Source organism: Leptolyngbya sp. AN10 (assembly GCF_050565645.1).
In the GTDB taxonomy this organism is placed as follows: domain Bacteria; phylum Cyanobacteriota; class Cyanobacteriia; order Leptolyngbyales; family Leptolyngbyaceae; genus Leptolyngbya.
The window spans coordinates 57,512-113,008 of sequence record NZ_JBNXVP010000011.1 but is presented as its reverse complement, the minus strand read 5'-3'; the positions used below and the strand labels follow the sequence as shown (position 1 = coordinate 113,008).

The window sequence follows — 55,497 nt, the reverse complement described above, 5'->3', positions numbered from 1 at the left end:
GAACTATTTCGGATTGCAGATGGATTACGGAAAGAGGCTCAAGCTGCGGTCAGAGAGATTCCGCGATGATTAAGTAAGCTCTAACTTAGCAACAGCACGTTAGACTACAGACAGCGATTATTGCTTTGAGATTTCCCTATGCCTGCAACCTTAAATCTCATTCTCGAAACGTTAGAAGACCAAAAAATCTTGGCTAGATCAGCAGAATTTCCTGATTGTATTGCGATCGCTGATACTAGAGAAGCTGCGATCGAGGCGATTCAACAGCAATTAATCGATCGCTTGAAGACGATCGAATTTGTTTCCATTCCGTTGCCGAAGTTATCTCGGTCTTCTCAAGACTTGAGCGATTCGTTTGGAATTTTCAAGGATGATCCCTACTTTGACGAGATTGTGAGACGGATGCGCGACGAACGAGAACTAGACGCTGATAACCCCGCTTATACCTGATTCATGACGCTTCGTATTCTCGATACAGACCATATTTCTCTAACTTTGCGCGGTCATGCTCAGGTGATTAATCGGCTTCAATCTTTTAATTCTCAGGAGTGGGCAGCTACCATCATCTCGATTCAGGAGATCTTTAATGGTTGGATCGTGAGTCTGAATGATCCAAAATATCAAGACCGCCAAGTTGAACTTTATACTCGCCTTTGGCACTCCAATCAATTCTTCCAAAAAGCTCAAGTTCTGAATTTTGATCAATCTGCACAAGACCAATATGATCAGATGCGATTGCGTTATCCCGAACTCAAGAAGCGTCGGCTTGAAAAGGATATGAAAATTGCTGCGATCGCACAGGTGAATCAAGCGATTATTGTTACCCGCAATCAACGAGATTTTGCATTAGTGCCAGGACTACAATTAGAGAATTGGTCACTTTAAACGGTTTCCAGAACTCCAGTTAGGCGTTAAATTAAACTCTAGCCCCGATCGACTGTACTTTCGATCGCGTTCTGAATTGCTTCTGGAACATTGCTCAGAAAGTCGTATCCGGTTTTCTGTTCTAGTTCATCGACGCTGAGGCGATAGTCTCTCCAGGTTTTGTCTTTGATGCCTTGAATGTTCGGAACATCGATCGCAATTACTCGCGTTTTCTCAGTCACGTCCGAGGCTCTTGAATTGGGCTTATCCATCACGACAACTACTTTCCAAGTCGATGATGGAATCGAAATTCTTTGAGTTCCGATCGCGCCTTTTTCTCCTGCTCCACCTGCAATGATATAAAGCTCTTTACCTGTGTTCACTAAGCGGCGAGATTCGCTCTCCAAGCCTTCCCACACATCGCGATTGTTATCGGCAGTCTGTGGAACAATATTCGTCATCAAGAAGGTTGCTGAATTTGTTTTGGGGTCTTTCGTGCGATCGGCAGAAGGAGTCATGTGTCCTCGATCGTAGCCGCTGCCATTGTAGTCGCTGGATTTTACTTGATACCATCCTTTCGGCAGGCCTGTATCTGACCGGAAATCATTGGCGCGGGGAACGGTTCCGAGCCAGCTTTTATTCAACTGCCAGCTTACCCAGTTCGGGATGTGTTTGCTGTTGTTGTATGAGAGGGCGTAAGGACGCGAGCTATCTGAAATGAGGAAATCATCCGCGTTAGTAACATTCGTGGTGGCTTCGGTGGGAATGCCCATTGTTAGGTGAACATTCGACAGGGTTGGCGGTAGGAAGGGTTGAGTGCCGATCGACGTTTGAGGGCGATTGTTCAGGAAAAGAATGAAGCCAATGATCACAGCAAGCAAAAGGGCTGCGATCGTGAAAAGTTGCCAACGGGATTTCAGCATATCGTCTATTTATCTTTCTGAGCCTATTATGCAGCGGATCTTAGCTTCTGTCGCACGTTAAGATAGATTCCTTAATGGGATAGCGAAACTATGTTACCGACCGACTTGCTGATTCATCGCTCGAATGGTGAGGAGATTGTTCCGAAGCGATTGTTGTTGGATGAAAAAACATTAGCGATCGCACAAGAGATCATTCTGATCTTCCAAGAGGCGCAACATGGAACCAGAGGTGAACTGAATCGCCAGTTGCAAGCACTTGAAGGGGAAGAAACAGACTATCGAATCAAGCGAGGATTAGCACATTTGCTCAATGGTGCGTTTAGTACGTTTGAAACGGTGAGTCCGCTTGATCCACCGATGTTGAGAGAGCGAGTGTTTGCACTGTCCGCGCAAAAGATTCCGAGCACGATCGAGACTCAGACGACGTTCGAGACGGTTGCGACGCAGCTAAGCCAAGAACTGAACAGCGAAGTCTTTCCAGAGCAAGTTAAAACGGGACTGTATGCTGATTTGCCAGAGAATCAGATTTTGATTGGCTTTGAAGCACCGACACCAGAGGGATTAATTCATCGCTACAACTTGTCGCAAGTGCAAGGCGTGTTTTATCGAGCGAGTCACATGGTGATTAATGCTCACCGGAATGATCCGGGACAGTACAAGCTATTGTTCCGGTATATGAAACTGTTCCAGTTAATGACTTACATCGAAGGCGATGCGGATCATGGATTTACATTGACCATTGATGGTCCGACTAGCTTGTTTAAGCCTTCAACGCGATATGGATTAGCGATCGCGAAGTTACTTCCTGCTTTACTGCACGTCACACGCTGGAGTTTAGCAGCAGAACTACAAATCAATGATAGTTATTCGGACAAAAAGCGACAGGGACGATTCGCGATCGATTCAGAGTGCGGTTTAGTCAGTCACTATCCACCGGGAAAGACTTACGATAGTTTGCTAGAGGAGGGATTTGTCGATCGATGGAACAAAGCTAAAACTGAATGGCGATTAGAACGCGAAGTTGATTTGATTCCGATTCCAGGAAGCGTGATGATTCCTGACTTTCGTGTAGTTCATCCTGATGGTAGAACGTTCTTAGTTGAGATTGTTGGCTATTGGCGACCGGAGTATTTGCGGAAGAAGTTTTCGCAGGTGCGGCAGTCTGGGCGAGATGATTTGATTTTGGCAGTGTCGGAGCGATTGAATCTAGAGAAAGCGGGAGTGAAAGTTTCGGATACGCCTGCGCGGATTGTTTGGTTTAAAGATCAATTGTTGCCGAAAGCGATTTTAGAAGTGCTGGAAAGATAACAAGATGCACCTTAAAGCAGACTAAGCACGATCGCGGAATTTCTAGAATGAGATTTGCTCGATCAGGAGATTTTAAGATGTCCGTAAAAGGTGTACTGCTGGATATTGATGGCACGTTGGTGGATAGTAACGATGCTCATGCGAATGCTTATGTTCAAGCATTTTCAGAACATGGATATGAAGTGGAATTTGAGAAAGTTCGATCGCTGATTGGAATGGGTGGCGATCAGTTGATTCCTCGGATTGTGCCGTCGCTGTCTGGTGAAGAAGGGGAAGGAAAAGAAATTGCCGATCGACGAAAAGAACTCATCATCGAGAAGTTTGGCTCAGAGTTAGAACCGACTCAGGGTTCACGCGATTTGATTGAGAAGTTGAAACAGTCTGGCTATGAGCTAGTGATTTCTAGTTCTGCTACGACTGAAGAACTCTCTGTGTTGCTAAAAGCGGCTCAGGTCGATGATTTGTTAGATATGGATTTAGCAACGACCTCTAGTGATGCAGAGAAATCTAAGCCTGACCCGGATTTGATTGAGGTAACACTGGAGAAAGGACATCTGAAAGCAGATGAAGCGATTATGCTTGGTGATACGCCTTATGATATTCAGGCGGCGAATGCAGCGGGCGTTGATGTAATTGCGTTTCGCACTGGTGGGTTTTCGGATGAGGAATTGGCAAATGCGATCGAGATTTATGATAGTCCGGCGGATTTGTTAGCGCATTTTGATCAATCTGCGTTTGCTTCACGCAACTAGAACAAGGGCGGGCAAGATGCCCGCTCCATACTATCTTTAGAGGGTGTTTGAGAAGTAATCGTTCATCGCATTCATCCGCCCGGAAATGAATCTCCGGGCTAATCGTGGAAGCCCACTAAACTGGGCTAAGAACTCCGGGTTGTGCTCCCAGTCCGCTTTAGCGGAGTTTCCTCCATTAGCCCGGAGATTTATTTCCGGGCGAACTCGCAACGCAGCAAAGCCGCTTTTTATGCTTCTCAAACACCCTCTTAGCTCGGATAAATCATTTGCTCCGGGCGGACAATCTGATCGAATTCTTCTCCAGTTAGAAATCCCAATTCAATACAAGCCTGCCGTAGTGTTGAGTTCTCTTGGTAGGCTTTGTAGGCGACTTTTGCTGCTCGATCGTATCCAATTTTCGGATTTAATGCAGTTACTAACATCAATGAGTTTTCTAGGAATTGTGTAATGCGATCGCGGTTCGGCTGAATTCCTACCACCATGTGATCGGTAAAGGAACGACAAGCATCTGACAGAATGCGAATCGAATGAATCAGATTGTGAATTAGTACAGGCTTGAAGACATTCAATTCAAAGTTGCCTTGACTCGCAGCCAGTGCGATCGCGCTATCATTTCCCATCACTTGGACACATACCATTGTCATCGCTTCGCATTGAGTTGGATTGACCTTTCCTGGCATGATTGATGATCCAGGTTCATTCGCAGGTAACACTAATTCCCCTAGTCCACATCGAGGACCCGAACCCATCCAACGCAAGTCATTGGCAATCTTCATCAATGCACAGGCGAGTGTTTTAATGGCTCCGCTCGTGAATACGATCGCATCATGAGCCGCTAATGCTGCAAACTTATTCGGCGCACTAATAAAGGGCAGCTCAGTTAACTTTGCAATTTCAACTGCCGATCGCTCTGCAAATTCTGGATGTGTGTTAATTCCAGTGCCAACCGCAGTTCCTCCAATTGCTAATTCATACAATCCAGGCAAGGTTGCTTCGATTCTTGCGATCGCTTGATCCAACTGTGCGACATAGCCCGAAAATTCCTGACCTAATGTTAGTGGTACTGCATCCATTAGATGAGTTCGACCAATTTTGATAATTGCTTCAAACTCATTCGACTTTGCTTGCAGTGCATCTCGTAGCTTTCTCACCATCGGTAACAATTGCTGATGGAGCGATTCTGCTGCTGCAATGTGCATCGCGGTGGGAAAGGTATCATTCGAGGATTGCGACATATTCACATGATCATTCGGATGAATTGGATCTTTACTCCCTAAAACACCATCTGCAATGTCGATCGCACGATTCGAGATCACTTCATTTGCATTCATATTCGTCTGTGTTCCGCTGCCTGTCTGCCATACCGACAATGGAAAGTGATCGTTTAGCTTGCCTTCGATTACCTCGTCTGCGGCTTGAATGATCAATGATGCTTTCTCATCAGGTAGCTTTCCTAACTGTTGATTGACGATCGCGGCTGCTTTTTTCAGAATGCCGAATGCTCGAATTAGCTCAGTCGGCATCTTGTCTTGTCCGATCGCGAAATACAGTAACGATCGCTGAGTTTGTGCGCCCCAGTAGCGATCAGACTGAACTGAGATCGCGCCCATACTATCGGTTTCTGTTCTCGTGGTCATGTGAAGGTTTCCTTGTGCGATCGAACATTTTCTAGACTACGGGATCTGGGTCAGGTCGATCGCATGAATCGTGATTGAGCCGAATTGATCAGAGCTTTAACCAATCTCAAGCTCTGTAGAAGCAGTCTGCGAAGAATGGCGATAAAAAAACTCCAGCCTCGTGAAAAAGCTGGAGTCACAAAGCAATTCACACCCTTAGTTCTGCAAATTCAGTTCGTCTTGGGAATTCAGTTTCAAGCGAGTCACAACCCCCTTGCGAGCCGCTTCACTCGGCGATGTACCGCCTGCCAAGCGATACTCATCACTTTCCTTCCCGTACCGGAAAGCCACCCCTAACATGGCTCTCTGGTTCAACTGCTTGAGTTCCTTCTCCAAATTTTCAATATCAATCTGGGTAGAATCAATCACCGCTAAGGCATCGTTATAAGCACTCACCTTATCGCGCAAGAGATCAATCTTGCCTTGAATAGTCGCCACATCACAGCCTTCCCCTAAATCGAGACTCGGATCGATCGCTCTTAATCCCGATAGCTGAAGCTCTGATTTGTCGGCAACATGAGCCGTTTTTCTTCGACGAGACATGGAGATACACCCCGCTGCTACTGTTTATCGGATCTACCTTGGCTCACCCGAAGCCCGATCGCGTTCCGCATTGCCCACACAGTTTCAATCCTGCCCCGCCATAAGTCTGGTAATTTCGCGCAACCGATTTTCACGGGAGTAAGCGATCGAGCAATGTCCTACGATATTGGTGTAATGGAAACAATCTGCGATCGCATTCCACGCCATCGATCGAGCAAGTTGCGTTATGAATCATTCTTGATCAATACCGTACCTTGCAAAGTACGCGCTGTGCCTCGCAAGGTTCAAGCCGTGACCGATAGAGTACGAACCGTGACTTACAAGATTCGGGCTGTACTCTTAGAAGATTCATGTCGTGACTTGTAGAGTACGAACCGTGACTTGTAGAGTACGAACTGTGACTCGTAAAGTACGAACCGTAACTTCTATGATTCAGCTTGTGAAGTTTACGGTTAACTTGAGTTCGGGTTAAGGCGCTTGGCGGTTAGAAACCGCAGCGATACAAACGAAGTCCACCTGCGTGGACTGATCGCTAAAGTTGGCTGAGTTCGGGTTAAGCAGGTGCTTGAAAAGATATCGTTTGCCGCATTCACCCGCCCGGAAATAAATCTCCGGGCTGATCAGGGCAACCCCGCTAAAGCGGGCTAAGAACGTTGTGTTACGCGCTCAGCCCGCTTTAGCGGGGTTTCCTCCATTAGCCCGGAGATTCATTTCCGGGCGAACTCGCAACGAAGCAAGAGGGATTTGGCTAGGGCATGTCTACCAATTTCTTATTCCGAACTCAGGTTAAAGTTGGCTGTTAGTGCGCGGCGGCGCACTTTGTTTGTTTAGCCGCGAATTCTATTCGCCACGGCACATTGCTCGAATTCTTATCACATTGCTCGAATTCTTATCACTTTGACTGTTAACCTCAAATCCCTAAATTGAAGAAGCGATTAGCAGGACGTGATAATCCTAAATGTTCGCGTAGCGTCTTGCCCTCATACTCTCTGCGAAAAATGCCCCGCTGTTGGAGTTCTGGAATCACTCGATCGACAAAAGCATTCAGACCTTCAGGCAAGAATGGGAACATGATATTAAACCCATCAGCGCCATTCTCAAACAGCCATTGCTCCATCTCATCCGCAATCGTTTGAGGAGTTCCGACAAAGATCAATCCGCCATAGCTTGCCACCCGTTGAGCTAACTGGCGAATCGTCAAGTTTTCACGTCGAGCCAGTGCAATAATCCGATCGCGTCCCGTGTGACTTCCATTCGTTTCGGGAATCTCAGGTAAAAGTCCATCTGGATCAAAGCCAGAAACATCATAGCCAAGCGCAAGATTCAGGCTATTAATCGCGCTGTCGTAGTGAATTAAGCGATCGAGGTGTGCCTGTTTTGCCTTTGCTTCCTCGATCGTTTCACCGACAATCACCAGCGCACCCGGTAGGATTTTGATACTGTCTGGATGCCGACCGATCGATCGTGCCCGCGTCTTAATGTCAGCAAAAAGCGCTTTTCCCGCTTCAAGCGTGTTGACCCCTGCAAACACTACTTCAGCAGTCTCAGCAGCAAGTTGTCGCCCCGCTTCGGAAGCTCCAGCCTGCACGATGACCGGATAGCCCTGAATCGGTCTTGCAATATTCAACGGACCTCGCACTGAAAAATATTTCTCCTTGTGGTTCAGAACGTGCATTTTTGCTGGATCGAAATACACCCCAGATTGCACATCGTGAATAAACGCATTATCCGCGAATGAGTCCCATAGCCCGATCGCGACCTCATAAAACTCGCGGGCACGTTGATAACGATCGTCGTGTGCCATTTCCTGTTCTAATCCAAAGTTCAAGGCAGCATCGGGGTTATAGGTCGTGACAATATTCCAACCCGCCCGTCCTGCGCTGATGTGGTCGAGTGAAGCAAACCGACGCGCTAAATGATAAGGCTGCTCGTAAGTCGTAGAGGCAGAGCCAATCAGCCCGATGTGCTCTGTACAGGCAGCGAGGGCAGAGAGCAGCGTGAATGGCTCGAATGAGGTGACAGTATGACTACGCTTGAGAGCATCGATCGGCAGATTGAGCACTGCTAAATGATCCGCCATGAAGAAAGCATCAAATTTCCCCTGCTCTAGTTTTTGGATGAACTGTTTGAGTGCGGGAAAGTTGAAGTTGGCATCTGCGATCGCGCCTGGATAACGCCAAGCGGCTGTATGAATGCTAACGGGACGCATAAAGGCAGCCAGCTTCAATTGCTTTTGACTCATGCTCTGACCTGATTGTGTACCACAAACGAGTTAGATAACTTCTCTCTTATGATGCTGCAAGGACAGCCGAATCTTATATCTAGCTTGAGATAGGGATTCTGGAGAAGAAGTACGATCGCAAAAACAATCCACCACTGAGATCGTCGCCAAGATGGGCTTTATCAATTCACGACTAATCCATCCTTCACATGAATTACCCGCCGAGTTTGCGCTGCAACATCCGGTTCGTGGGTCACAATCACGATCGTAATTCCCTGCTGATTCAACTCGGTTAATAAGCTCATTACTTCAGTTGAGGTCTGTGTATCTAATGCTCCTGTCGGTTCATCTGCAAGGACTAACGCGGGACGATTCACTAAAGCACGAGCGATCGCAACTCGTTGCTGCTGCCCGCCAGAGAGTTGATTCGGGCGATTCGATAAGCGTTCTGCGAGTCCAACTCGTGTGAGTGCTTCTGCGGCTCGTTGCTTTCTTTGCGATCGCGGAATGCCTGCATACACCATCGGCAACATCACATTTTCTAAAGCAGTCGATCGATTCAAGAGATTAAACTGCTGAAACACAAAGCCAATCCGTTGATTGCGAATGTAAGCCAGTTCATCATTATCCAAGGTTGTTAGATTTCGACCTTCAAGCACATAGTGACCATCAGAAGGTCGATCGAGACAACCAATAATGTTCATCAAGGTCGATTTACCTGATCCAGACATTCCCATGATGGCAACATATTCGCCTTCTTCAATAGCAAGATCAATTCCTTTCAGCACCGGAACATCGATATCACCTAATTGGTAAGTCTTAGTAATGTTCTCCATCCAAATCATTGTTGCCATTGTTCAATCACTCCGCAAAGCTGCAATCGGATCAAGTCGAGCGGCATTTCGAGCAGGAATCACACCTGCAATCAATCCCACAACTAAAGCTAAAGTGAGTCCTGACGCGATCGACAATCCTGAAATAATAAACGGAAAGCTAAATAAACTAGAAGCTGCAAATGCAAGTCCTAATCCCACAGCAACGCCAACAGCACCTCCAAGCATCGAAACTAAGATAGCTTCGGTGAGAAATTGACTGAGAACTGCGCTATTAGTTGCACCGATCGCTTTTCTAATACCAATCTCGCGAGTTCGCTCAACGACTGAAACCAGCATGATATTCGCAATTCCGATTCCGCCTACGATTAGAGAAATTCCAGCGATCGCGCTCACCAAAATCGTAAACAAGCCCACAACGCTACTAAACGTATTGATGATGTCTACTTGATTTGTAATGCGGAAATCATCTGGTTTCGGTGGGTAGATATTATGACGAATCCTGAGCAAATTCGTGACCTGAAACTGTGCTGCTTCAAGCTCGATTTGATCTTTCGCTTTCACCCAAAACCCGCTAATTGCTCGACCATTCAGCGAGTTATTCCCTACTATCCGCGAAGACATATTGGTGAGCGGGATATAAACGCGATCGTCTTGATCTTGTCCACCCACTGAACCTTTCGACTCAGCGACACCAATCACCGTATATCGATTGTTCTGAATGCGGATATTGACCCCGATCGCAGGTTCCCCAGGCGAGAATAAACTATCGCGTACTGCACTACCAAGAACAACTACAGAGTTCGCATTCTGCATATCATCCTGAGTAAAGAATCGTCCTTCTTGTGGCTTGATCTCTTTCACATCAGAATAGTTCAGATCCACTCCTAAAATTGAAGTCGAATCGTTCTGATCGTTATAAACAACCTGTCCACCACGTTGTAGAAAAGCAGTCACGCCTTCTGCTGCTGGAACCTGTCGCCCCACTGCTTGAGCATCTTCGAGCGTTAATGTACTCGCCGAGCCAGATCCTTGACTAATTCCGCCCGATCGAGCAACCCCGGACAGTACCAACATCACATTCGTTCCTAATGCCTGAATCTGTTGCTCCGTTGCTTTCTGAACGCCTTGCCCCACAGAGGTTACTGTGATTACTGAAGCAATTCCAATAATCACACCGAGCATGGTTAAACTGGTACGGAGTCGATTGCTCCAGAGTGCTTCCACTGCCATCGTAAAAATCTCTAGCAGTGAAATCGGACTCGATCGAATCACTTTTCCCATGATGCTAACCTCCGCTCCGTCTGCCACCACCTTGAGATCCGCCTCCTGGCGCACCCGGAAACACAGAGGGTGTTCTCGATTGGGGTCGCTCTCCTTGGGGGAAGCTAATTAATACTCGATCGCCTTGTTCCAGTCCCGACTCTACGACTGTTTTATCGTCGATCGTTGCCCCTGTAGTAATCTTCTGAAATTGTGGTCTTCCTTCTCTGGCAAGCAGCACTCCTGTTCCTTCTACCTGCCGCACGATCGCGACGGTTGGAATCACCAGCGCATTATCAATCTTGCCAACATCAAATTTGACATTCACATTCATTCCAGCCTGTAAGTTATTTTGTCGATCGTCGATCGAGGTTTTCACTTCAAAGTTAGTGACATTCTGATCAACCGTCGATTGTTTTGCAAGTTGTACAACCGTTCCCGTGAAAGATTTACCGGGAAAAGCATCTGCCTCGATCGTCACTCGTTGACCCACCTTAAGCCGCGAAATGCTCGTTTCTGGAACTTTCGCCACCACTTGATTTGTAGAAGCTAAAGCTAAAATCGAGGAAGAAGTCGCAGAAGAAACCGCGCTACTCGATGTCGTTGGAGTCACAAATGACCCTGGATCAGCAAACTTTCGAGTAATCACGCCACTAAACGGAGCACGAATCACGGTGTCGTTAATCTGAGTTTGAACCGTTTTTAATTGTCCTTGAGCACTCATCACCTGAGCACGAGCCGCTTCAATCTCTTCGGGGCGACTTCCTGCTTGTTGTAAGCTCACAGCTTGTTTTAATTGTTCTACCTGAGCACGAGCCGCTTCAATGTCTTCCGGACGAGTTCCAGTTTGCTGAAGGTTTACAGCCTGTTTCGCTTGTTCCACTTGAGCACGTGCAGTCGCTAAAGTCGTTCGAGAAGTATCAAATTCGCGTTGAGACAGTGCACCAGAAGTAAATAACCGCTGATTCTGGTTATAGTTCAATTCTGCTTGTTGTAAGTTCGCTTCCGCTGCTGCAACTTGCGATCGAGCTTGAGCAATTTCTTGCGGACGATTCCCCGCAATCAGTTTATCTAAATTCGCTTGAGCCGCTGCAAGTTGAGCTTCCACTTGAGCAATTTCTTGGGGACGATTGCCCGATTCTAATCTCTTTAGATTCGCTTCAGCAGTTGCGACTTGTGCTTGAGCTTGGATTAACTGCCCTTGGAAATTAGAATCATCCATATACGCAAGAATTTGACCTGCCTGAACGCGATCGCCTTCTTTCACTAACAATTGCCTCAAGACTCCAGAACTTTTCGGACTCACATTCACCGATTGAGCAGGCTGAACCGTTCCATTCGCAGAAATTGTAAGAGCAGCATCAACTCGATCGACAGTGACGGTTTGGACTCGTCGCCTAGCTTCCTGTCGTTGAGAAAGTGCGTACTGTTGGTATGCCAAGTAACCTCCTCCGGTCAACAGACCGAGAATCACTAGCCAGATCGCCCATCTTGGCAATTTTGTTTGTTTCAATCGCGCTTTTATTGACGGATGCACAGTAACTCGTCTCCTTTCTTACAGCGAGCCGCACGAGCGGTTTAGGCTCTTCTCAGTGTAGTCAAATCAAAGATTGTTAGACTGCGAATACTCCAAAAGCGTTCAACGATCGCATCGTGTTCTTTGTGAAACTGAGTCGGTACAATGGAGAAAGTTGCTGCGCCAGAGAAACCACCTCGTATGTACTGGACAAATCCCCCCAAGCCCGCGAAAGAAGCACTTCCTACCATGTATGATCTTCCCAGCGAAGATCCAGAGGAGCCTGGTTTGCCCGACGAGTTTCACGCCTTTCAACCGCAACTGTTACGGAGTACGTTCGATTCGCCTGCATGGTCAGCAGGTCATTTTTTCATCGGAACAGACATCAATCTTTACTATGAACCGCGCCATCCCTTGTGGCACAAGCGCCCAGATTGGTTTGTGGTTTTAGGGGTGCAAAAATCGACCTCGATCGAGGAGTTACGACTGAGCTATGTGATTTGGCAGGAAAGCATTGCGCCGTTTTTGGTGGTTGAGTTGCTGTCTCCTGGAACCGAAGATGAGGATCTAGGGCAAACGCTACGCGATGTGGATAAGCCGCCCACCAAGTGGGAAGTGTACGAGCGCATTCTGCGAGTTCCGTACTATGTCATCTTCGATCGATATATCAACGAGTTTCGCGCCTTCAAACTAGAGGGACTGCGTTACCGAGAGTTGTCTTTACCCGATTCAAAGCTATGGTTTGAGGAGATTCAAATCGGGTTAGGCGTGTGGCAAGGGTGCTACGAACTCGCTGAAGGGAAGTGGTTACGCTGGTATGATGTGAACGAAAATTGGCTTCCCACTGATCAAGAACGGGCTGAACAGGAACGGGAACGCGCTCAACGAGAACAGGAACGGGCTGAACAGGAACGGGAACGCGCTCAACGAGAACAGGAACGGGCTGAACAGGAACGGGAACGCGCTCAACGAGAACAGGAACGGGCTGAACAGGCAGAGCGCGAATTAGAAGAGGAGCGATCGAGAGCGCAACAATTGGCGGAACGATTGCGATCGCTCGGCATTAACCCGGAAGAGGTGTAGAAACTTTGGATTCTGCGGGACTGAGCCAGATCAGACGGTCGATCGCACACAGCATTCTTTCGTCTCCAGGGACTTGAATGAAAAAATTGCTGTCTTGTCCGAATTCAATCTTTTGGACGGGAAGCCACGACGAACCGGAGCGAATCAATAATGCTGCATTCGAGTGTCGGCTGTAGTGACTGCGCCATGCTTTCCAAAGTTGGCGAACTTCGGTGTAGTTTGCTTCGTAGCCTGAAGGAATGGGACAGTGTTCGTATTGAACTAAACCTCGATCGTTGATGCTAATTGGAATGTATTGACGCGAGACTAAAACTCGATTGACAAGCTCTTGATAAGTCGAAGATTGCCGTACTAAAACGGCTCGAATTTGTCCCACCAGTTTCGCAGTTGCAATCAGTTCACCTTTTTTGGCTAATAATTGAGCGGTGTTGAATGCAGGTTCAATTCGGAGGTTTTGATTTGCCAAGAATGAAAGTTCACCTTCAACAAATTTTTGAATCAACGCCAGATCATCGAGCTTGTTCATCGGAGGTTCGGAGGAGTAGACTGCTCGGTAGTTTGTAGTGACTACCTTGTTGCATTTATTACAAATAATATTCAGTAACTACTTTTATTCTTCCGGAGAAGTTTGATAAAGGAATTGTGAATTTTAGAGCGATTTAAGAACACGATCGATGACCGCATAAATCGATTCCAACTCACTCTCCGTAATGCAGTAAGGCGGCATAATATAGAGCGTGTCACCCAAAGGACGTAAGAGAAATCCAGCCTCAAGAAACTTCGATTTGAGCAGGGGAGAAATCGCATTAAAGTAACCGGATTCGTCATTCGTTTTGACTTCCATTGCTGCGATCGTGCCGCAAACTCGGAATTGCTTGAGTCGAGAATGATCGAGCAGATAGCGATCGAGAAATTTCCAATGCAGGGCTTCTAATCGTTGATAAGTTTCAGGATTTTCTGTTAGTAACTCAAGCGAAACGACTCCAGTTGCACAAGCTAATGGATTGCCTGTATAGGAATGTCCATGATAAAACGCCTGAGTGGGATCATCTTGATAAAACGCTTGATAAATGGCTTCAGTTGCGATCGTTACTGATAGCGGTAAACATCCACCAGATAGCCCTTTTGATAAACAAATAATGTCTGGAGTTGCAGCGGATTTAAGACAAGCAAATAGTTCTCCAGTGCGCCCAAATCCAGTCATCACTTCATCGTAAATCAGCAACACATTGAATTGATTCGCTAATGTTCTCAGTGCTTGCAGAAATTGAGGACGGCACATTCTCATTCCGGCTGAACCTTGGATCAATGGCTCAATGAAAATACCAATGATGTTCTGTTGTTTAAGCAATTGTTCGATCGCGTTCAACACCTCAGCTTCTTTGCGCTCAACCTCTGTGTCTCCCTCATAAGTTCCAGGAAATGGGACAAGAGCCGCCTCAAACATCAGCGATCGAAATTTCTGCCACCAAACTGAACCTGCACCGATCGACATTGCCCCGATTGTATCGCCATGATATCCCCCTTCAAAGGCAATAAATGTCGATCGCTGTTCTCCCAGATTGCGCCAGTATTGATACGCCATCTTTAACGCGACTTCAACCGCAGTCGAACCATTATCAGAGAAGAACACCCGTGTTAGTTCAGACGGGAGTTGAGTGAGTAACTTTTGTGCTAATTGTTCCGCCGGATCATGCGTAAATCCAGCAAAGATAACGTGTTCTAACTGTTGTGCTTGTTGATACAGTGCTTCTGCAAGTGCGGGATGACTATGACCATGAATGGTGACCCACCAGCTTGAGATGCAATCGAGAATTCGTCGATCGTCTTCAAGTTCCAGCCAAACTCCTTCACCACGCTTCACTTTCAGCGGCTCCGGAGTGGTTTTCATCTGCGTAAAAGGTCGCCAAATGGGAGAGTTCATTGTTCGCGATATGAATTGCAGCGTTGATTATAATATCGATCGTGATTTGAATTGTCGATCGTGAAAAAACGCCTGCTCATTCTCGGTGGTACAACCGAAGCCACTCAGTTAGCGACACAAGCTAGAGAAATCCCAAACTTAGAAATTATCTCTTCGTTAGCTGGACGCACTCAACAACCAATCAGTCCTGCTGGAACAGTTCGGAGCGGCGGATTTGGCGGTGTAGAAGGATTGATTCACTATCTTCAAGACCAACAGATTGACTTATTGATTGATGCAACTCATCCGTTTGCGGCTCAAATTTCCTGGAATGCTGCAACTGCTGTCGATCGCGTTTCGATTCCACGTTTGTCGATCGTTCGTCCTGCTTGGAAGTCTGAATCTCATTGGATCGAAGTGGAAAGTAATGAAGCAGCGGCGGCAATTTTGCCAGATTTAGCACAGCGAATTTTTTTAACGATCGGACGGCAAGAACTATCGACCTTTGCTCATCTCACAGAACTATGGTTTCTGATGCGAATGATTGATCCGCCTGCTGATAGAACCTTGATTCCACCGGGGAAACTGTTGTTAGCGCGTGCCCCGTTTTCGGTTGAACAGGAGCGATCGTGGATGCAGGACTATGCGATTCAAGCAATTGTCAGTAAAAACAGCGGCGGAGATGCAACCGTTTCTAAACTGGTTGCAGCACGAGAATTAAACTTACCTGTCGTTATGGTACAGCGTCCATTCATGCCAGACGGAGAGACTGTCTCTGATGTTCAATCCGCATTAGATTGGATTACTCAACAGCTTTGATCACGCACCATTGTGTAATAGGAGCCATTGCTTTCCAGCTTAAAAACTTTCCTAAAGGTTCTGCACGTTGAACTGCAATTCTAGTGAGTTCTCCTCCCAGCTTGCTCTGCCACTGAAATAATTGAGCTTCTGTTTCAACAGTGACAGCATTGGCAACCAATCGACCACCAGGACGCAGCGATCGCCAACACGTTTCTACGACATCCGGTATAGTCAATCCACCCCCAATAAAGATCGTATCTGGCTGAGGCAAATCTTGAAGTGCGATCGGTGCTTTTCCAGCTACTATTTCTAAGCTCGGAACTCCTAACGTATTCGCATTCTGAGCAATTAATTTAAGTCGTTCTGTGTTCGATTCAACCGCGATCGCTCGACATCTCCGATCTGATCGCATCCATTCGATCGCAATTGATCCACATCCCGCGCCAACATCCCAAAGTAACTGTCCAGGCTGCGGAGCAAGGGTCGAAAGCGTAACGGCTCGAACTTCTCGTTTCGTCAATTGTCCGTCATGTGCATAGATAGAGTCGGGAATTCCTGAACTACGAGAAGGTAGAGAGGTAGAAGAACAAGTAATTGCGATCGTATTCAGATCTGCAATCTCTGTATCGTTCCAACTGCTTGCTATTCCTGAAATGATTCGCTCTTTTGTTCCGCCCAAATGTTCTAGAACAGTCATTGAACTATCTGCTAAACCGCGATCGCATAACATTCGAGCCACAATTGCAGGCGTTTGTCGATCGGCACTCAATACTAAAATTTTTGCATTCGGACAAAGCACTAAATTAAGCATTGCTGGATCGCGTCCACACAGGCTTAATGTTTCAACTTCAGACAGCGACCAACCCAATCGAGAACAAGCCAAACTAAACGCGGAAGGTGCAGGAACGAGCGTCATTTCGTCGATCGTAATCCGTCGAATTAATGTCACTCCAATTCCGTAACACATCGGATCGCCGCTGGCTAATACACAGACAGCTTGCCCTCGATAGCTCAACAATTTCTGTATCGAATCTTCGATCGGGGAACTCCAACGAATTCTAGGGCGCGAATCATTTGGCAACATTGCAAGATGTCGATCGCCACCAACGAGAATTTCGGCTTGATCAATTAGCGATCGACCAATCGGAGCCACGCCTTCAAGCCCATCCTCGCCAATTCCTACGATCGATAACCACTTATCCATGCAATCTTTGATATGATGTGAAAAGAATATCGGATGACTAGCTCAATGGTAGAGCATCGGACTCTTAATCCGCTGGTTCTGGGTTCGAGCCCCAGGTCATCCATCGCCACTTAGCTCAATAAATGCCAACTCTGCTGAGACAAGATGGATTCGAGATTCGCATGTACTTTGATGATCATGATCCACCTCACGTTCACGTTTTCAAAGCAGAAGGACAAGCGAAAATTGCACTAGGAAATTCAGAAGTCGTGCCAAGCTTGATTTTAGCTAATTCGGTGGGAAGCCCCACACCATAACTCTGTTTGGTGTGGGATGAAAGCCAGGGCGTTGATGAACGGATGTCCAGCTTATCTTTTGCGTGAGTTTTTGCGAGTGGCATCCGTGAAGAAACGCCAAACTCCTACAAACGCAGCGAGAAAAGCTGATAGAGTACGAATGGTCGTTGACCCGCCCGACTGCTCGAACAGACAGGCTACAGTAGCAGTTATATGCTTGCCACAGAAAGACCAGAGATCGGGGAAGGAACAAGTCTAGCTGGTAGCCCATTGGCGTAAATCCATGATTTGTTGTGCGAGTAAACCTTAAACTCCTTGGGGCGCAGGGAGTCTGCCCGGATCGTACTTCGGTGCGATAGGAGTCAGGACAAGATGGCTTGTCAAACCTCCGGACGCTGCGTAAGACCGACACCATTCTCGGATGGTAGAGGCAGCGGCGGATGAAACGGGAAGCCCAGACTGTACGCGAAGCGTCAGTGTGGGTACGTCACTTCAGGGAATGAGTGCAAAGGATGCCAAAAAAGCGATCGAACTCGTCACGGAAAATCAGATCGAACTTTTAGAGAAGTGGGAGGAATTTCATGGCTAATTCACCATCTAATGATCAAGAATTTTTCCAAGCCTTTGAGCAGGCTCAAGCAGCCGCAACCCATGCCAATATTACAGAACCGAGAGCGATCGCAGCTTACTATGACGCAGAAGCAAGGTTAGTTGTGGTGAAATTGCGGAGCGGCGCAAGTTTTAGCTTTCCTCCAGAGATTGCTCAAGGGTTACATGGTGCAAGTGCTGAAGATCTTACCCAAGTTGAGATTACACCGATGGGAGATGGACTGCACTGGGAAACTTTGGATGCAGATTTCAGCGTATCGGGCTTATTGGCTGGTGTGTTTGGCACAAAACGTTGGATGGCAACACTACAGCAACAGTGGGCACAGCAAGCATCTTGAATCGGCATAAGTAAAGGGTAGGCAGCTTTAGACCACCTACCCCACTTGTAGATCAGACGGTGTGAACCAATCAGGTTCCAGAAGTCCAGGAGTTGATATACGCAGTTTGATCAGAAGTCAGGCTATCGATCGAGAAACCCATCGCTTGCAGTTTCAAACGCGCAATTTCTTGATCCAACTCGGTTGGAACCGGATAAACACCAGGCTCTAACTGTCCTTTGTTCTTGACCAGATATTCTGCTGCCAACGCTTGGTTTGCAAAGCTCATATCCATCACCGCGCTCGGATGTCCTTCTGCGGCTGCCAAGTTCACCAAACGACCTTCGCCCAAGACAACCACGGATTTACCGGATTTGAGGCTGTATTCTTCGGTGAAGTTGCGAACGGTCTTCACATCAGAAGAACGCTCTTTCAGCGCTTCGAGGTCGATTTCGATATCAAAGTGACCAGAGTTACACACGATCGCGCCATCTTTCATCGCGTCGAAGTGTTCACCGCGAATCACATGCTTGTTACCTGTGACAGTGATGAAGATATCACCTTTCGATGCTGCTTCAGACATCGGCATCACTTGGAAACCATCCATCACAGCCTCGATCGCTGCAACTGGGCTGATTTCGGTAACGATCACATTTGCACCTAAACCACGGGCGCGATTCGCAGTACCTTTACCGCACCAGCCGTATCCTGCAACGACGATCGTTTTACCTGCCAACAGAATGTTCGTTGCGCGGATAATACCGTCGAGAGTCGATTGTCCGGTTCCGTAACGGTTATCGAAGAAGTGCTTCGTTTCAGCGTCGTTGACGTTCACTGCCGGGAAGGTCAGCGCACCATCTTTGAGCATCGCTTGTAAGCGGACGACTCCGGTGGTGGTTTCCTCGGTGGTTCCGATCAAGTCTTCGAGTTGGTGTTTGCGTTGTTGCACTAAGGTAGCAACGACATCACAACCATCATCGATGATGATATTCGGACGGTGATCCAACGCGATTTGTACGTGCTTGTGATAGGTATCGTTGTCTTCGCCTTTGATTGCGAAAACAGGGATTTCGTAGTCTGCAACTAAGCTTGCAGCTACATCGTCTTGGGTAGACAGCGGGTTAGAAGCGATCAGGATTGCATCGGCTCCACCAGCTTTGAGGGCGATCGCGAGATTTGCAGTCTCGGTCGTGACGTGGCAGCACGCGACGAGTCGAATGCCTTCAAACGGTTTTTCTTGAGCGAAACGATCGCGGATTTGCTTCAACACTGGCATTTCCCGCCCAGCCCACTCAATCCGCTGTTTACCAGCAGGTGCGAGGGCAAGGTCTTTGACTTCATATTTCAAACGGACGGGCGTTGCAGTCATGTAATTGTTCCTTACATAGAGACATCAATGGAGTTTATGAAAACCCCTTAACACGGTAACTTGCATTGCTCGATTCGATCCAGCGATCGAATGATTTTTCTCGCAGGTCGAATCGCACAAGTTCCCCCTCAATTTCATACGAGTACCGAGTGAAGTCAAGGCTGGGTGTAAAGCTTGTTACTGGCTTTACGAGAGTTTTCTGGACTCTCTACAGAAGCTTAACGTTTCTTTATAGAGAATGGTCAATCTCAGGCAAATCAGATAATATAGTACAAGTATACCAATTAATTGAAGACCGTCCCCAAATGGTTCGTTTTTAGTACGGCGATCGCGCTTTTATCTATCCCAAGTTGTAGTTGGTCTTCACTACAATAGAGAAGTAATGAATCCTCCCCTTTCCATGATGAATTTCGTTCCAGTTGGTCGGTTTTTCTCGATGGGCGATGGACGGGTTGGGCAGTATCTTTCGACTAGAGTTTTAAGTGTGAGGACTCCATTTCGGCGATATTCTCGATCGAATGATGTCTGTTATCTCGGCTTTGACAAGTTGAGCCAAGCTCAGAAATTCGCTCAATCGCTTGCAAGTTCAGGGTTACGGTTTACGGTTCAGAAGAGTCAGGTCTTGACTCAGTTTCCGTATGAGATCAAGTTGTACGGCGACACTGAGACGGCGAAGCGACTGGCGTATTGGGATCGTAAAGATCACGATCGTTCCGCAAAATCACCCGCGCAAAGATCTGTAATTGCGGCGTAGAGATCCACTTGAAATCGTAGCCGTTCTGCACTACAATTAGTACATGTGATTCAGGTTCTTGTTCCATGACGAAGCATTACATTCTTCAGCTTGATCCGAGTGCCAAGTATGAGTGGGATCGGTGTTCGCTTCGTGATCCGATTACTGCCGATCGACCAGAGTTTGCTGGCTTGATCGCGCAGGCAGTTGGAGAGCAGCCCGGTTCGTATCTCGTGTCCGTCAAGATTGAAGTGCAAGTTCTAGAGCAAGCTGCGCCACAGTCTCAAAGAGACTTGCAACTTGAGTCTCAAAGAGAGCTTCCCCCGATTTCCGAGTTGTCGTCCGAGCTTGCGACCCGCGTTCCGGTCTTGCAGGGTCGCGTCGCTTAAGGCTTGAAAGGTTTGTTGTTGTTCGTAGTCGGTTGTTCAGTTTTTGACCCGATGGCTACTGACCACTTATTATTTTCAGGAATGTCAGTCATGAAACTTCGTTTAGATCAATATCCCACCGCGATCGCTCAAGCGTCTCAGCACGTGAATGAATTGGAGCAGAAGATCGCTGAGGTTCGCTATCATATCGCTCGATTGGAAGGCAATGCCGATATGGTAGTCGCGTTTGAAACCGCATTGAAGAATGATAACCAGCGCAAGGCACGTCGCTTTGAGGTGCTGCAAGTGAATACCGAATATCAAAGAGCGATCGATGCTCTGAATCGTGCTACGACCGAAAAGGCGAATGCGTTTGCTCATCTAGAGCGATTGCGGAATGAGTTCAGCGTCGCCAAGTTGGAAACACGGTTATCGATCGCGCAGCATTTGAGCGGGTTAGAGTCGCGTGAATTGGTTGGCTTGTAATTCTCTCGCGTTCAGTCCCGGTTGATGTGTAGCAGTAGAGCGCCTACGGGTTCTACTGCTTTCCTATGAAAAAAAAGACCTCCACCACTCGCGGCAAGGTCGTTCAGTTGATTCAAGTTCTCAGGTCATAGATTAATCGAAAGGTGGATCGAATGCAAGAAAGAGTGGTGGTTGTGATTCGAGAGTTGATGAAACTACAAGGAGTCAGTATCCGTCAGATCTCGGCAAAAATCGCTGAGGAGCATGGTGGAAGCGCATTAGGGTACACGCAGCAGATTAATCGAATTCTCAATGATCCGAAATATGAACCGAGTTTCGCAACCGTTGAGAAGGTTTTGTCCGCGTTGAAATTTTCGATGTGGCAATTGCCCTCGAACTTGAAAACGATCGAAGCTCGACTCGATCACCTGAGCGATGAAATTTCCGAAATCAAAGAGACGATCGCGCAGATTAGTTTAGCGATCGAGACGCTTCACAGTAATCAAATTAGCGATCGTCATAATGATATCGAGCCTGCAAGAATTCAATACGATCGATTGCAACAAGATAAACAACTCGATCCTTCTCTGTAAGCCTGCGTGACCAAACATTTCCGTTTTGATATTTCAATCGCTCAGGCTTCCCGGTTCCTTCAAACGGGGTTCTTCCGACTTCTTCAACCAGTGCAAGAAGCCGAAGTGCGATTTTGCGATTTGTTTCGACCCAAAACGTTAAATCCTCTAGAAATCGCACATCAAAAACGAGCGATCGTTGAGCCGCGTTTGATTGTTCAGAGTTGTCAGGTTGCTCATCAGGCTGAAAGTTTTTCTTCTTCGACAAGTCCAAACTCCTGACGTAATTCATCTACGGTGCGAGGTTGATTGTTGCCCAATTTTGCTCGTTCTAGAGCATCCAGTAGACGAGTTGCATTGCTATGAGAACTAAACAGATAAACGGTTTCGATCAAGCTTTCTAGCTCAGAAGTTGAAATAATCGAAACGCTTTCAGCCCCTTCGCGAGTAATTTCGATGGGTTCTTGAGTCGCGATCGCTTCTTCGCACAGTTGTGCAAAATTCTCACTAGCTTCGCGATAGGAAATCTGTTTTGCCATTATTTCAACTCCGTTGCGATGCTTCATTGTAGTGTAGGAAACCGTCGCCTTCTAGTCGATCGCTTTCAATTTCCACGCTTCTCCCTCCTGCTCTGCTAACTTCCAAATCTGCTTTTTGTCCACGGTCTGACGTTGAAGATACAGATCGAAAGTATTGTCCGAAAGCTTGTCTTGTCGCTTAGGTAGCTTCAGCGTGAAATCATACTCGCCTTTGACACGGTAGCCTTCGAGACCTTCGATTTTGAGCGGGGATTGATCGGTGACTTTGACGCGATCGACATTTATTTTCGGAGCCGCAGAAAGTTTAAGCTGCTGACTGATTTCTTGCTGAGTTTGATTGACTGAAATCGCGATCGCTTTTTTCAATACATTTCCTGGAACTGAATATCGCCCACCACACGCCACTAAACCTACGGTTAGAACAATCGATAAGATAATCTGTATGAGTCGTTTCACGGTCGTAGCTCCTATGTATAAGCAAGCATTTGGTGTCGATGAGTCTCTCTATCGATATATTCTCTCAAACTCGCAGCCAGAATCAGACATTCTCGCTCAACTTCGTGAAGAAACGGCACAGATGCCACAAGCTCGAATGCAAATCTCGCCGGATCAAGGTCAGTTTATGGCGATGTTAGTGCGATTGATGCAGGCAAAGAAAGCCCTAGAAGTGGGAGTTTTTACCGGATATAGTTCGCTTTCGGTGGCGATGGCATTACCGCCTGATGGAACGCTGATTGCGTGTGATGTGAGTGAAGAATATACGTCGATCGCACGTCGATATTGGGAATTAGCAGGCGTTACGGACAAGATCGATTTACGAATTGCACCTGCGATCGACACACTTGACGAACTGCTAAAAGATCAAGCTGGAACTTTCGATTTTGCATTTATTGATGCAGACAAAGGCAACTATGCAAATTACTACGATCGAGCCATTCAATTGGTGCGATCCGGTGGATTAATTGCAATTGATAATGTTCTCTGGGGAGGTCGAGTTGCTGATGAAACCGATCAAGATAAGATCACCAATACGATTCGTGCATTTAATACCAAAGTGGCGCAAGACGATCGCATTATTGTCAATCTTTTACCGATCGCAGATGGACTAACTTTAGCTTTAAAGCGATGAGGCAGAGTGTTCTCCTCGTTTTAACAGCGAAACCCCATACCAACACAGCGCACTCATAAACAGCATTTCGCCGCCATCTTCAAGAATATTAAACACATTCGGGAATTTAGGACTGATAGTATCGATGATCACATGAATCGCATCCAACACAATTCCACAGAATATCAATCCAGCAAGTAAGACTAAAACTCGCTGACAAACATGGCGAAACGTCTTGCTGCCAAGCCAATATGAAACACCAATGAGGACAGCAAAGAAACTTCCAGCGATCGCATTGACGAGCAGTTCGCCATAATCTTGCGATCGCAGATTGAGCATTGATGGAAACCCGAAGTATATGGCAATTTCATCTCCCCATCGCTCGTGAAGAAAAAACAAGTCATCAATAAATAGATAGCAAAATAGCAATGAGAGCGACCAATATGACCGATCAGAACGAATTTTTGTCAGCGCAGCAAAACTGAAGATTAACCAAAGTTCTTTAATGTACTGAAATGTTTCTCCGAAGCTCCGATCTGCGTCGATCGCCCAGTAGAGACTGGTAGTAGCAGGATAAATCCTAGCAGCAATATGAAGTCCAACTATCACAAAATCTGTAAGCAATAACAATACGAGAACTTCAAATGAACTTTGTTTGCTTAACTTAATCACGTTGTTTAGACTCCTCACAACTCAGTCGTTGTGTATTGCTTTCGCTCGATCGCCACACAGTTACACGCATAGCTGTTCAAGCGATTTACACTTTAACCTGCTCTTAGGCTGCACTTAACCTATAAGGGAGAGAGAAAGTTTTGGAACTATCTGTGGGTTGATTGCCTTCCTGTGCAGATTGAAAACGCCCACGAATCGGCATTGATGCAGGAGATTGATAAACTAACCTTGGGATTGAAACAGTAGTTCAAACCGAAATCGATTGTTCGCTTCGCTGTAGCAATGCAATCCCGTACCAGCACATCAAACTCATAAATAACATTTCACCCCCATCTTCAAGCAGGGCAAGCGGATCAAGTCCTCCAGTCGTGCCCGTTCCCGCAACGATGTGAATTGCATCTATGACAATTCCACAAAACGCTAATCCCGCGATTAAGACTAGGATGCGATGACAGACATGGCGGAAAGTTCTGTCTCCGAACCAGTATGAAACACCGATAATTCCTGAAAAGCCAATTGCCGCGATTAGGCTCACCACAATTTCACCGAGGTCTTCTGGTCGTAGCCCAATCAGAGAGGGCAAGCTGTATCGGTTCGCAATGATAACGCCCACTCGCTCGTGAACAAACAATAAATCATCAATAAAGAAGTAGAGAAACAGCAGCGCTAACGACAAATAAGCCCAACTCGATCGAAATCTCGCCAAGGCGACAAAGCTAAATACGAGCCAAAGCTCTTTAATGTACTGAAATGTTTCTCCAAAGCCGCGATCTTCTGCCACTGACCAATAAGGGGTCGATGCGGCGGGAGTGCTATAAGCAACAATGTGAATCCCAAATATTACTAAATCGGTAAGTAGTAATAATACAAGAAATTCTAATGAACCCCTCTTCTTCAAATTCATTACACTCATTGGATGTCCCCCAGTTGAGTGGCTACCTCTCAGTTTGACTAAGCTGTCGCCGAATTGTATCGAATATCACCTCTACAAATTGCTGTAATTTAACCTGGTTTTATTCTTGTCTTAACTTAATTCGATAGAAATAATTTTGGATCTGTCTTTAGATAGAGAGAAAATTATTCAGTTAAGCTAGGCGGCATAAAAAAATCCTCTTACTTTGTCTAGTTAGGCAAAGTGAGAGGACGATCGAGAAATAATTTAAGTTCTATTGAGGTTGGGGAATCGTGATATCAACAGCAGCTACAGGTTGCCCTAAAGTTGATAGTGCAGGTTGAATCTCTTTCTCATTTCCTACCACTAACGTAACCAGTTGTTCAGGCTGAAGATACTTTTGGGCGACTCGTTGAACATCTGCGATCGAGGTTGCTTCTACCGCTTTGCGATATTGGAAAATGAAGTCTCTGGGATATCCGTAATATTCATACCGCAACAATCGCGACAAGGTTTGACTCGGATCTTGGAAGTTGAAGATAAACGAATTCAAAACAGTGTCTTTTGCGAATGCTAGTTCATCAGATGAGATTGGCTCTTTACGAATCCGATCAACTTCCTTAAACACCGATCGAATAAATGGAACAGTTGCTTCCGATCGCGTTTCTCCACTAGCAATAAAGACACCTGGATGATCAAACTGAGCGCTCCAACTGGCTCCAACGGAATACGCTAATCCTTGACGCGATCGAATTTCGTTAAACAATCGCCGTCCAAATCCACTCAACACATCTTCCATCACGGTTAATGCTGGATAGTCAGGGCTGTTTAACTGTCCGCCTAAATGTCCGAGCCGAATATAGCTTTGATTCAGTTGCGGTTGATTGACAAAGAAAATTCCGCCTTGTTTCGCTTGGGAAACGGCTGGAAGTTGCTTTGGTGTGCCTTGACCCGAAGGATTCCATGAGCCGAACTTGGCTTCAATCATCGATCGCATTTGTTTTGGTTCAAAATCGCCAACGATTCCAAGCAGCATTTGATCGGGACGGAACGATCGTTGATAGAACTGAATCAAATCATCACGAGAAATGTTTGCAAGCGTTGAAAATTCAGTCGTTCGAGCATACGGGCTTTCATTGCCGTAGATTAACTTCTGAAATTCTCGGCTGGCAATTCCATTCGGATCATCATTTCTTCGAGCAATTCCACCTTGAGATTGAACTTTCGCGATCGCTAATTTATCTGGAGCAAACGCAGGCTGTTGAATCACTTCTGCAAACAGATCAAACACTTCCGGTAAATCTTCAGTCAACGTATTGAATCCAGCACTTCCAGCAGTCGTTGAAATTCCCGTTTCCACCACGGCTGCCCGTTGTTCAAGCAGTTGATTTAATTGATCCGCAGTCCGCTTCTGAGTTCCACCTGCACGAATCAGTGTTCCAGTTAGTTCTCCGAGTCCGGTTTGCTGAGTCGCTTCAAATCGATCGCCCGTTCTAACGATCGCAGTTCCGCTGACTAATGGCAGTTCGTGATCTTCCATCAGATAAACGATCATGCCGTTCTGTAACTGAAATCGCGTATAGTCTGGAACTCTGACTTCTGGTGGCGCTGAGAATTTTAGCTCTGTATAGTGTTTGGGCGTATCTGCAACGGCGGGATGCACAGAGAGCAACACAAACAGCAAGGCTGAAATAAATAGAGAAATAGCTTTCATTCGTGCTTATCCTTGAGGCAAAATGCGTCCGATCGTGCGATTTTGATCTGTAAACGTGGCTCTGGCGACTCGTTGAATATCCGCAGGCGTGATTTTCGCGATCGCATCAATTTGCTGGAACAAGTTTCGCCAGCTTCCCGTTTTGATTTCGTACTCTAAAAGCGACTGAGCCATTCCCATATTGGAATCGAGCGATCGTAATAATCCGGCTCTCGCTTGAGTTTTCACGCGATCGAGTTCTTCTGCCGAAACAGGCTGCGTTTTTAATCGATCGATTTCCGCTCTCAGAGCAGGCGCAACTTCTTCCAGCGATCGACCGGGAGCCGTCAATGCATAGAACAGCATCAAATTCGGAAACTTATCGCCTGGAAATCCATTGATGCCTTGAGCCGCTAATGCGAGTTTCTTCTCTTCGACCAGCGATCGATACAATCTAGAAGTTCGACCATCACTGAGAATGGAAGCGATCGCTTCATACACGGCATTATCTGGATGGTTCAACGCGGGACGATGATAACCTTCCAAATACCAGGGCTGAGATTGCAGTTTTAAGGAAACTTCTCGCTCCTTGGTTTGAGCAGGTTCAACCGCGACCACATCAGGCGGAGCAGGTTTCGCTTTGTAACGACCGAAATAGATTTGAGCAAGGCGTTTCACCTCAGTCGGATTGACATCGCCCACAATTGCGATCGTCAAATTATTCGGAACGTAATGCGTCTCAAAAAATTCCTGAACATCTTGCCGTGTCAGATTTATCAAATCCTTGTTATATCCAATCACCGGACGGCGATAAGGATGAACTTGAAACGCAGCACCCACAAACGACTCGATCAATTGCCCGATCGGGGAGTTCTCTGTTCTCAAGCGTCGCTCTTCTAAAATCACAGCTTTCTCTTGGAAAAACTCTCGAAACACCGGATCTAGAAAACGCTCAGATTCAAGCGACATCCAGAGTTCCAACTTATTCGATGGAAAACTGTAGAAATAACGAGTTGCATCACTCGACGTATTCGCGTTCAGTCCAACTCCGCCCGCTTGCTCTACGATTCGACCGAGTTCGTTTTGCCGTCCTAATTTCGTCGCTTCGGCTTGAATTCGATCGAACTCTTTCTGCAATGCGCTGACATCTTTTTTCTGTGCTTGACCTGACTTAATCTGCGCGGCAAGTTGATCCAATTGATCTAACAGCGGCTTTTCTGCCTGAAAATTTGAAGTTCCAATCCGAGTCGTGCCCTTAAACGCCAAATGCTCTAGAAAGTGAGCAACTCCGGTTTTTCCTTCCGGTTCATCTGCGCCACCAACATCCGCATAGGTTAGAAACGAGACTACAGGCGCTTGATGCCGCTCTAACACGATAAACTTCATGCCGTTCTCTAACTTAAACTCGGTGACATTTTGGATCACCCGATCGAGATACGGCTGAATCGATTGAGCAGGCAACGTCCGCGCAAATCCGATTCCAGGAACACTACTCCAACAAAGGAGAAAAACTAATACAAAACTTGCAATTGTCCGACTCATTCTCACCATAGTCACGAACCCTTTAAGGCACGTTTTCTAGGATAAAGAGTTTTGTCAGGATTGACTTATTTAGAGATCTTAAGTGAAGTTGTCACGGTGAAAATGTAAGTATCGAAGAGTGCGCCAACTACAGCACACGCGCCACCGATGACGATCGCGCCTTCCAAGGCATTCCCGCTGCCAAAGGTTTGAAGAAACGACAGCATTTGAGTCGAGCAAGCTTGTCCAAAGGTCATCAATCCAGGGACGAAACCTAAAAGTACAAGAAGCGCGATCGTGGCTCCAATCAATGAGATCGGCACTAAGAAACTCAATAGACTGGCTAGGAATAGCGATCGAAAATAATTCAGGGTGAGCATAATTCACCTACGTAAAACGAACTGACTACAGGTTGGAACTTCCTCCAAGGATACGGGGGATTTCCAGGTTTAGGGCGAGATGTTGCGAAATCTTAAATCTTTATAAAGAAACTTGGTTAAGCATTCTCGCAATAATGCCATCAGTAAACCCCAAGAAGTTGTGCTTGACTTTACGACTTCACAAAGCTCTACATTCCCAAGGTTGTGCCTTCAGAGTGATGAAGTCGAAAAACTTACCCTCGTAAAATCGCTCCAGCACTTTGTAAAAAGGACTATTTTCTATGCAAATTCTTAGACATCCTGAAGCGACGAATCGCGCTGACGATCCCCGCAACAAAGAGGTGATTTTCCCCGCCTACGATATTCAAAATGGCAACCTCGCCACTCCAATTAATTCCTCTCCGCTCGTCCGCTCTTATATCAACGCCCTGCCCGCCTACCGCGAAGGACTTTCCCCGCTGCGTCGTGGGCTAGAAGTCGGCTTGGCACACGGTTACTGGATTATTGGACCTTTTGCGAAACTGGGTCCCCTGCGCGATACCGATTTAGCAAACTTGGCAGGCTTGCTTTCCGCGATCGGACTGATCATCATTTCTACGCTGTCCATTTCGCTCTATGGCGCAAGCAATCCTCCCAATCCGATGACGACGATTACCACTCCCAATCCGCCTGAAGAACTCAAAAGCGGACGCGGCTGGAACGAATATGCGGCTGGCTTCTTGGTTGGTGGGGTTGGCGGTGCGGCATTTGCCTATTTCCTTCTCACAAACTTAGCGCTGTTCAAGAACTTCGCCAGCGGTTTGTAAGACTCTGTTGATCGATCGAAACGAGTGGGTATCTTAAGGATCGCCCACTCGTTTGGCTGTGTAGTGAAATTGACTGCACTGGGCGGAATCAAGCCCTACGATAAATTAGCAAACCGCAGCAGGTTCATATAACGCCTGTTCGATTTCCCCCAACGCCCGTTCTAAATCATCATTGACCACCTGAATGTCAAACTCTCCGGCAGCATCCACTTCCTCCCAGGCTCGTTTCAGCCGTCGTTCGATCGCGGTTTCCGAGTCTTGTCCGCGTCCTCGAATTCTGGCTTCGAGTTCCACCATTGAAGGGGGCGCGATAAAGATTTGGAGAGCGCTAGGGAACGATTTGCGAATTTGGCGTGCGCCATCAAGTTCAATTTCGAGAATCACCCATTTGCCTTCGCGAGTTTTTTCTTCGACGGTGCGCCTGGGTGTTCCGTAGCAGTTTCCAGCAAATTCTGCCCATTCGAGAAATTCTCCTTGAGCAACCATTCGTTCAAATTGGGGTCGGGTGACAAAGTAATAATTTTTGCCATCGACTTCTCCGGGGCGGGGGGATCGGGTTGTGACCGAAACCGAGAGATAGAGATCCTCGTGACGCTGGATCAGCGATCGAAGCAAGGTTCCTTTTCCGACACCGCTTGGTCCTGTTAAAACAATGAGTCTGCCCTTGCTCATAGCTGCCTATTTTGGTGTGTGCGCTAGTGTTCCCAGTTTTCTGATTCTGTGAGTATAGCTTGCAACTCGACTGAATTAGTTAACGAAAGGGTGAAGGATTAAGAGGTTTTCTCAAATTCTAGTCTCCAGTTCCATCTTTGGTGAATAAAAATCGGTTTGCAACTGTCTCCGGTTGAATAGCGGAAAGCACGATATGACCGGAATCCATGACGATTACGGCACGAGTTCGCCGCCCGTAGGTGGCATCGATTAGCTTGTCGCTTTCACGGGCATCGCTGACGATTCGTTTAATTGGGGCAGAATCGGGAGAAACGATCGCGATAATCCGATGCGCTGAGACGATGTTGCCAAATCCAATATTGATCAGTTTGATCTCGGTCATATTAAAGTGATTTTCTGAATTTTTTGTACCACTCGTAGATTTTGACCTACGATACAGTGAATCTGTATCTGGACGAAGTTTGGATAGTCAACGACCCAGCACTGAAGTGACTGGGCTTCAGCCTAGAAACTTGAGTTTCAGTTGACCAGCCTCAGCCTTCACTGGCTACGTTTTTTGAGTCATGGCACCCTGGAATGCGACGCTAGTTCCCTGCTCTGCCGTTTGTGGTTAAACATCTTTATCTGGGTTAAGGACGTGCTACAAGCCGAACAAGCTCTTAAAACATTGGCGAAGCGAACATCACCCCGTAAGGGAGTTTCGTCGCGTCGGCGTACAGAACGAACGATTTGAGGCGGTAACTGTCCCGTTGAAAGTGCAATACAACAGCACCCCGAATCCAGTAGTTCCAAGGCGGTCGCGACACCCAAAAATACTGACGGATGTAGGCGGTTAAAACCGCTCGTTCATTTTTCCTCTCAGCACTAAAGTGACTGAGTTTCCAAACCTATCGGGTATTTTTTATGAATGCTTTAGTGAATGTTGATACAACGATCGACGTGAATGAGAATGACTACGCGACTTATCTTGATCCGACTCTGATTCAATCAGCGCGGTTGATCTATGAAACGTATTTTGCGGTTCATCCGGATATCGATCGACCTTTAGGCGTAGCGATTAATCGAATTACGCATCGGGGCAAAATTATTTTTACAGGCAAACCGATTCTATTGCCGCAAGAGTGTTTTATTCCGTTTGAATTGATTGAGTGAAAATACCAGAATTGCAGAAACAAGGGCACGAATTTGGCTCGATCGAGTTAAATGAAAACTGCCCTCATGTCTGAAGCGATTTATGGATTTGCTTGCGGTTCCTGCTGTTGTTTTGGTGTTTTTTATCGGAGCCTCGATCGGGAGCTTTCTCAATGTGGTGATCTACCGATTGCCTGCCGGACTGTCTTTAATTTATCCACCGTCTCGCTGTCCGCACTGTCTGACTCGCTTAAAAAAACGCGAGAATATTCCAGTGTTCGGTTGGCTTCGACTAAAGGGAAAATGTGCTCATTGTAAAACTCGAATTTCGCCTCGATATCCAATCATTGAAGCGGTGACAGGACTTCTATTTTTAGTGGTCTTTCTGCGCTTCGATATTTCTCTGCAAACTTTAGGATATTGGGCGTTTTTAAGCTGGCTTTTAGCGCTATCGATGATTGATTTCGATACGATGACTCTACCGAATCCATTAACGCAATCAGGCTTAGTTTTAGGATTGATTTTTCAAACTGCGATCGGTTTTTCAACAGGTGGCATCGTTGGCGCAATTCAGGGATTCATCAGCGGCGTAATTGGTGCGATCGTCGGAGTTTGGCTGCTCGATCTGATTAGAATTGCTGGATCAATGATTTTGGGACAAGCCGCAATGGGGGCTGGAGACTCGAAACTGATGGCAATGATCGGGGCTTGGTTAGGCTGGCAGTTGATGTTGATTGGCGGATTTCTCGCTTGTTTGGTGGGTTCGATCGTGGGAATTGCGGCACTCAAATCCGGGCGATTGTCGCGTCGTCAAGCGATGCCATTTGGACCATTTTTGGCACTGGGAGCAGGATTAAGCCTATTTTATGGACAAGCGATGCTGTCGAACTATTTACGATTGTTTGCGCTGTAGAATGAGGTTTGATTAGCGTGGGTTAAATCGACGGATGCGTATCTCTCTGAATTGGTTGCGGGAACTGGTAGATATTTCAATGACTCCGGAAGAGTTGGCGGAAAAGCTGACGATGGCGGGGTTTGAGGTCGAAGATATTGAAGATCGACGCACCTGGGCAGATGGGGTTGTCGTCGGAAAAGTGTTGACGCGAGAACAACATCCGAATGCCGATCGCTTAAGTCTCTGTACGGTCGATATTGGGGCGGAAAGTCCGTCGCAAATCGTCTGTGGTGCAGCAAATGTTCGGGCTGATATTTTTGTTGCTGTTGCGACTTTGGGCACGTATTTGCCGAATGTGGATTTGAAGATTAAGCCTGCAAAGCTCAGAGGTGTTGAGTCGAAAGGCATGATCTGTTCGATGTCAGAATTGGGACTGACGAAAGAATCAGAAGGAATTCATATCTTTGATGAGTCGGTGACGGGGGAATTGAAGCCCGGAATGGATGTGCGTCCGTTGTTGGGATTGGATGATGCCATCTTGGATTTAACTTCGACTGCAAATCGGGCGGATGCACTCAGCATGGTTGGAATTGCGCGAGAAGTGGCGGCTTTGACGGGTGGAACGTTGCGCTTACCGGAACCTGCTGCGCCCTCGGTTGAGGAAAAGCGATCGCTCTCTATCTCAATTCAAGAGGGTCAAGTTTGCCCGACTTACATTGGAACCATTATCGAGAATGTGAAAATTGCGCCTTCTCCTTTGTGGTTGCAGCGTCGATTGTTAGCAGCGGGAGTTCGATCGATTAATAATATTGTCGATGTGACGAACTACATCATGCTGGAATGGGGACAGCCGCTTCATGCGTTTGATCTTGATAGCTTGGTAAAAGTTGCCGGGACTGATCAGATTGAAATGGGCGTGAGATTTGCTCGATCGGGCGAATCAGTCAAAACGCTGGATGATCAAGATCGCAAACTTCAAGAGCAAGCTTTGCTCATCACTGTGAATGATAAACCGACGATGTTAGCGGGTGTGTTTGGTGGTGAAGACACTGAAGTAAGCGATAGTACTCAGAATGTATTGTTAGAAGCAGCAATTTTTGATTCTGCGGCAATTCGGAAATCAGCACGATCGCAAGGTTTGAGAACAGAAGCGTCGGCACGATACGAACGCGGTGTGAACTGGGCAGGACTTGAAACGGCGGGTCGTCGTGCGATCGAATTAATCCTCGAAATTTCAGGCGGAACTGTTACGGCTCAGAATACGATCGACAATCGCCAAGGAACTTTAACGAGAACGATCGAGCTTCGATTAGAACGAGTTCGCGAAGTGTTAGGACTGGTCGAATCTGATGAGAACTTTGGTGAACTACAAGCGAGTGATGTTGAACGAACATTAACTGCTTTAGGCTGTGAGTTAAAATCGAATGGTTCAGACACTTGGATCGTGACTGTTCCACCTTATCGATACCGCGACTTAGAGCGTGAGATTGATTTGATCGAAGAAGTTGCGCGGCTCTACGGATACAACAATTTCAGAGATACCTTGCCTGCTGAAACTGAACTGGGGTATTTGTCGATCGAGCAAGTGATCAAGCGCAAAGTTCGTGAAGCATTCCGAGCAGCAGGTTTAACTGAATTGATTCACTATTCGTTGGGTAAACCAGGTGAAGAAAGACAAGTTATTTTGGCAAATCCATTGTTTACTGAATACTCTGCTCTCAGAACTGATTTGATCAATGGATTGCTCGAAGCGTTTCAGTACAACTCAGAACAAGGTAACGGAGCATTAAACGGCTTTGAGATTGGTCATATCTTTGCTCAAGAAGAAGAGCTAATCGAATCTGAAGCGATCGCTGGAATTTTAGGCGGCGATCCCACTCAGGGCAAATGGATTCGAGGTGGTAAAGATCAACCAATGTCTTGGTTTGAAGCAAAAGGCTTGTTAGATGCAGTGTTCGATCGTGTTGGTTTAACAGTTGAATATCAGCCCGATCGACAAGATAAACGGCTTCATCCTGGTCGTACTGCATCTCTGTGGGTAAAAGGCAAACGGCTTGGAACTTTTGGACAGTTGCACCCTCAATTGCGTCAGGAGCGCGGTTTGCCTGATGAAGTTTATGCTTTCCAATTGGATGTAGACGTGATCATTCAGCAGCTTGCAACTGATGAAGCATTAGTTCCAATCTTCAAGCCGTTCTCAACTTATCCCGCTTCCGATCGAGATATTGCGTTCTATGCGGCGCGGGATGTTGCGGTGAGCGATTTGGAGCGCACGATCGTTAAAGCAGGCGGAAAACTGCTTGAATCAGTCGAGTTGTTTGATGAATACAAAGGCGATCGTGTTCCTGAAGGACAGCGGAGTTTAGCGTTTCGATTGGTGTATCGGGCTGACGATCGTACTTTGAAAGATGAAGATGTTGATCCAGTGCACCAGAAAGTGCGCGAAGCATTGACTGAGAAATTCCGCGTAGAACTGAGAAGCTAAGGAGTGAACTGTGCCGAAATACGTTTTGTGGGGGAGCTATTGCGAAGGTGTTCTAGAAAAAAGAGCACCCTATCGCCAAGCTCATTTAGATGGACTTGCTAAACAGAAAGAAGATGGGATTTTGATCACGATTGGTCCAACCAAGGACATCACAAAAGTGTTTGGGATTTATGAGGCTGAAAATGAATCGATCGTGCGTGAGCTAATCGAGTCTGATCCATATTGGCAAAATCAGATTTGGACAGATTATGAGATTAAGGAATGGATTCAAGCAATCTGACAACTTGATCGAATCACGGACTGCGATTCTATAACCCGCATTTATACTCAAACAACTTTGCATACTCAATCCTGAATATTTCAAAAGAAAGATTGTTCAAAATCGAACCAAGATGCTACAGTTCTACTAATTCGAGTCGGTCAGCCTAATTCAGAAATTTCTGAAGCGGAGGAACCAGTTTAACCGGGGCTTACGGTTGTGATCTTAGCGATAGGTTAAGAAACCCAACCGGGGACAATCTCTCAGTCCTCGCCCGTCAGCTAACTCCGTCGGCACGTTGAGAGTTTGACTCTGGAGAACCAAGCCCTATGATTCTGCAACTCAATTTGGCAGCGATTTTTGTCGCTGTTGGTCGAGCTACAATGCGGTGGACAAAACCGATCGTATCAAGCGATCGCGTACTTTACCCTGCTCTTGGATTCGCTGGAGTAATTGCACTTTGGTGGATCATTGCACTGAGCAAACATGAATTAATGCCCACGCCCCCAGAAGCGTTAATGGCAAACATGGACTATATTCTCAATCCTTTTTACCGTCGAGGTCCGGGAGATTTAGGATTAGGATGGCTCTTGTTAGCCAGTCTGCGACGAGTTTTAATTGGGTTTGGAATCGGTGCGCTTGTCGCAATTCCAGTCGGCTTTCTGATTGGAATGTCCGAAAAAGCAATGTTAATGCTCAACCCGATTATTCAGATTTTCAAGCCTGTATCACCGCTTGCTTGGTTGCCGATCGCATTAGCAATTTTCAATTTGGCTGATCCCTCAGCAATTTTCGTGATTTTCATTACTTCTCTGTGGGCAACTATCATTAACACTGCATTAGGTGTCGCAAGTGTTCCAAAAGACTATTTGGACGTGGCACGAGTGTTAGAGATGCCCTATTGGAGACGGATACTCAAGATTGTTCTCCCTGCTAGTTTGCCGTACATCTTCACAGGCTTGCGAATTAGTCTGGGAATTGCTTGGCTTGTCATTGTTGCGGTTGAAATGCTCACAGGTGGAGTGGGAATCGGCTTCTTCGTTTGGGATGAATGGAGCCGATTAAATCTTAGTTCAGTGTTTCTCGCGGTTTTCGTGATTGGACTCACCGGATTGTTACTCGATCTTGCTCTAGCACGAATTGAAGTCTGGGTTACACATCGTCGCCGCGCATCGTAAAGGAAGAACTATGACAAAACAATGGACGCGCCGCGACTTTCTCGTAGGGATGGGCGCATCTGCGATCGCCACTACATTACCCTCTTGTGCTATCACTGCTAATCGCTCACCTCAAGGACTGTCTGAGGCTGCAATGTCAATTACTCCAGTCATTCAGTCGAGTGAACTAGAAAAACCGAATTTAACGATCGGGTATGTTCCGGTGAATGATTGTGCGCCATTTGCGATCGCATGGGAGAAAGGTTTTTTTCGGAAGTACGGTTTGAATGTTCGTTTAAGCCGTGAAGCAAGTTGGGCAACCTCAAGAGATGGTCTGATCTTTGGTCGCTTAGATGCTTCTCCCGTGGTTGCAGGTGCGGTGACAAATGCGCGAACGGGGGCTGAAGGAGCGCGTCATGCTCCGATGTGTGCTGGAATGACAATTCATCATCATGGGAATGCGATGACGATGAATCGGGAGATGTGGAACGCGGGATTGCGTCCGTGGTTCGAGTACAACGGCAACTTAGAAGCATTTGGAAACGATTTTCGTCGTTACTTTGAAGCCTTACCTCCAGAGCAACGGGTTTGGGCAGTGGTTCTCAGTTCTTCTATCTATGAGTACTTTGTGCGGTATGTTGCAGCGGCAGCAGGAGTTAATCCGCTCAAAGAGTTTCGAGTGATTAGCGTTCCGCCTCCTCAGATGGTTACGAATGTAAGAATTGGAGCAATGCAAGCTTACATGGTGGCAGAACCTTGGAACACTCGCGCCATTAGTGGCAATGAAGGAATTGGATTTACATTTGCTCAAGGTCGAGAGATTTGGAATGGACATCCCGATCGCTTACTTGGCGTGATGCAATCTTTTATCGATGAGAATCCGAAAACTTATCGTGCCTTGCTCAAAGCCATGATCGAATCTTGTCGCTACTGTGATGAAAATCGCGAAGAAGTTGCACAGATTATTTCTGCTCGATCGTACACCGGAGCAAAACCGAAGCTAACCAAACCTGCGATCGTGGGCGAATACAACTATGGTGGCTTTGATGGTGAAGATCGGATTGTTAAATCTGATGCGACGACAATGTTCTTCTACATGCCAAAAGATGTTCCTCAAGTCACAGACGAACATTCTACGTTTATGTGGCGATCGCGGAGTATTTGGTTGATGACTCAAGCTGCACGATGGGGGCAAATCAAAGAAATCCCCAAGAATGCAGACCAGTTAGCGGCACAATCTTGGCGGACAGATATCTATCGAGAAGTGGCAGCCGAATTAGGCATTGCTTGTCCGAGCGAGGATTACAAAGTCGAGCCAGAGGCGGCATTTATTGATAAGAAAGCCTTTGATCCGAGTGATCCCGTTGGCTACCTCAACAGCTTCGATATTCGTGTGAGTCGATCGACTAATATTTATCTCTCTTAGCAGTATCTTAAAGGGGTTCCTCATGACTCAATTTCGCATGGTTAACGATCGCGTTCAAACTGTTCCTTCTGTGGTTTCAACTCCGCCCTTTCTTGAAATCAGTGATTTAAAGAAGGCTTACAAAACTAGCGATCGCGAAACAGTAATTCTCAAAGATGTGAATTTAACGATCGGAGAGCGTGAGTTTATTTCAATCATTGGTCACTCTGGCTGCGGTAAGTCTACGTTACTAAAAATCGTTGCAGGATTAGAGCAAGCAACATCAGGATCAGTTCGACTTGAAGGACGCGAAATTCGTAAGCCTGGAGCCGAACGAATGATGGTGTTTCAGCAATATTCACTTTTGCCTTGGTTAACTGTGAGTCAGAACATTCGACTCGCGATCGACGAAGTTCTAAAAGAGGCTTCCCCTGTTGAGAAAAAGCAAATTGTGAGTGAACACCTAGCAATGGTGAACTTAACCGCTGCTGCTGATAAGTACCCTGATGAGATTTCAGGCGGAATGAAGCAACGAGTTGGAATTGCTAGAGCTTTAGCGACTCGTCCAAAGATGCTCTTGATGGATGAACCGTTCGGAGCCTTAGATGCTTTAACTCGTGGCAAACTGCAACGCCAAGTGCTAGAGATTTGGGAGAATCATCGGCAAGCGGTTCTGATGATCACGCATGATGTAGATGAAGCGATTTACATGAGCGATCGCATTGTCTTAATGACGAATGGACCTGAAGCGACGATCGGCGAAATTCTTGATGTTCCTTTTGCTCATCCCCGCGATCGTTCTAAGATTCGCAATTCACCGGAATACTATCAACTGCGAAACCACGCCCTGAACTTCCTTGATTCCAACTTTGAATCCGAAGATTAGAAACTATGGCGGTCTCTTAAATTAGTCGTGAAATGCAAAATTAGTCGTGAAATGCAAAACTAATCGTGTCCCTCAAATCCCCAGGCTACCGTGTACACACAAGGCAGAATCGCTTTGTTTCGATCGGCTAGTGTCCCCTAAATCCCCCAAATTTGGGGTAGGGTTTATTCGTTTTAACCAGATGATTTTTTCTGCTCCGATTTAGCCATTCTGCCCTCATCCCCAACCCTTCTCCCCAAGGGAGAAGGGAGCTAGAAATCTTGTTCCCTCTCCCTTGGGGAGAGGGCTAGGGTGAGGGCAGGAAAGACTTTCGCTAGAATGAATCAGCTAGGGATTTAGAAGCGTTCACTCCTCAGATAGAATGCCATGTGAACCGATCGAGCTTTGATCAATCACCAGCCCTACTACCCGCATCATCCTACATCCGACCGTTTTGCATCACTTGTTGAAGGTGATGACGAATTTCCTGAGCCGTTTGAATATCCGCATCTCTTAACTTACGGAATAGTTCAGCACAAGGTTGAGACTGTTGCTGCTCGGCATCTTGAATGTAAGTTTCGTAGGCTTTTACTGCTTCCGCTTTGTTTTGAAGCGCCGTCAGCAAGTCGTATTCTAGGTTGCTAAGAGCACGATTACTTTGTGTGGGTGCTTGAGTCATAAGCCAAATCTCCAATGATCTAGGTTCAACTCAACGGTGGATCAATGTCGATCGACCTTCCTCTACCTAAAAGCGCATTACCCCACTTTGACCTGAACATTCTGCCCATCGACTTGAACCGGATAAGTCGCTAGAGCCGCTGTTGCAGGCGCTTTCTGAACTGACCCATCAGGCGCATACGCCGCTCCATGACACGGACAGACAAACGACTTTCGTTCTGCATTCCAAGTCACTAAGCAGCCCTGATGCGTACAAGTCGAATTTACCGCAATCAATGTTTTTGGATCAGTCGGATTCCGAATCACCAAAATTGGCGAAGGTGATTCAGTTTGTAATACACCTTTTGCATCCAAATCCGCGATCGTACCGACGGTTTCCAATCCGGTGGCGCTTCTTTGCTGACCCGTACAAGCCGCAAGAAACGCAGTCAACGCAGCAGGAACTCGACTCATTACCCAACCGAAACCAGCCCACGATAAAAAAGTTCGACGGCGCATCGTGTTCTCCTTTGTACTCTTTGTTCTAAAGTAAGCCCTCTGACGTATTTCTGATGGTAGATGACGAAAGCGAATCGCGCTCATGCAGAAACGTCATATTACGAAATATTTTGTAACTCTAGATACGAAATTACTCTGAGATCCCAATTACCTTTACTTCATCGGTCAGCGTTACACCGAATCACGGTTGCGAAAAGACCGCTTTTGTGTTCGCTCTGCAACACTTTTATCTATAGGCTCAATCCATGACAGACACCCTTACATCTGCGCCTACTCAGAATAAGTTTGAAAAACTCAAAGCAGAGAAAGATGGTCTTGCAGTGAAAGCGGAGTTGGAGCAGTTTGCTCGACTTGGCTGGGAGGCAATGGATGGAACCGATCGCGATCATCGCTTGAAGTGGTTGGGCGTGTTTTTCCGTCCGGTGACTCCAGGAAAGTTCATGATGCGGATGCGGATTCCGAATGGGATTCTCACCAGTGGACAAACCCGCGTGTTAGGGGAAGTCCTACAGCGTTATGGCGATGATGGCAATGCGGACATCACCACGCGCCAAAACATTCAACTGCGCGGGATTCGGATCGAAGATCTACCAGAAATTTTTCGTAAGTTTGATCAGGCTGGATTGACCAGTATTCAGTCTGGAATGGATAACGTTCGCAACATTACCGGATCGCCTGTTGCGGGCATTGATGCGGATGAGTTGATTGATACTCGCGGACTGGTGAGAAAAGTGCAGGATATGGTCACGAACAATGGACGTGGCAATCCGAGCTTTAGTAATCTGCCGCGTAAGTTCAATATTGCGATCGCAGGTTGCCGCGATAATTCGGTTCATGCAGAAATCAACGACATCGCTTTCGTTCCTGCTTTCAAAGATGGCACGCTCGGATTCAATGTCTTAGTGGGTGGCTTCTTCTCAGCAAAACGCTGTGATGCAGCAATTCCCTTAAATGCTTGGGTTGATCCGCGTGATGTTGTGACCGTTTGCGAAGCGATCTTAACGGTGTATCGCGATTTAGGATTGAGAGCGAATCGTCAAAAAGCTCGATTGATGTGGCTGATTGACGAAATGGGGCTAGATCCATTCCGCGAAGCTGTTGAGAAACAGTTGGGATATACGTTTATTCCCGCTGCTGCGAAAGATGAAATTCTCTGGGACAAGCGCGATCACATTGGCATTCATGCTCAGAAACAGTCTGGATTGAACTATGTGGGCTTGCACGTTCCGGTTGGTCGATTGTTTGCTCAAGATTTCTTTGATCTAGCTCGAATTGCAGAAGTTTACGGTAGCGGCGAAGTTCGCTTTACGGTTGAACAAAACGTGATTATTCCGAATGTGCCGGATTCACGAGTTTCAGCCTTGCTGAGAGAATCACTGGTTAAACGATTCTCGATCGAGCCGCAAAATCTTTCTCGTGCTTTAGTCTCTTGCACAGGGGCACAGTTCTGTAACTTTGCTTTGATCGAAACCAAGAATCGTGCTGTTGCATTGATTCAAGAACTAGAGCAAGACTTGTACTGCCCAAAACCTGTTCGGATTCATTGGACAGGTTGCCCGAACTCTTGTGGACAGCCGCAAGTGGCAGATATCGGGATGATGGGCACGAAAGTCCGCAAAGATGGGCGCACCGTCGAAGGCGTTGATCTTTACATGGGTGGAAAAGTCGGCAAACACGCTGAACTTGGAACCTGTGTGAGAAAGAGCATTCCCTGTGAAGACCTCAAGCCCGTCTTGCACGAGATTTTGATCGAGCAGTTTGGAGCGCGTCCTTGGTCAGAAATGCCCGAATCAGCGCGTCCTGCTCAAACCGCATTGATTACCCTCGATCGACCAACAGTCGAAACCCCGAACGGGAAATCAACGGTTTCACAAGAATTTGAGTATGTGTTGAGTTCGCCACCGATTGTAAAAACAGAGACAGTCGTGGCGACTCCGGCAACTGTAAGTTTTGCTAAGTCCAGCAAGGATGTGACCTGTACACAGGATGATTTCATTCTGGATGTCGCAGATCAAGCAGAAGTCTCGATCGATAGCTCTTGTCGGTCTGGAACTTGCGGTAGCTGTAAATGCACATTGCTCGAAGGCGAAGTCAGTTATGACGGAGAACCGGATGCACTCGATGAACTCGATCGAGCTTCTGGAAAAATCCTCACCTGCATCGCTCGTCCGGTGGGTCGCATTGTGATTGATGCCTAACCCGTAAAGTTCGCTCCCACACTCCACAGCACTCCGCTGTTTTTCCCTTACCTCCCCAGTACATTTCCCAAAGGACGATTCAATGTCTAATCTCTCACGACGCAAGTTCCTCTTGACCGCAGGCGCGACCGCTGCTGGAGCAGTTGTTATCAATGGTTGTAGCACCGGATTGAACAGCAAAAGTGCTTCGAGCGGTTCGTCCTCTCCCGCTGCTTCTCCTGCTGTAAACATTAGTGCGGCAGATGCACCCGAAGTCACCACTGCAAAACTTGGTTTTATTGCTCTAACGGATGCGGCTCCGTTGATTGTTGCTTTGGAAAAAGGCTTGTTTGCGAAGTACGGCATGAAAGATGTCTCTGTGACCAAGCAAACCTCTTGGGCAGTGGTACGCGATAACTTAGAACTCGGCTCAGACAAAGGCGGCATTGATGGCGCTCATATTCTGACCCCGATTCCTTACTTCCTGTCCACCGGAAAGATTACTAAAGGCAATACTCCAGTGCCGATGTACATCTTGGGACGCTTGAACACTGACGGACAAGGAATCTCAGTCTCGAATGACTATGCAGATCTCAAACTAGCAGCAGATAGTTCTCCGCTGAAAGCGAAGATTGCAGAAGCCGCAGCCGCAGGTAAGAAGTTCAAAGCTGCTATCACTTTCCCTGGTGGAACTCACGACTTGTGGATGCGCTACTGGTTAGCAGCAGGCGGAATCAATCCAGATACCGATGTTGACCTCGTTGTGGTTCCGCCGCCTCAGATGGTTGCCAACATGGAAACCAAGACGATGGATGCGTTCTGTGTGGGAGAACCTTGGAACGATCGCTTAGTGTCCAAGAAACTCGGTTACAGTGCAGTGACCACAGGAGAGCTTTGGAAGAACCATCCTGAGAAGTCTTTCAGCATGAGAGCAGATTGGGTAGATAAGAACCCGAAAGCAACCAAAGCGCTGATGATGGCAGTTCTTGAAGCACAAATGTGGTGCGACAAAGACGAGAACAAAGAAGAAATGTGCCAAATTCTTTCGGCGGATAAGTATGTCAAAGCTCCGGTTGCAGACATTCTGGAACGAGCAAAAGGCAACTTTGACATGGGCAACGGTCGCACCTTGCAGAACAGCGATTTGCTGATGAAGTTCTGGCGTGAGGATGCAGCTTATCCATTCAAGAGCCACGATACTTGGTTCATCACTGAAAATATGCGCTGGGGCAAGTTTGAAGCTAGCACCGATGTGAAAGCATTAGTAGACAAGGTGAACCGTTCTGACCTGTGGGAAGCTGCTGCAAAAGCGATCGGTCAAGAAGCTGCGATTCCGAAAGATGTTGCATCGCGTGGAGTCGAAACGTTCTTTGATAAAGTGACCTTTGATCCGGCGAATCCGAAAGCGTATCTCGATAGCTTGAAAATCAAGAAAGCCTAAGAGAGTAGGGAGTGGGGAGTAGGGGGTAGGGAGTGCAATGTTGAAGCCAGTTCTTCTACGCGCTCCACTCCCCACTCCCCACTCCCCACTCCCCACCCTCATCCTTCATCAAAATTTCTCCTCTCATGACTATTAACCCGTCTCTTCGTCCCGCTCGACCATCAAAATTCTCAGAAACCGTCAAGAAATACAGCACCTCGATCGTTCCAGTGATCATCTGTGTGGGAATTGCTCTGGTACTTTGGCAAGCGCTTTGTGCAAGTCCAGAATCGAAAATGCCGGGACCGATCAAAGTTATCGAGCAAACCTGGAGATTGATTCTCGATCCGTTCTATGACAATGGCGGTACGGATAAAGGACTAGGCTTGCAAATCTTGATCAGTTTGCAGCGGGTCGCATTAGGATACGCGCTCGCGGCTGTAGTCGGGATTGGGTTGGGCGTTCTGCTCGGTGTGAGTAAGTTCATGCAGAACGGACTAGACCCGATCGTGCAAGTTCTCAGAACGGTTCCGCCGCTGGCATGGTTGCCGATCGCATTAGGAATTTTTCAGAACAATGACCCTGCGGCGATTTTCGTCATCTTCGTTACTGCAATTTGGCCCATCGTGATTAACACTGCTGTTGGGGTGCAACAGATTCCACAGGACTATAACAACGTTGCAAAAGTGCTGAAGCTGTCGGGCAAAGATTACTTCTTTAGTATTTTGGTTCCGTCTACAGTACCGTATGTGTTTGGTGGATTGAGAATCGGGATTGGGTTGGCATGGTTGGCAATTGTTGCGGCAGAAATGTTGAAAGCTGAGGGTGGTATCGGCTTCAAGATTTGGGATGCTTACAACGCAGGCAACGAAGACAGCATGAGCCAGATTATTATCTGTGTGTTGTTGGTTGGTTTGGTTGGGTTGGCACTCGATCGCTTTGTTGGCTGGATTGGCTCACGCATTACTTCTGACCACTAAACCTTTCACCTCCTGAGTTGCTATGTCTGTTTTCCTAGAAGTTGACCATGTTGATAAGGTATTTCCGCTCAAGGATGGCGGCGAGTACATTGCTCTGAAGAACATCGAACTCAAGATCAAGCAAGGCGAGTTTATTTCCTTTATCGGACATTCGGGCTGTGGTAAATCCACGTTGCTGAACATTATTGCGGGATTGGATCAAGCCTCGACGGGTGGCGTGATCCTTGAAGGGCGGCAAGTCAAAGAGCCAGGTCCCGATCGCATGATGGTGTTTCAAAATTATTCGCTCTTACCTTGGAAGACGGTGCGCGAGAACATTGCGCTGGCAGTTGATAAGGTGATGAAAGATGCACCAAAAGAAGAGCGAAGCGAGATTGTTGAACATCACATCAATATGGTGGGACTGCGACAGGCAGCCGACAAAAAGCCCAAAGAACTCTCTGGTGGGATGAAACAACGAGTTGCGATCGCACGTGCTCTCGCCATCCGTCCGAAGTTGCTCTTACTAGATGAACCATTCGGGGCATTAGACGCACTGACTAGAGGGAATCTACAACAGCAGTTAATGTCGATCGCGCAAGAGAACAATGTCACCTGCATTATGGTGACGCACGATGTCGATGAAGCATTGTTGTTAAGCGATCGAATTGTGATGCTGACGAATGGACCGGAGGCACACATTGGACAGATTCTCTCTGTGCCGATTCCTCGTCCGCGCAACCGTTTGGAAGTGGTGAATCATCCGAGCTATTACGCGCTTAGAAACGAGATGATCTACTTCTTGAATCAGCAGAAACGGGCGAAGAAACGTCAAGCCAAAGAGAAAGTTGCGATCGCACGTAACGGCTTAGAAAAAGTCAATCTCGAAATCGGCTTTGTTCCTCTCACCGACTGTGCGCCGCTGGTTGTAGCTCAAGAAAAAGGCTTCTTCAAGAAACACGGACTCGAAGAAGTTACCCTGAGTCGCGAACCAAGCTGGAAAGCAATCTCAGAAGGGATTCGCACAGGTCGGCTAGATGCGGCTCAAATGGTTGCAGCGATGCCATTAGCAATGACGCTCGGATATGGAGGTCATGCACCGCTTCCGGTTGTCACTGCTTTGGTAACAGCACGGAACGGCAATGCAATCACGCTGAAGAAATCGTTTCTCGATCGAGGAGTACGATCGCTCTCTGACCTCAAACGAGTTCTCGAAGAAACAAAAGATAGTGCTCATACTTTAGGCGTGGTTTATCCCACTTCAATGCACAATCTAATGCTGCGGTATTGGTTAGCATCAGGCGGCATTGATCCAGACAAAGATCTTGCGCTCACCGTTGTTCCGCCGCCGCAAATGGTATCGAACTTAGTGGCAGGTAACATTGATGGATACTGTGTGGGTGAACCTTGGAACTCTCGCGCCATCAAAGAAGGATCGGGATATGCGATCGCAACCGATTTAGAGATCTGGCAAGGACACCCGGAGAAAGTTCTGGGCGTTCGGGAAGATTGGACAAACCTACATCCAGAAACTCACAATGCTTTAGTCAAAGCCCTACTCGAAGCTTGTGAATACTGTGACGATCGTAGAAATCGCGAAGAAATTCTGAGCTTGCTGGCACGTCCTCAATATGTGGGTGCAGCCGCAGAATTTGCACGTCCGGGATTCATTGATGACTATGACAAAGGAACGGGTGAAACTCCGAGCCATCTCTTACGCTTCAACCAGTTCCATGTGGACAATGCAAACTGTCCCGGTCGCGTAGAAGGACTATGGATTCTGACTCAGCTTGCGAGATGGGGCATTACTCCATTCCCGCGCAACTGGATCGAAATCACAGAGCGGGTTCGTCGCGTCGATCTCTACGGTCGGGCGGCTCGTGAAGTGGGCTTCCCAGATAACGAAGGCGATCGTAAATCTTTCGCGCTGTTCGATGGGAAAGTCTTCAATCCCGATGATCCCATGAGCTATCTCAATAGCTTCGACATCAAAAGCGATATTCGCATTGAAGAAGTCATCATCGATCCAGTTGAACAGAAAACACCGTCGATCGCAGCTTAATCTGAGTTTGTCGCTCCGATTCAGTCCGCCCGACGCTAAACCGACCGGGCTAATGAGAGAAAGGAGGCTGAAGCCCCCTCAGACAGCAGTTTTAGCCCACTTTAGTGGGGTTTCCTCCATTAGCCCGGAGCGTTTACCTCCGGGCGAAATAGCGGATGAACGAACAAACCGAAATCCACAAATCTCCTAATCTCTAACAAGACCAGACTGGTTCTTCCCACTCCCCATTCCCTACTCCCCATCTCCCTTATGCAAATTCTCTCAACTCAAACCTCTCAAACCGAAGCTCCGTCAGCCGCTCCCTTTGTCGAGATTGAGGGAGTTTCTAAGGTCTATCCAAAGCGCGACGGCGGTGAAAACATTGTTCTCCAAGATGTCAACTTAACGGTTGCAGAAGGTGAATTTGTTTGTGTGATCGGTCACTCTGGCTGCGGTAAGTCTACATTGCTCGACATGGTTTCTGGTTTCCGTCAGCCCTCATCGGGTGAAGTGCGCGTCCAAGGAAAGCAAGTCAAAGAGCCAGGTCCCGATCGAATGGTCGTGTTCCAAAACTATTCGCTCCTACCTTGGAAGACTGCTTTCGAGAACATTTACTTAGCGGTGAATGCGGTTTATCCAGAAAAAACTAAGGCTGACAAAATCGAAATTGTGAATCAGCATTTAGCAATGGTCGGACTCGAAGAAGCGGCACATAAAAAGCCTGGACAGCTATCCGGCGGGATGAAGCAACGGGTGTCGATCGCTCGTGCTTTATCTATCTATCCCGAAGTGCTGATTCTTGATGAACCGTTCGGCGCTTTGGATGCAATTACCAAAGAAGAACTACAAGAAGAACTACTGCAAATCTGGACACAGCACAAAGTGACTGTGATGATGATTACACATGACATTGATGAAGCCTTGTTCCTTGCCGATCGCATTGTGATGATGACGAATGGACCTGCCGCAAACATTGGCGAAATCATGACCGTTCCGTTTCCTCGTCCCCGCGATCGTGCGGCATTGATGGAAGATCCGCAGTACTACACCCTGAGAAACCAAGCTCTCGACTTCTTATTCGGTCGGTACGCTCACGACGATGACTAGGTATAGCAATCCGGTTTGAGTTGTGAGATTCGGGAACGCCCCCAAACCCCCAATTCTGGGGGCTAAGAGTCTTGTTCCCCCAAGCTTGGGGGTTAGGGGGCACGATCAATCCTGCAATTCACAACTGATTTAGGATTGCTATAGATACAACCGCGATCGTATTGCACGGGCGAAATACTGTATGCAGCAATGCGATCGCGCTATAAAAGAAAACATTTTTGGACATGACTCTCAAATCACTTTAAGTATCGATTGTGTACAGTGATTAAAACCCTGAAACGCCCTTGCTAAATCGATCTTGCTGGTTCTACTCATTTGGATTTGTATCGTTTTTTCTCGCAAAAATGCCGGATTGAATTGAGAGCACTATGATCAAAATTGTGAACCCGTAACCGACAACACAGTTCGACACTCACTCATCCGATCAGAATGAGCGAGGTTAAGAACTTTGGTCTAGACAACTTTCTGTAACCGCTGTCCAAAGCTATTGATCGCTTTTCCGCTCCCGGTTCGACTTGTCCTCTCTTACGGGTAAACTTCCCCTCTGATTCATGACCTCGATTTTGTGCTATTACACCAACCAATCCCAACGCATTCAGCAAATCCGATTGCAGAATAACCCGCACCTCATTCTCGATCGCATTGTATTCCCCGGCGAAAAATTTATGTTTGAAGCCTTACCAGAAGGGCTACTAGAGATTTATACTTGCACTGCAACCGGATTGCAGTTACTTCAAACGATCGCCTGTGAGCGGCTACAAGTCCTACAACGCTACTCAGCAGAACTTGAGACATAAGGGAGAAAACCGTCATGGCTGAACCAACTAAAACGCTCTGTCCCTACTGTGGGGTTGGTTGCGGCTTAGAGGTACTGCCGCCTGCATTACCCGGAAAAGCCGTCAACCGCGACAAAGACGGCACACCGATTTGGAACGTTAGAGGTGATCGCACTCACGCATCAAGCCAAGGAATGGTCTGCGTGAAAGGAGCGACGATCGCAGAATCGCTGCATAAAGATCGCCTCCGTTATCCGATGCTGCGAGATTCACTCGATGAACCATTTCGACGAGTTTCTTGGGAAGAAGCACTCACTAAGATTGTCGATCGTATTCGCACTGTGAAGTTTACTCAGGGTGTCGATGCGATCGGGATGTATGCTTCAGGACAGTTCCAGACCGAAGACTACTACATTGCTCAAAAGCTAATGAAAGGCTGTCTCGGAACCAATAACTTTGATGCAAATTCGCGTCTGTGTATGTCTTCTGCGGTTGCAGGATACATTCAAAGTTTCGGTTCTGATGGTCCGCCTTGCTGCTATGAAGATTTAGAGCAAACCGATTGTGCCTTTCTGATTGGGACGAACACAGCAGAATGTCACCCGATCATCTTTAACCGCTTTCGCCGCTACCACAAGAAGAATTCCAATGTGAAGCTAATCGTGGTTGATCCCCGCTGCACTGAAACGGCTGAAGTTGCGGATCTTCATTTAGCAATCAATCCGGGAACCGACATCGATTTGATGTACGGAATTGCTTATTTATTGTTGCGGTGGGGCGACATTGATAAAGCCTTCATGGACTCTCACACGAGTGGCTTTGAAGAGTTCAAAGAGGTGGTCAAGCACTATCCTCCTGATGTGGTTGCCATTCGATGTGGAATTGCTGAAACTGATTTGCTCACAGCAGCACACTATTGGAGCAGATCAAAGCGCGTCCTGTCCATGTGGTCGATGGGGATCAATCAGTCTTCAGAAGGAACCGCAAAAGTTCGATCGATTATCAATCTCCATTTGCTCACTGGACAGATCGGTAAGCCTGGAGCCGGACCCTTTTCGCTCACCGGACAGCCGAATGCAATGGGTGGACGCGAAGCAGGTGGACTATCTCATTTATTGCCGGGATATCGATTAGTCAAAGTTCCAGAACACCGCGCCCAAGTAGAACAATTCTGGCAGCTTCCAGCGGGTTCGATTTCTCCAAATCCCGGTCGAACCGCTTGGGATATGATTACCGGACTCGAAACCGGAGAAATTGGAATGTTGTGGGTTGCAGCAACCAATCCTGCTGTGAGTATGCCAGATATTGAACGCACGAAAGCAGCACTTCGTCGATCGCCGTTCACGGTCTATCAGGAATGCTACTATCCGACAGAAATGGCGGACTATGCTCATGTGTTACTCCCCACGACGCAATGGAGCGAAAAAACCGGAGTAATGACCAATTCCGAACGACGAGTCACACTCTGTCCACAGTTCCGAGTCGCACCGGGTGAAGCTCGAACCGATTGGGAAATCTTTGCGGAAGTGGGGCGCAGATTGGGTTATCGGAAGCAATTCGCCTTTAACTATGCAGCAGAAGTTTATGCTGAATTTGTTCGTTTGACGCACGATCGACCCTGTGATCAATCTGGATTAAGCCATACCTTCCTACGCGAAATGGGTGCAACTCAATGGCCCTTTACCAACAAAGCCGAATCCCACAAGCAGAAAACTGAGAAAGCAAAACGTCTCTATACGGATCTAAAATTCCATACTCCAGACGGTAAAGCGCGTTTCTCGAATGTCCACTCACGCGGACTCGCAGAACCCCCAGACGATAACTATCCATTCGTCTTAACAACGGGACGATTGTATGGACATTGGCACACTCAGAGCCGCACTGGACGAATTGAGAAAATTCGCCAGATGTATCCCAATCCATTTATCGAGATTCATCCTAAAGATGCAGCGAAGTTAGGGATTCAAGCGAACGAACTGATCGAAGTACGATCGAGACGGGGCATGGCAAGATTTCCAGCGCGAGTGACAAAAGCGATCACCCCTGGAACCGTCTTTGTGCCAATGCACTGGGGCGCACTCTGGGCGGATCACGCAGAAGCGAATGCGTTAACGCATGAAGTCGCTTGTCCCGATTCAAAACAGCCCGAATTGAAAGCGTGTGCAGTGCAATTGATTCCGGTCAGTGCGATCGATTCCTCTGACATGACTGTACCGACTCAAGTTCTCGCTTCTACACCCTCTTAAGCATCCAACTGGGCTTGAAGTTGCTGCAATTGCCCGATTTCAAGCCCGGTGACTTCAGCGATCGCTTCGAGTGACAAGTTCGTTTTGAGTAAGTTTCGCGCAATTTCCTGCTGCTGTTGCCTCCTCACTCGTTGCTCTAGTTGTTCATCGTGCTGTTGTTCCCAACGCAGAAATGCTTCTGAAAGTGCCATAAGTGCCTCCTGTTCAGTAAAATTCTCAATCTCACCTAAATCTATTCTAACTTTCCAGCTTGCCAGCAATCGGAGAATTCGCTCCCGCCAAGGATGATTTAGTGGCAAAGCAAGAACTTCTCGGATAGCTCGTTCCTGAGTTGCATCTCGCCCCAGGACTCGCAACCATAGCGTTTCTTCAGTTTCTGGAAGCTGATCAATCACAACAATGGCTGTTTTCAATAGATCTGCCATGAAATAAACTCCTTGCATCCAGTCAGGCTTCAGGGTACATCCCGCTTCTTCGAGCAAGGGTCTAAAGCTCGTTGCAGCTAAAAGCCAGAGTGTGGGAAGCTTGACTTCCGAGAGTCTATCCTCTGATTTGCGCCGCTCATCTTCTTGAATCCAAATTAATTTCATCACCGAGACTCTGACTTCAGTTCGAGTAGGCGCATTCCGATAGGGTTCGAGCAAGCAGGAAGATTGCGCCATTCGCCCTAACAATCCTAAATCTGATTGAACTCGATTTGGATCGGGAACAAACCAAACATCGACAAATTTAGCTTCACCAGGAATTTCGTATTGGCGTTGAACAGTACCAATTGGCGCTAAAAATTCTTCCAAATATTGCTTGGAAAGCTGGTCGAAAACATTTTGAGCCATTCGGTCAGGTCAATAGCAGTACAATTGAATTATAAGTCTTAGAAAGCAAAAATTAAAAGTAACTCACAAGGATTAACTGATTTCGCACACATGAGATTTGCTCTGGGCTGGTGTACGAGCACATTCAACAATTCTGGCATCGACGCGAAGCACGCAACGGATGAAGAGACAATGCAAACATAGACTTTGCTCGATTATTCCTGATAGAATCCTCGATGTAAAGAAGCGCACGATTCGCTTTACTCCGATCGCACTGTCTGGGTATGCTCACAGCAGTAGAAGTGGTAAGTATTTATGCGGCGTTCCCTGTGGAAATCCTTGCGAGAAGGCATGAAAGACGATAATTTTCTCAGTTTCCTAGGACGCATCGAGATCTGGGTATCAAAGATTCTGTCGCTCATGATGCTGCTGGTGATCTTCCTTTCGGTCTATCAACTAGGCAGAGTCTTGTTCGTTGAACTCACTTCGGTTTCGCCAAATAACTACTCTACTAGAGTGCTATTTACGATTTTTGGATTATTTCTGAATGTTTTAATTGCATTTGAAATATTAGAGAACATTACGGCTTACTTGAAGAAGCACGTGATTCAATTAGAGTTAGTGATCGTAACCTCATTGATTGCTGTCGCTCGGAAAATTATTATCTTAGACTTAGAGAAGACGGCTGGAATCGATTTGATTGCATTGGCGACTGCGATTTTTGCTCTCTCTGTAAGCTATTGGATTGTTCGCAATGTTGCACCAAAAAGTAATCAGCATTGAGGCATCGATCGATGAATCCCTTTTTTCAATTTGAATCCGATTTCGTTGATTCACTCCGCTGTATTCCGATGATTGTTCGATACAAGCTAGATACTTGTGGCGTGAAGTTAAAACTGCATCAATGGAACAAGTTTACAGAAAGCGATCGACAACAAACCGTAGAATTGCCCTGCACGACAGCAGACGAAATCCGCAACTATCAGGACTTTTTGCATAACTTGATTAAAGAGCGAACTGGGGAGACAGCGACCGATTTAGCGATCGATCCTGCTCCTGCTTGGAATGATGTCACGATAGTTCCTGAGAGCGTTAATACCAAAGCTAACGAAGTTGAAATTACAATCACTCAGGCTCAATGGGAATCGCTTACACCCATTCAACGATTTGTTCTGATTAAGCTCAGTCGATCGTCTCATGAGAATGCAAATTTCCTGCCTGCGGTGAAAGAATTCCATCTAGCTTGAAGTGCGATCGAACCGAAATTCGATAGTCAGAATCATTGAATCGCTGTTACCGAGAGCGACAGCCGCGTTTATCTTTGAGTCGCTGCTGCAATTCTTCAGAGGCAAACAAGTGAGCAACTTCCTGAAAGACACGTTCAGCCTTGCGATTGTAAGGTGCTGAAGCAAAACAAGCTTCTAAATGCAATTTTTGAGTTGCCAGTCTGAACGAGCAATACCAATACTCTGAACTCATGATGGTGTCGAGGATATAAGATAGTCCTCCTCTGCCTCCGTGTAAGACTCTACTCGGTCTTTCCTAAAGAACACTTCGTGCTTTTGGATGAGCAGGAGTCATTCGATTGGGTGATTTTAGAGCTTTTCGATTTTTGAAACGCCATGTTGGTAGAGTTTGCGAATCGCTGCAATCACTTTAGTATGCAGGCTTGGAGCAGGTTCGGATTCGAGGATTTGCAGTCGAGTGAGTAGTTTCGCTTCCTCACTATCGATCGAGCCATCCAAATAAATCAAGCTGCTAATCTCTTCGATCAGTTGATGACAACGCTCAGAGGTCGGATGCTCACCGAGATAGTCTTGCACCCACTGATAACACTCTTCAGATTTAACCGATCGCAGTTCGTAAAGAATTGGCTGAATTTCTCGATCGCTCTCGACTCCTTTTTCTTTTGCAATTCGCTGAAGATACGATCGCTCTTCTGGCTGAATTTTGCCATCTAACCAAGCGACTCCAATCAAGATTTTCACCAGCGTTTTTGTATCATTCATGTTTCAGCTTGACCATAAAGAATCCGTCCATATTGTGACAGTGCGGCAGAACTTTGATCCAACCTTCTGAAGTGGATAGTTCTGGAAAAAGCTCTGTCCGCTCGATTGACCAACCTGGATGTTGGGCTAAGAACTGTTTCACCACGGATTCATTCTCGATCGTATTCAGTGTGCAAGTTGAGTAAACCAATACACCTTGAGGTTTGACCCAAGTTGCTGCTTCGGTAAGAATCTCTTGCTGCAATTGTGCAAGTTCTGTCGCACTTTCTGGAGTCTGTCGCCAACGGGCATCCGCATGACGATTCAAGGTTCCAAGCCCAGAACAAGGCGCATCGACTAATACACGATCGCACTTTCCTTTTAACTGCGGAACGTTGCGACTATCACTGGTCAGAACTTGAATCGACTTTAGTGCTAAACGATCGACATTCTGCTGTAATTTTTTCAGTCGAGAGGCTGTTTTATCGATCGCCCAAACCGTTCCTCGATCGTGCATCAATTCTGCTAAGTGTAAAGTCTTTCCACCCGGAGCCGCGCAAGCATCCGCAACGATTTCTCCAGGGTGTGGATCAACTAAATAGCCAACTAATTGAGCACTACTATCTTGAACAATCCACCAGCCTTCGGTGTAGCCCGGTAAGTTCTGAATTGCACCTGTACTCGGCGGCAATCTGAGTGCATTTGGTAAGGTTGGAATACGATCGACCTGAATCCCCTGAGCGATCATCGCAGCTTCGACTTGATTAATGTTCGTCCTCAGTGTGTTCACTCTGAGATCAATCTGAGGCGGACGATTCATCCATTCACAAAGCTTTTTAGTCTCATCCATTCCGAACTGATCACACCAAGCTTGAACAATCCAATCGGGATAGCTATGTAATGATCCGAGACGTGCAATTTCATCTTTCGGCAATTCCAGCGGATCAGCTTTCAGAATCGTCTGCGTTCTCAAATACTGACGCAGTAAGCCATTTACAACGCCTGTTAATCCACCTAACTTATTTTGCTTTGCAAGTTCTACACTTGTGTCTACTGCTGCGGATGGTGGAATTTGATCGAGATAGCGCAATTGATACAGTCCCAATTGCAGAATCAATCGTAAATCTGGAGCTTGAGTGTTCTTTTTCGCGAATTGATCAATCAGTGCATCTAACGTTCTGCGGCGGCGAATTGTGCCGTATACAAGTTCGGTGAATAAACGTCGATCAAGCAATGAAATCTCACTCTGCTGCAAGGCTTGATCCACTGCAACATCGGCAAAGGCTCCCTTGTGAATGGCTCGAAGGGCATTAAACGCAAGTTGGCGAGGATTTTGAGACAACGATCGAGAACAGGCGAAACAGCTTATTCAGAATAGCAATCCGCTGAACATTCTGACCGAATCTGCTCGATCCTAGGATGTGTGTTAACGAGGATTTGTGTTGATGAGGATTTGTTGCTGCGATGGAGTCCGCCCGGACATGAATCTCCGGGCTAATGGGAGAAAGGAGGCTGAAGCCCCCTAAGATCGCAGTTTCAGCCCACTTCAGTGGGGTTCCCTCCATTAGCCCGGAGATTCATTTCCGGGCGAAGTCGCGGGTAAACGAACACTCCAAAATTACAAACCCCTCGATCGCTTTGAAATAAGTATTAATAACTCTGTACGATAGGGAGGATTTTCGGTCACTCCCTCAACGTATGATCAATTCTCTTTCTTGGTTTCATGTTTCGCCGCCTCTGCTCGCTGCTGCCGAAGCGGAAAGCGGCTCGCTGGTTCTTGCTGGCGTTCTTCTCAGTTTAGTCGTCGTCTATTTCGCCAGTAAAATTGGCGGGGAAATTTGCGCTCGACTCGATTTGCCCTCAGTGTTAGGTGAATTAGTTGCAGGTGTCCTTGTCGGTGTCTCCGCACTGCATCTCATCGTCTTTCCCAGTTCCGATTTTGATGCCAGTCGATCGCTAGTCATGCAGGCGCTCCAAATGACAGCGCATCTCAGCCCAGAATCGCTCAATACCGTGTTTGAAACGCAGAGCGAAGTCATTTCTGTATTGGCGGAAATTGGAGTCGTCATTCTGCTGTTTGAGATTGGCTTAGAGTCGGATTTGAAAGAACTGATTCGAGTCGGTTGGCAAGCTGCGATCGTCGCTTGTGTCGGGGTTGCTGTTCCGTTCGCGCTTGGAACTGCTGGACTCATGACACTTTTCAATGTGCCAGCCATCCCCGCGATTTTTGCTGGAGCCGCTCTGACTGCGACCAGTATCGGAATTACTGCCAGGGTTTTATCAGAACTGCAACAGATTAGTTCAAAAGAAGGGCAAATCATTATCGGTGCAGCCGTTTTGGACGATGTGCTTGGCATTATCGTGCTGGCGGTCGTCGCAGGATTGGCGAAGACTGGCGAAGTTCAGGTTGGCGATGTGGTTTACCTGATTCTCAGCGCGGGTGTGTTCTTGATCGGAAGTTTGTGGCTTGGACGCTTACTAAATCCACTGTTTGTGAAACTGGTGAATGAGCTTAAAACTCGTGGACAGTTGCTCGTGAGCGCTCTAATTGTTGCGTTTGTGCTGGCAGATATTGCCGCTGTGATTCAGTTAGAAGCGATTCTCGGTGCGTTTGCCGCTGGATTGATTTTGGCAGAAACCGAGAAGCGGACTGAACTCGAAGAGCAAATTAAACCGATCGCAGATATGCTCGTGCCCGTTTTCTTCGTCGTGGTCGG

The 55,497-nt window shown here is 47.0% G+C and carries 61 protein-coding genes, 1 tRNA gene and 1 riboswitch (2 of these 63 only partly in view); of the genes, 35 read left to right on the top strand and 27 right to left on the bottom strand.

Annotated elements, in window-relative coordinates:
• The 3 genes from ACQ4M5_RS17160 to ACQ4M5_RS17150 all read left to right on the top strand — a co-directional run.
• Positions 1-69, top strand: partial view of a DnaJ domain-containing protein gene (locus tag ACQ4M5_RS17160; protein ID WP_430676866.1) — the final stretch only. Its footprint begins 648 nt before the window's first position; only the last 69 of its 717 coding nucleotides appear in the window; its start codon lies off the left edge, out of view; the stop codon is at positions 67-69.
• A 69-nt stretch (positions 70-138) separates the two neighbouring features.
• Complete coding sequence (locus ACQ4M5_RS17155) at positions 139-450, top strand: type II toxin-antitoxin system HicB family antitoxin (protein ID WP_430676865.1); 312 nt, start codon at positions 139-141, stop codon at positions 448-450.
• A 3-nt stretch (positions 451-453) separates the two neighbouring features.
• Positions 454-885, top strand: coding sequence for a type II toxin-antitoxin system VapC family toxin (locus tag ACQ4M5_RS17150; protein ID WP_430676864.1), 432 nt, complete (start codon positions 454-456; stop codon positions 883-885).
• A gap of 38 nt (positions 886-923) precedes the next feature.
• Here ACQ4M5_RS17150 and ACQ4M5_RS17145 read toward each other — a convergent pair whose 3' ends face one another.
• Positions 924-1,787: a DNA/RNA non-specific endonuclease gene (locus tag ACQ4M5_RS17145; RefSeq protein WP_430676863.1), complete on the bottom strand. Its 864-nt coding sequence runs from the start codon at positions 1,785-1,787 to the stop codon at positions 924-926.
• Between the two features lie 90 nt (positions 1,788-1,877).
• Here ACQ4M5_RS17145 and ACQ4M5_RS17140 point away from each other — a divergent pair, with 90 nt between their 5' ends.
• Positions 1,878-3,095 (top strand): DUF790 family protein, encoded by a 1,218-nt coding sequence (locus ACQ4M5_RS17140; protein ID WP_430676862.1) that lies wholly within the window; start codon positions 1,878-1,880, stop codon positions 3,093-3,095.
• Positions 3,096-3,172: 77 nt separating this feature from the next.
• Positions 3,173-3,847: an HAD family hydrolase gene (locus ACQ4M5_RS17135; protein ID WP_430676860.1), complete on the top strand. Its 675-nt coding sequence runs from the start codon at positions 3,173-3,175 to the stop codon at positions 3,845-3,847.
• 248 nt (positions 3,848-4,095) lie between these two features.
• Here ACQ4M5_RS17135 and fumC read toward each other — a convergent pair whose 3' ends face one another.
• Both fumC and ACQ4M5_RS17125 read right to left on the bottom strand, forming a co-directional pair.
• Positions 4,096-5,484: a class II fumarate hydratase gene (gene fumC, locus ACQ4M5_RS17130; RefSeq protein WP_430676859.1), complete on the bottom strand. Its 1,389-nt coding sequence runs from the start codon at positions 5,482-5,484 to the stop codon at positions 4,096-4,098.
• A 195-nt stretch (positions 5,485-5,679) separates the two neighbouring features.
• Positions 5,680-6,066 (bottom strand): hypothetical protein, encoded by a 387-nt coding sequence (locus ACQ4M5_RS17125; RefSeq protein WP_430676858.1) that lies wholly within the window; start codon positions 6,064-6,066, stop codon positions 5,680-5,682.
• Here ACQ4M5_RS17125 and ACQ4M5_RS17120 point away from each other — a divergent pair.
• Complete coding sequence (locus ACQ4M5_RS17120; protein WP_430676857.1) at positions 6,040-6,432, top strand: hypothetical protein; 393 nt, start codon at positions 6,040-6,042, stop codon at positions 6,430-6,432. The two genes, ACQ4M5_RS17125 and ACQ4M5_RS17120, sit on opposite strands and share 27 nt — an antisense overlap.
• A gap of 544 nt (positions 6,433-6,976) precedes the next feature.
• Here ACQ4M5_RS17120 and ACQ4M5_RS17115 read toward each other — a convergent pair.
• From ACQ4M5_RS17115 to ACQ4M5_RS17100, 4 genes are all read right to left on the bottom strand, one after another.
• Complete coding sequence (locus ACQ4M5_RS17115; protein WP_430676856.1) at positions 6,977-8,308, bottom strand: LLM class flavin-dependent oxidoreductase; 1,332 nt, start codon at positions 8,306-8,308, stop codon at positions 6,977-6,979.
• 161 nt (positions 8,309-8,469) lie between these two features.
• Positions 8,470-9,141, bottom strand: coding sequence for an ABC transporter ATP-binding protein (locus ACQ4M5_RS17110; protein ID WP_430676855.1), 672 nt, complete (start codon positions 9,139-9,141; stop codon positions 8,470-8,472).
• A gap of 3 nt (positions 9,142-9,144) precedes the next feature.
• The gene (locus ACQ4M5_RS17105; RefSeq protein ID WP_430676854.1) at positions 9,145-10,404 is read right to left on the bottom strand and encodes an ABC transporter permease; all 1,260 of its coding nucleotides are present in this window, start codon (positions 10,402-10,404) and stop codon (positions 9,145-9,147) included.
• A 4-nt stretch (positions 10,405-10,408) separates the two neighbouring features.
• Positions 10,409-11,920 carry an efflux RND transporter periplasmic adaptor subunit gene (locus ACQ4M5_RS17100; protein WP_430676853.1) on the bottom strand — a complete coding sequence of 504 codons (1,512 nt, stop codon included), beginning with the start codon at positions 11,918-11,920 and terminating at the stop codon, positions 10,409-10,411.
• Between the two features lie 144 nt (positions 11,921-12,064).
• Between ACQ4M5_RS17100 and ACQ4M5_RS17095 the strand changes: the two genes are divergently transcribed.
• Positions 12,065-12,982, top strand: a complete 918-nt coding sequence (locus ACQ4M5_RS17095; protein ID WP_430676852.1) for a Uma2 family endonuclease — start codon at positions 12,065-12,067, stop codon at positions 12,980-12,982.
• Here the strand turns inward: ACQ4M5_RS17095 and ACQ4M5_RS17090 are convergent.
• Together ACQ4M5_RS17090 and bioA are read right to left on the bottom strand one after the other, a co-directional pair.
• Positions 12,963-13,508 (bottom strand): hypothetical protein, encoded by a 546-nt coding sequence (locus ACQ4M5_RS17090; RefSeq protein WP_430676851.1) that lies wholly within the window; start codon positions 13,506-13,508, stop codon positions 12,963-12,965. The two genes, ACQ4M5_RS17095 and ACQ4M5_RS17090, sit on opposite strands and share 20 nt — an antisense overlap.
• Before the next feature lie 123 nt (positions 13,509-13,631).
• The gene (gene bioA / locus ACQ4M5_RS17085) at positions 13,632-14,906 is read right to left on the bottom strand and encodes an adenosylmethionine--8-amino-7-oxononanoate transaminase (protein WP_430676850.1); all 1,275 of its coding nucleotides are present in this window, start codon (positions 14,904-14,906) and stop codon (positions 13,632-13,634) included.
• 60 nt (positions 14,907-14,966) lie between these two features.
• On the opposite strand from bioA, the gene ACQ4M5_RS17080 reads away from it, so the two are divergent.
• Entirely contained in the window at positions 14,967-15,704 is a 738-nt protein-coding gene (locus ACQ4M5_RS17080; RefSeq protein WP_430676849.1) for a cobalt-precorrin-6A reductase, read from the top strand.
• On the opposite strand, the gene cbiE is transcribed toward ACQ4M5_RS17080, so the two are convergent.
• Positions 15,688-16,890: a precorrin-6y C5,15-methyltransferase (decarboxylating) subunit CbiE gene (gene cbiE / locus ACQ4M5_RS17075; RefSeq protein ID WP_430676848.1), complete on the bottom strand. Its 1,203-nt coding sequence runs from the start codon at positions 16,888-16,890 to the stop codon at positions 15,688-15,690. The genes ACQ4M5_RS17080 and cbiE overlap by 17 nt on opposite strands.
• A gap of 31 nt (positions 16,891-16,921) precedes the next feature.
• Between cbiE and ACQ4M5_RS17070 the strand changes: the two genes are divergently transcribed.
• The 4 genes from ACQ4M5_RS17070 (at position 16,922) to ACQ4M5_RS17055 (ending at position 18,112) form a co-directional block, all read left to right on the top strand.
• Positions 16,922-16,993, top strand: a tRNA-Lys gene (locus ACQ4M5_RS17070).
• Positions 16,994-17,012: 19 nt separating this feature from the next.
• Positions 17,013-17,186, top strand: coding sequence for a DUF4160 domain-containing protein (locus tag ACQ4M5_RS17065; RefSeq protein WP_430676847.1), 174 nt, complete (start codon positions 17,013-17,015; stop codon positions 17,184-17,186).
• A gap of 400 nt (positions 17,187-17,586) precedes the next feature.
• The gene (locus ACQ4M5_RS17060) at positions 17,587-17,754 is read left to right on the top strand and encodes a hypothetical protein (RefSeq protein ID WP_430676846.1); all 168 of its coding nucleotides are present in this window, start codon (positions 17,587-17,589) and stop codon (positions 17,752-17,754) included.
• Positions 17,747-18,112: a DUF2442 domain-containing protein gene (locus ACQ4M5_RS17055; protein ID WP_430676845.1), complete on the top strand. Its 366-nt coding sequence runs from the start codon at positions 17,747-17,749 to the stop codon at positions 18,110-18,112. Before ACQ4M5_RS17060 ends, ACQ4M5_RS17055 begins: the two co-directional genes overlap by 8 nt.
• Before the next feature lie 70 nt (positions 18,113-18,182).
• Here ACQ4M5_RS17055 and ahcY read toward each other — a convergent pair whose 3' ends face one another.
• Positions 18,183-19,460 carry an adenosylhomocysteinase gene (ahcY, locus tag ACQ4M5_RS17050; RefSeq protein ID WP_430676844.1) on the bottom strand — a complete coding sequence of 426 codons (1,278 nt, stop codon included), beginning with the start codon at positions 19,458-19,460 and terminating at the stop codon, positions 18,183-18,185.
• 382 nt (positions 19,461-19,842) lie between these two features.
• On the opposite strand from ahcY, the gene ACQ4M5_RS17045 reads away from it, so the two are divergent.
• From ACQ4M5_RS17045 to ACQ4M5_RS17030, 4 genes are all read left to right on the top strand, one after another.
• On the top strand, positions 19,843-20,214 hold the full coding sequence (locus ACQ4M5_RS17045) for a hypothetical protein (protein ID WP_430676843.1): 372 nt from the start codon (positions 19,843-19,845) through the stop codon (positions 20,212-20,214).
• Positions 20,215-20,279: 65 nt separating this feature from the next.
• Positions 20,280-20,582 (top strand): hypothetical protein, encoded by a 303-nt coding sequence (locus tag ACQ4M5_RS17040; protein ID WP_430676842.1) that lies wholly within the window; start codon positions 20,280-20,282, stop codon positions 20,580-20,582.
• 90 nt (positions 20,583-20,672) lie between these two features.
• Complete coding sequence (locus ACQ4M5_RS17035; RefSeq protein ID WP_430676841.1) at positions 20,673-21,047, top strand: hypothetical protein; 375 nt, start codon at positions 20,673-20,675, stop codon at positions 21,045-21,047.
• Positions 21,048-21,199: 152 nt separating this feature from the next.
• On the top strand, positions 21,200-21,619 hold the full coding sequence (locus ACQ4M5_RS17030; protein WP_430676840.1) for a helix-turn-helix domain-containing protein: 420 nt from the start codon (positions 21,200-21,202) through the stop codon (positions 21,617-21,619).
• Here the strand turns inward: ACQ4M5_RS17030 and ACQ4M5_RS17025 are convergent.
• Genes ACQ4M5_RS17025 through ACQ4M5_RS17015 form a run of 3 tightly spaced genes read right to left on the bottom strand, consistent with a single transcriptional unit; the run spans position 21,534 to position 22,593 of the window.
• The gene (locus ACQ4M5_RS17025; RefSeq protein WP_430676839.1) at positions 21,534-21,866 is read right to left on the bottom strand and encodes a Txe/YoeB family addiction module toxin; all 333 of its coding nucleotides are present in this window, start codon (positions 21,864-21,866) and stop codon (positions 21,534-21,536) included. The two genes, ACQ4M5_RS17030 and ACQ4M5_RS17025, sit on opposite strands and share 86 nt — an antisense overlap.
• Entirely contained in the window at positions 21,838-22,137 is a 300-nt protein-coding gene (locus ACQ4M5_RS17020; RefSeq protein ID WP_430676838.1) for a type II toxin-antitoxin system Phd/YefM family antitoxin, read from the bottom strand. Before ACQ4M5_RS17020 ends, ACQ4M5_RS17025 begins: the two co-directional genes overlap by 29 nt.
• Before the next feature lie 51 nt (positions 22,138-22,188).
• Positions 22,189-22,593, bottom strand: coding sequence for a hypothetical protein (locus ACQ4M5_RS17015; protein ID WP_430676837.1), 405 nt, complete (start codon positions 22,591-22,593; stop codon positions 22,189-22,191).
• Between ACQ4M5_RS17015 and ACQ4M5_RS17010 the strand changes: the two genes are divergently transcribed.
• Entirely contained in the window at positions 22,580-23,266 is a 687-nt protein-coding gene (locus ACQ4M5_RS17010) for a class I SAM-dependent methyltransferase (RefSeq protein WP_430676836.1), read from the top strand. The genes ACQ4M5_RS17015 and ACQ4M5_RS17010 overlap by 14 nt on opposite strands.
• On the opposite strand, the gene ACQ4M5_RS17005 is transcribed toward ACQ4M5_RS17010, so the two are convergent.
• From ACQ4M5_RS17005 to ACQ4M5_RS16985, 5 genes are all read right to left on the bottom strand, one after another.
• A complete protein-coding gene (locus tag ACQ4M5_RS17005; protein ID WP_430676835.1) occupies positions 23,255-23,917 on the bottom strand; it encodes a hypothetical protein in 663 nt (220 codons plus the stop codon). The two genes, ACQ4M5_RS17010 and ACQ4M5_RS17005, sit on opposite strands and share 12 nt — an antisense overlap.
• A gap of 247 nt (positions 23,918-24,164) precedes the next feature.
• Positions 24,165-24,830 (bottom strand): hypothetical protein, encoded by a 666-nt coding sequence (locus ACQ4M5_RS17000; protein WP_430676834.1) that lies wholly within the window; start codon positions 24,828-24,830, stop codon positions 24,165-24,167.
• Between the two features lie 253 nt (positions 24,831-25,083).
• A complete protein-coding gene (locus ACQ4M5_RS16995) occupies positions 25,084-26,523 on the bottom strand; it encodes a M16 family metallopeptidase (protein WP_430676833.1) in 1,440 nt (479 codons plus the stop codon).
• Between the two features lie 6 nt (positions 26,524-26,529).
• Positions 26,530-28,044, bottom strand: a complete 1,515-nt coding sequence (locus tag ACQ4M5_RS16990; RefSeq protein ID WP_430676832.1) for a M16 family metallopeptidase — start codon at positions 28,042-28,044, stop codon at positions 26,530-26,532.
• A gap of 65 nt (positions 28,045-28,109) precedes the next feature.
• Positions 28,110-28,403: a hypothetical protein gene (locus ACQ4M5_RS16985; RefSeq protein ID WP_430676831.1), complete on the bottom strand. Its 294-nt coding sequence runs from the start codon at positions 28,401-28,403 to the stop codon at positions 28,110-28,112.
• Between the two features lie 281 nt (positions 28,404-28,684).
• Between ACQ4M5_RS16985 and ACQ4M5_RS16980 the strand changes: the two genes are divergently transcribed.
• On the top strand, positions 28,685-29,209 hold the full coding sequence (locus ACQ4M5_RS16980; RefSeq protein WP_430676830.1) for a photosystem I reaction center subunit XI: 525 nt from the start codon (positions 28,685-28,687) through the stop codon (positions 29,207-29,209).
• Between the two features lie 105 nt (positions 29,210-29,314).
• Here ACQ4M5_RS16980 and gmk read toward each other — a convergent pair whose 3' ends face one another.
• Positions 29,315-29,881: a guanylate kinase gene (gene gmk, locus ACQ4M5_RS16975; RefSeq protein ID WP_068392270.1), complete on the bottom strand. Its 567-nt coding sequence runs from the start codon at positions 29,879-29,881 to the stop codon at positions 29,315-29,317.
• A 118-nt stretch (positions 29,882-29,999) separates the two neighbouring features.
• Positions 30,000-30,263: an extracellular matrix/biofilm regulator RemA gene (gene remA, locus ACQ4M5_RS16970; RefSeq protein WP_430676829.1), complete on the bottom strand. Its 264-nt coding sequence runs from the start codon at positions 30,261-30,263 to the stop codon at positions 30,000-30,002.
• A gap of 521 nt (positions 30,264-30,784) precedes the next feature.
• On the opposite strand from remA, the gene ACQ4M5_RS16965 reads away from it, so the two are divergent.
• The 7 genes from ACQ4M5_RS16965 to ACQ4M5_RS16935 all read left to right on the top strand — a co-directional run bounded on the left by ACQ4M5_RS16965 (position 30,785) and on the right by ACQ4M5_RS16935 (position 38,099).
• Complete coding sequence (locus ACQ4M5_RS16965; protein WP_430676828.1) at positions 30,785-31,033, top strand: hypothetical protein; 249 nt, start codon at positions 30,785-30,787, stop codon at positions 31,031-31,033.
• 82 nt (positions 31,034-31,115) lie between these two features.
• Positions 31,116-31,925, top strand: a complete 810-nt coding sequence (locus ACQ4M5_RS16960) for a prepilin peptidase (RefSeq protein ID WP_430676827.1) — start codon at positions 31,116-31,118, stop codon at positions 31,923-31,925.
• A gap of 34 nt (positions 31,926-31,959) precedes the next feature.
• Positions 31,960-34,392, top strand: a complete 2,433-nt coding sequence (pheT, locus tag ACQ4M5_RS16955; RefSeq protein WP_430676826.1) for a phenylalanine--tRNA ligase subunit beta — start codon at positions 31,960-31,962, stop codon at positions 34,390-34,392.
• 10 nt (positions 34,393-34,402) lie between these two features.
• A complete protein-coding gene (locus ACQ4M5_RS16950; protein ID WP_430676825.1) occupies positions 34,403-34,672 on the top strand; it encodes a YciI family protein in 270 nt (89 codons plus the stop codon).
• A gap of 132 nt (positions 34,673-34,804) precedes the next feature.
• A riboswitch (cyclic di-AMP (ydaO/yuaA leader) is annotated at positions 34,805-34,961 on the top strand.
• A 19-nt stretch (positions 34,962-34,980) separates the two neighbouring features.
• The gene (gene ntrB, locus ACQ4M5_RS16945; RefSeq protein WP_430676824.1) at positions 34,981-35,829 is read left to right on the top strand and encodes a nitrate ABC transporter permease; all 849 of its coding nucleotides are present in this window, start codon (positions 34,981-34,983) and stop codon (positions 35,827-35,829) included.
• 10 nt (positions 35,830-35,839) lie between these two features.
• Positions 35,840-37,234, top strand: coding sequence for a CmpA/NrtA family ABC transporter substrate-binding protein (locus tag ACQ4M5_RS16940; protein ID WP_430676823.1), 1,395 nt, complete (start codon positions 35,840-35,842; stop codon positions 37,232-37,234).
• Between the two features lie 22 nt (positions 37,235-37,256).
• Positions 37,257-38,099, top strand: a complete 843-nt coding sequence (locus tag ACQ4M5_RS16935; RefSeq protein ID WP_430676822.1) for an ABC transporter ATP-binding protein — start codon at positions 37,257-37,259, stop codon at positions 38,097-38,099.
• 418 nt (positions 38,100-38,517) lie between these two features.
• Here the strand turns inward: ACQ4M5_RS16935 and ACQ4M5_RS16930 are convergent, their stop codons facing one another.
• Entirely contained in the window at positions 38,518-38,757 is a 240-nt protein-coding gene (locus ACQ4M5_RS16930; RefSeq protein WP_430676821.1) for a hypothetical protein, read from the bottom strand.
• A gap of 77 nt (positions 38,758-38,834) precedes the next feature.
• Positions 38,835-39,254 carry a ubiquinol-cytochrome c reductase iron-sulfur subunit gene (locus tag ACQ4M5_RS16925; protein ID WP_430676820.1) on the bottom strand — a complete coding sequence of 140 codons (420 nt, stop codon included), beginning with the start codon at positions 39,252-39,254 and terminating at the stop codon, positions 38,835-38,837.
• A gap of 245 nt (positions 39,255-39,499) precedes the next feature.
• Here ACQ4M5_RS16925 and ACQ4M5_RS16920 point away from each other — a divergent pair, with 245 nt between their 5' ends.
• From ACQ4M5_RS16920 to ACQ4M5_RS16890, 7 genes are all read left to right on the top strand, one after another.
• Positions 39,500-41,452: a ferredoxin--nitrite reductase gene (locus ACQ4M5_RS16920; RefSeq protein ID WP_430676819.1), complete on the top strand. Its 1,953-nt coding sequence runs from the start codon at positions 39,500-39,502 to the stop codon at positions 41,450-41,452.
• A gap of 82 nt (positions 41,453-41,534) precedes the next feature.
• Positions 41,535-42,872, top strand: a complete 1,338-nt coding sequence (locus ACQ4M5_RS16915) for a CmpA/NrtA family ABC transporter substrate-binding protein (protein ID WP_430676818.1) — start codon at positions 41,535-41,537, stop codon at positions 42,870-42,872.
• A gap of 125 nt (positions 42,873-42,997) precedes the next feature.
• Entirely contained in the window at positions 42,998-43,831 is an 834-nt protein-coding gene (ntrB, locus tag ACQ4M5_RS16910; protein ID WP_430676817.1) for a nitrate ABC transporter permease, read from the top strand.
• A gap of 22 nt (positions 43,832-43,853) precedes the next feature.
• Complete coding sequence (locus ACQ4M5_RS16905; RefSeq protein ID WP_430676816.1) at positions 43,854-45,872, top strand: nitrate ABC transporter ATP-binding protein; 2,019 nt, start codon at positions 43,854-43,856, stop codon at positions 45,870-45,872.
• Positions 45,873-46,121: 249 nt separating this feature from the next.
• Positions 46,122-46,958, top strand: coding sequence for a nitrate ABC transporter ATP-binding protein (locus ACQ4M5_RS16900; RefSeq protein WP_430676815.1), 837 nt, complete (start codon positions 46,122-46,124; stop codon positions 46,956-46,958).
• A 551-nt stretch (positions 46,959-47,509) separates the two neighbouring features.
• Entirely contained in the window at positions 47,510-47,755 is a 246-nt protein-coding gene (locus tag ACQ4M5_RS16895) for a DUF1830 domain-containing protein (protein WP_430676814.1), read from the top strand.
• A 14-nt stretch (positions 47,756-47,769) separates the two neighbouring features.
• Positions 47,770-49,980: a molybdopterin oxidoreductase family protein gene (locus tag ACQ4M5_RS16890; RefSeq protein ID WP_430676813.1), complete on the top strand. Its 2,211-nt coding sequence runs from the start codon at positions 47,770-47,772 to the stop codon at positions 49,978-49,980.
• On the opposite strand, the gene ACQ4M5_RS16885 is transcribed toward ACQ4M5_RS16890, so the two are convergent.
• On the bottom strand, positions 49,977-50,813 hold the full coding sequence (locus ACQ4M5_RS16885; protein WP_430676812.1) for a flagellar assembly protein H: 837 nt from the start codon (positions 50,811-50,813) through the stop codon (positions 49,977-49,979). The genes ACQ4M5_RS16890 and ACQ4M5_RS16885 overlap by 4 nt on opposite strands.
• 294 nt (positions 50,814-51,107) lie before the next feature.
• Between ACQ4M5_RS16885 and ACQ4M5_RS16880 the strand changes: the two genes are divergently transcribed.
• On the top strand, positions 51,108-51,575 hold the full coding sequence (locus ACQ4M5_RS16880) for a phosphate-starvation-inducible PsiE family protein (protein WP_430676811.1): 468 nt from the start codon (positions 51,108-51,110) through the stop codon (positions 51,573-51,575).
• An 11-nt stretch (positions 51,576-51,586) separates the two neighbouring features.
• Positions 51,587-52,039 (top strand): nitrate reductase associated protein, encoded by a 453-nt coding sequence (locus ACQ4M5_RS16875; RefSeq protein WP_430676810.1) that lies wholly within the window; start codon positions 51,587-51,589, stop codon positions 52,037-52,039.
• Between the two features lie 46 nt (positions 52,040-52,085).
• Here ACQ4M5_RS16875 and ACQ4M5_RS16870 read toward each other — a convergent pair whose 3' ends face one another.
• The 3 genes from ACQ4M5_RS16870 to ACQ4M5_RS16860 all read right to left on the bottom strand — a co-directional run bounded on the left by ACQ4M5_RS16870 (position 52,086) and on the right by ACQ4M5_RS16860 (position 54,122).
• Positions 52,086-52,271: a hypothetical protein gene (locus ACQ4M5_RS16870; protein WP_430676809.1), complete on the bottom strand. Its 186-nt coding sequence runs from the start codon at positions 52,269-52,271 to the stop codon at positions 52,086-52,088.
• Positions 52,272-52,387: 116 nt separating this feature from the next.
• Positions 52,388-52,801, bottom strand: coding sequence for a TerB family tellurite resistance protein (locus ACQ4M5_RS16865; protein WP_430676808.1), 414 nt, complete (start codon positions 52,799-52,801; stop codon positions 52,388-52,390).
• Positions 52,794-54,122, bottom strand: a complete 1,329-nt coding sequence (locus ACQ4M5_RS16860) for a 16S rRNA (cytosine(967)-C(5))-methyltransferase (protein WP_430676807.1) — start codon at positions 54,120-54,122, stop codon at positions 52,794-52,796. Before ACQ4M5_RS16860 ends, ACQ4M5_RS16865 begins: the two co-directional genes overlap by 8 nt.
• A 356-nt stretch (positions 54,123-54,478) precedes the next feature.
• Here ACQ4M5_RS16860 and ACQ4M5_RS16855 point away from each other — a divergent pair, with 356 nt between their 5' ends.
• Positions 54,479-55,497, top strand: partial view of a cation:proton antiporter gene (locus ACQ4M5_RS16855; RefSeq protein ID WP_430676806.1) — the 5' portion only. It continues 361 nt past the right edge of the window; 1,019 of the gene's 1,380 nt are visible here — the first part of the coding sequence; its start codon is at positions 54,479-54,481; its stop codon lies beyond the right edge, outside the window.

Coding starts and splice junctions, on each gene's coding strand:
- ACQ4M5_RS17155 (WP_430676865.1), top strand. CDS start 139: ATGCCTGCAACCTTAAATCTCATTCTCGAAACGTTAGAAGACCAAAAA.
- ACQ4M5_RS17150 (WP_430676864.1), top strand. CDS start 454: ATGACGCTTCGTATTCTCGATACAGACCATATTTCTCTAACTTTGCGC.
- ACQ4M5_RS17145 (WP_430676863.1), bottom strand. CDS start 1,787: ATGCTGAAATCCCGTTGGCAACTTTTCACGATCGCAGCCCTTTTGCTT.
- ACQ4M5_RS17140 (WP_430676862.1), top strand. CDS start 1,878: ATGTTACCGACCGACTTGCTGATTCATCGCTCGAATGGTGAGGAGATT.
- ACQ4M5_RS17135 (WP_430676860.1), top strand. CDS start 3,173: ATGTCCGTAAAAGGTGTACTGCTGGATATTGATGGCACGTTGGTGGAT.
- fumC (WP_430676859.1), bottom strand. CDS start 5,484: ATGACCACGAGAACAGAAACCGATAGTATGGGCGCGATCTCAGTTCAG.
- ACQ4M5_RS17120 (WP_430676857.1), top strand. CDS start 6,040: ATGAGCCGTTTTTCTTCGACGAGACATGGAGATACACCCCGCTGCTAC.
- ACQ4M5_RS17125 (WP_430676858.1), bottom strand. CDS start 6,066: ATGTCTCGTCGAAGAAAAACGGCTCATGTTGCCGACAAATCAGAGCTT.
- ACQ4M5_RS17115 (WP_430676856.1), bottom strand. CDS start 8,308: ATGAGTCAAAAGCAATTGAAGCTGGCTGCCTTTATGCGTCCCGTTAGC.
- ACQ4M5_RS17110 (WP_430676855.1), bottom strand. CDS start 9,141: ATGGCAACAATGATTTGGATGGAGAACATTACTAAGACTTACCAATTA.
- ACQ4M5_RS17105 (WP_430676854.1), bottom strand. CDS start 10,404: ATGGGAAAAGTGATTCGATCGAGTCCGATTTCACTGCTAGAGATTTTT.
- ACQ4M5_RS17095 (WP_430676852.1), top strand. CDS start 12,065: ATGGAGAAAGTTGCTGCGCCAGAGAAACCACCTCGTATGTACTGGACA.
- ACQ4M5_RS17090 (WP_430676851.1), bottom strand. CDS start 13,508: ATGAACAAGCTCGATGATCTGGCGTTGATTCAAAAATTTGTTGAAGGT.
- bioA (WP_430676850.1), bottom strand. CDS start 14,906: ATGAACTCTCCCATTTGGCGACCTTTTACGCAGATGAAAACCACTCCG.
- cbiE (WP_430676848.1), bottom strand. CDS start 16,890: ATGGATAAGTGGTTATCGATCGTAGGAATTGGCGAGGATGGGCTTGAA.
- ACQ4M5_RS17065 (WP_430676847.1), top strand. CDS start 17,013: ATGCCAACTCTGCTGAGACAAGATGGATTCGAGATTCGCATGTACTTT.
- ACQ4M5_RS17060 (WP_430676846.1), top strand. CDS start 17,587: ATGGTAGAGGCAGCGGCGGATGAAACGGGAAGCCCAGACTGTACGCGA.
- ACQ4M5_RS17055 (WP_430676845.1), top strand. CDS start 17,747: ATGGCTAATTCACCATCTAATGATCAAGAATTTTTCCAAGCCTTTGAG.
- ahcY (WP_430676844.1), bottom strand. CDS start 19,460: ATGACTGCAACGCCCGTCCGTTTGAAATATGAAGTCAAAGACCTTGCC.
- ACQ4M5_RS17045 (WP_430676843.1), top strand. CDS start 19,843: ATGAATCCTCCCCTTTCCATGATGAATTTCGTTCCAGTTGGTCGGTTT.
- ACQ4M5_RS17040 (WP_430676842.1), top strand. CDS start 20,280: ATGACGAAGCATTACATTCTTCAGCTTGATCCGAGTGCCAAGTATGAG.
- ACQ4M5_RS17035 (WP_430676841.1), top strand. CDS start 20,673: ATGAAACTTCGTTTAGATCAATATCCCACCGCGATCGCTCAAGCGTCT.
- ACQ4M5_RS17030 (WP_430676840.1), top strand. CDS start 21,200: ATGCAAGAAAGAGTGGTGGTTGTGATTCGAGAGTTGATGAAACTACAA.
- ACQ4M5_RS17020 (WP_430676838.1), bottom strand. CDS start 22,137: ATGGCAAAACAGATTTCCTATCGCGAAGCTAGTGAGAATTTTGCACAA.
- ACQ4M5_RS17010 (WP_430676836.1), top strand. CDS start 22,580: ATGAGTCGTTTCACGGTCGTAGCTCCTATGTATAAGCAAGCATTTGGT.
- ACQ4M5_RS17000 (WP_430676834.1), bottom strand. CDS start 24,830: ATGAGTGTAATGAATTTGAAGAAGAGGGGTTCATTAGAATTTCTTGTA.
- ACQ4M5_RS16995 (WP_430676833.1), bottom strand. CDS start 26,523: ATGAAAGCTATTTCTCTATTTATTTCAGCCTTGCTGTTTGTGTTGCTC.
- ACQ4M5_RS16990 (WP_430676832.1), bottom strand. CDS start 28,044: ATGAGTCGGACAATTGCAAGTTTTGTATTAGTTTTTCTCCTTTGTTGG.
- ACQ4M5_RS16985 (WP_430676831.1), bottom strand. CDS start 28,403: ATGCTCACCCTGAATTATTTTCGATCGCTATTCCTAGCCAGTCTATTG.
- ACQ4M5_RS16980 (WP_430676830.1), top strand. CDS start 28,685: ATGCAAATTCTTAGACATCCTGAAGCGACGAATCGCGCTGACGATCCC.
- gmk (WP_068392270.1), bottom strand. CDS start 29,881: ATGAGCAAGGGCAGACTCATTGTTTTAACAGGACCAAGCGGTGTCGGA.
- remA (WP_430676829.1), bottom strand. CDS start 30,263: ATGACCGAGATCAAACTGATCAATATTGGATTTGGCAACATCGTCTCA.
- ACQ4M5_RS16965 (WP_430676828.1), top strand. CDS start 30,785: ATGAATGCTTTAGTGAATGTTGATACAACGATCGACGTGAATGAGAAT.
- ACQ4M5_RS16960 (WP_430676827.1), top strand. CDS start 31,116: ATGGATTTGCTTGCGGTTCCTGCTGTTGTTTTGGTGTTTTTTATCGGA.
- pheT (WP_430676826.1), top strand. CDS start 31,960: ATGCGTATCTCTCTGAATTGGTTGCGGGAACTGGTAGATATTTCAATG.
- ntrB (WP_430676824.1), top strand. CDS start 34,981: ATGATTCTGCAACTCAATTTGGCAGCGATTTTTGTCGCTGTTGGTCGA.
- ACQ4M5_RS16940 (WP_430676823.1), top strand. CDS start 35,840: ATGACAAAACAATGGACGCGCCGCGACTTTCTCGTAGGGATGGGCGCA.
- ACQ4M5_RS16935 (WP_430676822.1), top strand. CDS start 37,257: ATGACTCAATTTCGCATGGTTAACGATCGCGTTCAAACTGTTCCTTCT.
- ACQ4M5_RS16930 (WP_430676821.1), bottom strand. CDS start 38,757: ATGACTCAAGCACCCACACAAAGTAATCGTGCTCTTAGCAACCTAGAA.
- ACQ4M5_RS16925 (WP_430676820.1), bottom strand. CDS start 39,254: ATGCGCCGTCGAACTTTTTTATCGTGGGCTGGTTTCGGTTGGGTAATG.
- ACQ4M5_RS16920 (WP_430676819.1), top strand. CDS start 39,500: ATGACAGACACCCTTACATCTGCGCCTACTCAGAATAAGTTTGAAAAA.
- ACQ4M5_RS16915 (WP_430676818.1), top strand. CDS start 41,535: ATGTCTAATCTCTCACGACGCAAGTTCCTCTTGACCGCAGGCGCGACC.
- ntrB (WP_430676817.1), top strand. CDS start 42,998: ATGACTATTAACCCGTCTCTTCGTCCCGCTCGACCATCAAAATTCTCA.
- ACQ4M5_RS16905 (WP_430676816.1), top strand. CDS start 43,854: ATGTCTGTTTTCCTAGAAGTTGACCATGTTGATAAGGTATTTCCGCTC.
- ACQ4M5_RS16900 (WP_430676815.1), top strand. CDS start 46,122: ATGCAAATTCTCTCAACTCAAACCTCTCAAACCGAAGCTCCGTCAGCC.
- ACQ4M5_RS16895 (WP_430676814.1), top strand. CDS start 47,510: ATGACCTCGATTTTGTGCTATTACACCAACCAATCCCAACGCATTCAG.
- ACQ4M5_RS16890 (WP_430676813.1), top strand. CDS start 47,770: ATGGCTGAACCAACTAAAACGCTCTGTCCCTACTGTGGGGTTGGTTGC.
- ACQ4M5_RS16885 (WP_430676812.1), bottom strand. CDS start 50,813: ATGGCTCAAAATGTTTTCGACCAGCTTTCCAAGCAATATTTGGAAGAA.
- ACQ4M5_RS16880 (WP_430676811.1), top strand. CDS start 51,108: ATGCGGCGTTCCCTGTGGAAATCCTTGCGAGAAGGCATGAAAGACGAT.
- ACQ4M5_RS16875 (WP_430676810.1), top strand. CDS start 51,587: ATGAATCCCTTTTTTCAATTTGAATCCGATTTCGTTGATTCACTCCGC.
- ACQ4M5_RS16870 (WP_430676809.1), bottom strand. CDS start 52,271: ATGAGTTCAGAGTATTGGTATTGCTCGTTCAGACTGGCAACTCAAAAA.
- ACQ4M5_RS16865 (WP_430676808.1), bottom strand. CDS start 52,801: ATGAATGATACAAAAACGCTGGTGAAAATCTTGATTGGAGTCGCTTGG.